The organism is Paracoccus sp. SSK6, from assembly GCF_039770665.1.
In the GTDB taxonomy this organism is placed as follows: domain Bacteria; phylum Pseudomonadota; class Alphaproteobacteria; order Rhodobacterales; family Rhodobacteraceae; genus Paracoccus.
Genome location: NZ_JBDPNJ010000001.1, coordinates 221391 through 277819, shown reverse-complemented (window position 1 = coordinate 277819; position 56429 = coordinate 221391). Strand labels below are relative to the sequence as shown.

Here is a 56429-nt window from a genome sequence, read left to right as displayed (position 1 = left end):
ACCCGCGCGGCAAGGGGCGAGGATGTGGGCGACGTGTCCAACGTCAACCTTGTCCCCGAGGATCTGCGCGGTCTGGACCGCCTTGAGGCGCGCAAGCGGGTGATCGACCAGATCAATGCCGAACGCCTGGCCGTCACCTTCCTGCACAAGGAAATCGACAAGGAAACCGGGGCCGAGCATCTGGAACGCCGCCCCCTGGTGGACGCAAAGCCCATCATGCAGCCTTTCGGCGATCGCTCGGGCGTGGTGATCGAGCCGATGCTGACCGACCAGTGGTTCGTGGACACGAAGCGCATCGTCGGCCCGGCGCTCGATGCCGTGCGCGACGGGCGCACCGAGATCCTGCCCGAGCAGCACAAGAAAGTCTACTTCAACTGGCTGGAAAACATCGAGCCCTGGACGATTTCCCGCCAGCTTTGGTGGGGGCACCAGATCCCGGTATGGTATGGGCTCGACCTGTCGCTGGAAGGCCAGGTCGATGATGACCATGACGGCGCCCTGGATGACGTGGAAATCTTCGCGCTGCTGGAGGAAGGCCTGGTCCATCGCGACGAGATCCACCACGCCGCAGCCAGCTTCACCGAGGTGGCCGGGCAGTTCCGAGACTCCATCGCCGCCCTGCCGCAGCCGCTGGAGATCGCCCGCATTGTCGAATGTGCCGACCGCGAAGCCGCCATCGACGCCTTCGCGCGCGGTCTGGCCGATTACAACCTCAGCCAGGATCCGACCCGGCTGGTCTATCCGGTGTGGCGCGACCCGGACGTGCTGGACACCTGGTTCTCCTCGGGCCTCTGGCCCATCGGCACGCTGGGTTGGCCCGAGCCGACGCCGGAATTGCAGAAATACTTCCCGACCGACGTGCTGGTCACGGGCTTCGACATCATCTTCTTCTGGGTTGCCCGGATGATGATGATGCAGCTCGAGGTCGTGGGCGACGTGCCCTTCCGCACCGTCTATGTCCACGGCCTCGTGCGCGACGAGAAGGGCGCGAAGATGTCGAAGTCGAAAGGCAACGTCATCGACCCCCTGTCGCTGATCGACGAATACGGCGCGGATGCGCTGCGCATGACGCTGACCGGCATGGCCGCCATGGGCCGCGACCCCAAGCTGGGGCCGAAGCATGTCGAGGGCGCACGCAACTTCGTAACGAAGATCTGGAACGCCACCCGCTTTGCCGAGATGAACGGCGTGCGCGGCGGCGGTAACCGTCCTGCCCCGCAGCACACGGTCAACCGCTGGATCATCGGCGAGGTTGCGCGGATCCGGCTGGCGACCGACGAGGCGCTGGCGACATACCGCTTCAACGACGCGGCGAATGGGCTTTACGCCTTCGTCTGGGGCAAGGTCTGCGACTGGTATGTCGAATTCGCCAAGCCGCTGTTCGACGGCGAACACGCAGATGAGACCCGCGCGACAATGGGTTGGGTGCTGGACCAGTGCTATCTGCTGCTGCACCCGATCATGCCCTTCGTGACCGAGGAGTTGTGGTCCCTGACGGGCGAGCGGCCGAAGATGCTGGTCCATGGCGACTGGCCGACCTATGGCGCCGAACTGATCGACGCCGAGGCGGATCGCCAGATGAACTGGGTGATCGCCCTGATCGAGGCGGTCCGGTCCGCCCGCGCCCAGATGGGCGTGCCTGCAGGCGCGAAGCTGGACCTGATCGTGACCGAGGCGGACGATGCTGCGCGTGCGGCGCTGACCGCCAACAGCCCGCTGATCGAGCGGCTGGCGCGGGTCAACGCGCCGGTGGATGGCGCGGCGGGCAAGGGCATGATCGCGGTCGCGGCGCAGGGGGCCAGCTTTGCGCTGCCCATCGGGGACGTGATCGACGTGGCAGCGGAAACGGCGCGGTTGCAGAAATCCGCGGCGAAGTCCGAGAAGGACGCGGATGGCCTGCGCAAGCGGCTTGGCAATCCGAAGTTCGTCGAGAATGCCGAGCCCGAGGTGATCGAGGAAACCCGCGAGAAGCTGGCTGCCCTGGATGACGACATCGCCCGGTTGAAGGCGGCGCTGGCGCAACTGGCGGCGATGTAAGCCTTTGCTGCCGGGGGCGCCTGCGGGGATCGCAGGTGCCTCCGGCGGGGGTATTTGGGCAAAGAAGAAGCGTCAGAGCGTGGAGAGCGCGCGCGGCAGGGTCTCGGCCAGGATGTCCAGTTCGGCGTCGGGGCCGCAGCTGATGCGGATGCAGCGATTGAGCGGCGCCACGCCGGGCATGCGGATGAAGACGCCCTGCTCCGCCAGCGCATCGACCAGTTGCCGCGCGAAGGCTCCGTCGCGGTGCGTGTCGAGCGCGACGAAATTGGTGGCCGATGGCAGGGCGGTCAGTTGGTTTTCCGCGCCGATGGCGGCGATGCGGTCGCGGGCGGCGGACACCTGCGCCACAACATGGGCCAGCCAGTCCTGATCCGCCAAGGCGGCAAGCGCCCCGATCTGGCTGGCGCGGTTCATGCCGAAATGGTTGCGCACCCGGTCGAAGGCCGCGATCAGGTCGGGATGGCCGATGGCATAGCCCACGCGCGCGCCCGCCATGCCGTATGCCTTGGAGAAGGTGCGCATCCGAATGACGCGCGGATCGTCGACGGCGATCTTCGGGATCGCGCTTGCTGGGGCGAATTCGGCATAGGCTTCGTCCAGGACCAGCAGCGTGCCCTCAGGAAGGTGGTCCAGCATCGCCTGAATCACAGCGCCGTCGTGCCAGCTTCCCATCGGGTTGTCGGGATTGGCCAGATAGACCAGCCGGGGGCCGACCTGCCTGGCGCGGTCGGCCAAGGCCTGCGGATCCTCGGCGTCGTTGCGGTAGGGCACCTTGTCCAAGCTGCCGCCGAAGCCCGTGACGTGGAAGTTGAAGGTCGGATAGGCCCCGTCAGAGGTCACGACGACATCGCCCGGCGCGATCGTCAGGCGGACCAGCAGGCCCAGCAGCCCGTCGATCCCTTCGCCCACGATGATGTTCTCGGGGCGGACGCCGTGATGAGTGGCAAGCGCCTGGGTCAGATCAAAGCTGGTCGGATCGCCGTATTTCCAGATCTCGCCTGCTGCCGCCTGCATCGCGGCGACCGCGCGCGGGCTGGGGCCGAAGCCGTTTTCATTCGCGCCAAGCCGGGCGGCGAAGGGGCGGCCGGACTGCCGCTCCAGCGTCTCGGGGCCGACAAAGGGGACGGTCGCGGGCAGGCCCGCCGGGATCGGGGCAAGGCGGATCATCAGAAGGCGCGGAAGGTCATCGTGGTCAGCGTGCGGCTGATATGGGGGATGTCGAACAGGCGTTCCGACAGGAAGCGCCCGACATCCTCGTCCTCGGGGATATAGACCTTGGCGATCAGGTCGTAGTCGCCCGAGGTCGAGTAAAGCTCGGACACGACCTCGCGGTCATAGATGGCCTCGGCAACCTGATAGGTCTTGCCGGGCTCGCAGCGGAACTGGACGAAGACGGGTCGCATCAAAGCCTCCTTTGCAATCGGGGACAGGTTAGACCGCCGGCGCGGCGCGGGTCCAGACCCCCTGCGCATGACCGCGCCAGAAGCGCGCCATCAGCAGCGCGGCGGCCACCGTCAGCCCCACGCAGAGGCCAAGCCACAGCCCGGCGGGGCCAAAGCCCAGCGGGAAGGCCAAGCCGTAAGCGGCGGGCATCCCCACCACCCAATAGCTGAAGCCCGCGATCCACATCGGCACCCGCGTGTCATGGACCCCGCGCAGGAAGCCAAGCGCGATCACCTGGAAGGCGTCGGTCAGCTGGAATAGCGCCGCATAGACCAGCAGCGCCGCGCCAAGTGCCACGATGGCAGGCCCGCGCGCGTCGGTCGGGTCGAGGTAGAGCCGCACAAGCCAGTCGCCCGCCAGCAGGTAGATGCTGATGGCAAGCGCGGCAAAGACCAGCGACATGCCGATCACGGTGACGGCGGCATCGCGCATCCAGGCGGCATCGCCGCGCCCCTTGGCCTGCCCCACGCGGACCGTCGCGGCATTCGACAATCCCAGATGCACCATGAAGGTGATCGAGGTAATCTGCAGCGCGATCCCGTGCGCGGCCAGTTCCTGTGTGCCGATCCAGCCCATCATGATGTTCGATCCGACGAACAGCCCGCCTTCGGCCACCAGCGTCAAACCGATGGGCCAACCCAGGCGGAACACCTGCCGCATCGCCGCGCCGTCCGGTTTCCAGAAGCGCTGGAACAGGTGATACTTGCGCGTGGCGGGCAGCCACCAGGCATAGGCCGCCAGCACCAGAAGCTGCGCGCTTTGCACGATCACGCTGGAGATGGCGGCGCCCCGCACGCCCAGTTCGGGAAAGCCCAGGTTCCCGAAGGTCAGCACCCAGATCAGCGCGATGTTCACGGGCAATCCCGCCAGCGTCACCCACATCACGACCTGCGCCCGCTCAAGCGCCGCCAGATAGGAGTTCAGCGCCAGCGCACACAGCATCGGCAGCAGGCCCCAGCCGCCGATGCGCAGGAAATCCTGCGCCAGCGCGGCCACCGTTTCCGTCTGGCCAAGCGCCAGCAGGATCGGGCCGGAAAACCAGAACAGCGGCTGGCACAGGACCGCGTGGATCGCCGACAGCCACAGCGCCATGCGCGCGCTTCGGCGGACCTCGGTTTCATCGCCGCGCGTCACGGCGGTGGCGATCAGGCCCATGACGCCGGTGCCGTAGCCCATGCCTAGGAAATACAGGATATTGATCATCGAGGTCGCGATGACCAGGGCCGCCAAGGCATCGACCCCGTACCAGCCCAGCATCACCGTGTCGCTGACATGGATGCCCATGCGCGCCAGATGGCTGCCGATCAGCGGCAGGCCCAGCGACAGGGTCGCGGCAATATGGGGAAGATAGCGGGACATGATTGCCCCTTAGCGCAGCGCGCAAGGCTTCACAATCTGCAAGTCAGCCAGACAGTTTTCCGCGCTTGTTGAAAACGCCTCAGGCCTTGCCCACGGTCACGACCCGCAACCGGCGCACCGATTTCTGGATGCGGCCCCGCACCTCGTCGGGTTCGGTGGCGACGGCCTGGATCAGCGCGCGCATGTCGCCGCGCGCGGTGTTCAACTGGTCGATCAGCGACATGACCATGGAGAGCGCATCCGCCGGCAGATCATAGAAATCGGATAGGTCGCACAGCAGTTGCAGCCGCGCCACATCCCCTTCGGTAAAGGCGGGGCCCTGCGGGGTGACGACGGGCGTGACCACATGGGCGGCCACGAAGGATTGCAGGCGTGCGGCGTCCAGATCATCCAGGATCGCCACGACCTCGGCTTCGGAATAATGACGGGCCATCCCCTTACCCTCCCGCTTTCATCCCCGCGCGCGGATCATAGGCGTGATCCTTGCGCCATTCCTCGAAGAACCGGGCCAGGCCGTCGTCCACCTTGGGCGGCATCACGACCTTCAGTTCCACCTGCTGGTCGCCCCCGTTGATGCCGCGCCCGCGCAGGCGCAGCTTTTGCCCCGTGGTGGCGCCCTTGGGGATCGTCAGGTTGACCGGACCGTCAATGGTCGGGGCCGCGACCTTGCCGCCAAGCACCGCTTCGTCGATGCTGATGGGCAGGGTCAGCAGGATGTCGTCGCCCTCGCGCCGGAAATCGGGATGGGGGGCGATGCTGACGGTCAGATAGGCGTCGCCCGCGCCCCCCTGCCCCAAGCCTTGGCCGCCCTTGCCCTTCAGCCGGATGGTCTGGCCGTCGCGCACGCCCTTGGGGATCGTGACCTCCAGGTCGCCGCCTTCCGGCAGGGTGATGCGGGTCTTGCCGCCCCGCGCGGCGGTCAGGAAATCGACCTGCAAGGAAAAGCGGTAATCCTGCCCCCGCACATGGAAGTCGCGCGGATCGTCCTGGCCGCCCCGCCCGAAGCCGCCAAAGCCGCCGCGCCGCCCGAACAGATCCGAGAAGACATCCGACAGGTCGGGATCGCCATCAAAGCCATAGCTGCGCGCGTAGGGATTGCCCGCCGCCTCGGCATGGTCGCGCCAAGCGCGGCGCTGCGGGCGCTCCTGTCCCTGGTTGTCGATTTCCCCGGCATCGAAGCGGCGGCGCTGTTCGGGATCCTTCAGCAGGTCATAGGCGGCGGTTGCCGCCTTGAAGCGCGCCGTCGCCGCCGGATCGGGGTTCAGGTCGGGATGGTCGGCCTTGGCAATCCTGCGATAGGCCTTCTTGATCTCGGCGTCAGAGGCCGATTTCGTCAGTCCCAAGGCTGCATAGGGATCGCCCGCCATCACCTGTTCCTTATTTCATCGTCCACGATCAACAAGATAAGATGCTGCCGGGTTTCATCAATAGGGCAGCGGATACTGCCTGTGCAGCCGGTCGATGGCCTTGCGCAGATCGTCGGGCAGCGGCTTGCCCAGGCCCGCGATCAGATGGTCAAGCTGGTCCATCCGGGTCGCGCCGATGATCGGGACCACCTTGAAGGGCCGCGTCACCTGCCAGGTGATGGCCATGTGGATGGCGTCCCAGCCATGATCGGCGGCCAGCCTGTGATAAGCCTCGGTCGCGGCCACCCCTTGCGGCGTCTTGCGCCCGCCCAGGTTTCCCAGGCCCCCGCTGGCCTTGTCCACCGCCGCCCGGCTGCCTTCGGGCATGGCGCCGCCGGAATACTTGCCCGTCAGCAGACCCGCGGCCAACGGGGAATAGGACAGCAGCGTCACGTCCTCATTGACTGCGGCCTCGGCCAGGTCGGTGTCGAAAAGACGATACAGCAGCGAATATTCGTTCTGGATCGCCGCCATGCGCGGGGCCTGGGTCTGGTCCGCCACATCGCACCAGCGGATCAGGCCCCAGGCGGATTCGTTCGACAGGCCCACGGCGCGGATCTTGCCTGCCTGTCGCGCATCCGACAGCGCACCCAGCACATCGGCCATGTGATCCAGCGTCTGCTGCTTCGACTGTTTCGAGGGGTCATAGGTCCAGTTCTGCCGGAATGCATAGCTACCACGCACCGGCCAGTGCATCTGGTAAAGGTCGATGCGGTCGGTCTGCAGCCGCTTCAGCGAGGCATCGATGGCGGCCATGACGATGGCGCCATCGAAGGGCGCGTTGTCGCGGACCATCTGGCTGGGGCCGGTGATCTTGGTGGCGATCTCCACGCGGTCACGCTTGCCGGTCCGCGCCAGCCAGTTGCCGATGATGGTTTCCGTCAGGCCGATCGTCTCTCGCCGGACGGGGTTTACGGGATACATCTCGGCCGTGTCGAGGAAAGTGATGCCCGCATCCAGCGCGCGGTCGATCTGGGCATGGCCCTCGGCCTCGGGCGTCTGGTTGCCGAAGGTCATGGTGCCGAGGCAGATTTCGCTGACCTCGACAGTGCTGCCGCCCAGGGTTACGCGCTTCATGGTGCATCCTTTCGTCCATCCGCGCGCACCGTAGCGATGGCGCGGCAGGGCGCAAGACTTTGACCGTGTCGGCACCTGTGCCAGACTTGCCTGGCAGGAAAGGAGGAGATGATGGTGGAGACAACTGGACCCGTGCTTCTGTCGGGGGGCAACCCGCAGATCCCGAAAGGTCATGGCGACGCGCCGGTGCGGGCCTATATCGCCGCCATGCCCGGCTGGAAGCAGGACGTCGGGCGGCGGCTGGACGAACTGATCACGGCCGCGCTGCCGGGGGTCTGCAAGGCGGTCAAGTGGAACTCTCCGTTCTACGGGATGCAGCAGGGGCTGTGGTTCCTGTCCTTCCATTGCATGACCCGATACATCAAGGTCGCCTTCTTCCGAGGCGCCGAATTGCAGCCGATGCCGCCAGTCGGATCGAAGCAGCCCCTGGTCCGCTATCTGCATGTCGCCGGGGATGGCGCCTTCGACGAGGCGCAGTTCACCGACTGGGTGGGACAGGCCAGCCGCCTGCCCGGCGAGAAGATGTGATCACGCCCGCGCGTAACCTTCGGACGCCGCGATCAACTGGCGGGTATAGTCCTGCCGCGCGGTGCCCTGGCGCAGGGCCTGCACATCCATCACCTCGACGATGCGGCCCCCCTGCATGACGGCCAGCCGGTCGCACATGTGGCCCACCACGGCCAGATCATGGCTGACCATCACATAGGTCAGCCCATGTTCGGCGCGCAGGTCGGACAGCAGGTTCAGGATTTCCGCCTGCACGCTGACATCCAGCGCGCTTGTCGGTTCGTCCAGCAGCAGCAGGCGCGGCTCAGCCGCAAGCGCGCGGGCAATGGCGACCCGCTGGCGCTGCCCGCCCGACAACTGGTGCGGATAGCGGAAGCGGAAGCCGCGACCCAAGCCCACATCGTCCAGCAGGCGGGCGATGCGGCGGTCGATGTCGTCCATGCCCTGCAGGCGCAGGGTTTCCGACAGGACCGCATCGACCGAATGGCGGGGATGGAGGCTGGCATAGGGATCCTGGAAGACCATCTGCACGGTCTTGTAGAAGGCCCGGTCGCGGCGCCGCGCCGTCAGCGGCTGGCCCGCGACCGCGATGGTGCCCGACCAGGTGTCGATCAGCCCGGCGATGGCGCGCAGGATGGTGGACTTGCCCGACCCGGATTCGCCGACAAGGCCGAAGCTTTCGCCTTGGGCCACGGTGAAGCTGGCATCCTTCACGGCGTCCACGCGGTCGGGATCGAAGCCGAACCAGACGTTTAGATGATCGACCGTCAGCATGGGCGAGACCGTTGCAAATGGGTATTTGGGCAAAGAAGAAGCATCAGAGGCCCCCCGGAAATTCGGTTTCCAGGCTTTGGGTGATCGTGTCGCCATTCCGCCAGCTGTCCTGTCGTTGCAGAACCGGCAGGCGCTCCACCGGCGCATCCAGGCGCGGCAGGCTGTTCAGCAAACCCTGGGTATAGGGATGGCGGGCCTTGTGCAGGTCGCGCGCGGCCAGCGTTTCCACGATCCGGCCCGCATACATGATCAGCACTCGGTCGCAGAACTGCGCGACAAGGTTCAGGTCGTGGCTGATGAAGATCAGGCCCATGCCCCGGTCGCGCACCAGCCGGTCCATGATGTTCAGGACCTCGGTCCTGACCGAGACATCCAGGGCCGATGTGGGCTCGTCCGCGATCAGGATTTCCGGGTCGGGTGCCAGCATCATGGCGATCATGATCCGCTGGCCCATCCCGCCCGACACCTCGTGCGGATAGGCGCCCATCACCCGCTCGGGGTCGCGGATCTGGACGGCGGCCAGCATGTCGAGCGCCTTCTGGCGGGCCGCGGACTTGGCACCGCCGGCGTGCAGGCGATAGGCCTCGACGATCTGGTCGCCGATGGTCATCACCGGGTTCAGGCTGAACTTGGGATCCTGCATGACCATGCTGATCCGGTTGCCGCGTATCTTGCGCATCCGGCGTTCCGGCAGGTTCAGGATCGACTGGCCCTCGAGGTCGAGCCGGTCGGCGGTCACCCGGCCGGGCGGTCGGACAAGCCCCAGGATGGCGCGGCCGGTCATCGACTTGCCGGACCCGGATTCGCCCACCACGCCCAAGCGTTCGCGGCCCAGGTCGAAGCTGATGCCGCGCACGGCATCAAACGTGCCCTGCCGGGTCGGGAAGGTCACGCGCAGGTTCTGGACGGACAGCAGCGTCATTCCTTGGCCCCCTTCGGATCCAGCACGTCGCGAAGCCCGTCGCCCAGCAGGTTGAAGGCCATCGAGACGATGAAGATCGCGATTCCCGGCATGGCGGCGACCCACCAGAAATCCAGGATATAGGTCCGTCCGTCCGAGATCATCGCCCCCCATTCGGGCATCGGCGGCTGCGCGCCAAGGCCCAGGAAGCCCAGGCCCGCCGCCGACAGGATGATCCCCGCCATGTCCAGCGCGACCCGCACGATCAGCGAACTGATGCAGAGCGGCCAGATATGCTTGATGAGCAGCCGCAGCGGCCCCGCCCCCTGCAGCCGGGCTGCGGCGATGAAGTCGGCGTTGCGGATGGTCAGCGTTTCCGCCCGTGCCAGACGCGCATAAGGAGGCCAGGCGGTCAGGGCCAGCGCGAGGACCGCGTTGCCGATGCTGGCGCCAAGGGCCGCGACGAAGGCCAGGGCCAGGATCAGCTTCGGGAAGGCCAGGAAGATGTCGGTGATCCGCATCAGCACCTGATCGACCCAGCCGCCCGCGAAGCCCGCCACCGTGCCGATGAACAGCCCGATGATCGGCGCGATCAGCGCCACGGTGCCGACGATGAACAGGGTGATGCGCGATCCATGGATCAGCCGCGACAGGATGTCCCGGCCAAGCGCGTCGGTGCCCAGCCAGTGTTCCGCCGAGGGCGGTTGCAGCCGGTTCGCAAGGTTCTGCGAGAAGGGGCTTTGCGGCGACAGCCAGGGGGCGAAGATCGCCATGCCGATCAGCAGGACCAGCACGATCAGCCCCAGCATCGCCAGCTTGTTGCCCCGGAAGGTCAGCCAGCCCTGATACAGCGCCCCCATCCGCGCCTGCCGGCGGGTCTGGGGGGCGTCGGACAGAAGCCATTCGCGTCTGGTCTGGTTCATTTCGATCTCGGGTCCAGGACGCGATACAGGATGTCGCTGAACAGGTTCAAAGCCACGAAGCAGGTGCCGACGACGACGGTGCCGCCAAGGACCGCGTTCATGTCGCCCGACAGCAGCGCTTTGGTGATGTATTGGCCAAGGCCGGGCCAGGAAAAGATGATCTCGGTCAGGACCGATCCTTCCAGCAGCGATCCGAAGGACAGCGCGATCACGGTGATCAGCGGGATGCGGATGTTGCGGAAGGCGTGGCGCCAGATCACCGCGCGTTCGGACAGGCCCTTGACGCGGGCGGTGGTGATGTATTCGGCCGAAAGCTGTTCCAGCATGAAGCTGCGGGTCATGCGGCTGATATAAGCAAGGCTGAAATAGCCCAGCAGGCTGGCGGGCAGGATGATGTGGGAAAACGCGTCCTTGAAGGCGCCCCAGTCGCCCGCGATCAGCGAATCGACCAGGATCAGCCCGGTGACGGTCGGGATCATGCCGTCATAGATGATCCCCTGCCGCCCCGGCCCGCCGACCCAGCCGAGGATGCCGTAGAAGACCAGCAGCCCCATCAAACCCAGCCAGAAGATCGGCATGGAATAACCCACAAGCGCCACCACGCGGGCGACCTGATCGACCACTCCGCCCCGCCGCGCGGCGGCGATGACACCCAGCGGCACGCCGATCAGCACGCCGATCAGCGTCCCCAGGGTCGCCAGTTCGAAGGTCGCGGGAAAGACGCGCTTGATGTCGTCCACCACAAGCTGCCCGGTGGAAATGGACCGCCCGAAATCGCCGGTCAGCACATCGCCCAGATAGCGCGCGAACTGCACGTAAAGCGGCCGGTCCAGACCCATGGCCTGATAGGCCGCGTCATATTGCGCCTGGGATGCGCGGTCGCCCACCACCTTCAGCACCGGGTCGATGGGCATGACCCGGCCGATGATGAAGGTGACCAGCAGCAGGCCCAGCATCGTCAGGACCAGCGACAGGATCGTGCCACTGACGCTGCGCGCACGGCGGCGGCGGGCGGCGGCGCGATGGTTCGGCGCCGGGGGGTTCGGCGCGGGGGGCGGAGCCACCCCCCGGCCAGCGGTGTCGGTATCGGATACGGCCAAGCCTTATTCGCCCTTCGTGACCTGCCGATACATGACCGAGGTCACGGATCCGCCGGAATTCCAGTTCTGCACGTTGTCGCGCAGGCCCGTGTTCTCGACCCGCTGGAACAGCGGCACGATCGGAGCCTCGGCCTGATACTGCTTCTGGATGTCGATATACATCTGCGCGCGCTTGTCGCCGTCCTGTTCCAGCGTCGCGGCCAGGGTGGCCTCGTTCATCGCCTCGGGCACGGCATAGGCGTTGCGCCAGGCCAGAAGGCCGGTGGCCTGCGCCTCGTCGCTGTTGTCGGGGTTATAGGCGAAGGTCGCGGCATTGGTGTTCGGGTCGGAATAATCCGGGCCCCATTCGCCCAGGAAGATCGGCACGTCGCGGGCGCGATAGGCGTCCAGAACCTGCGCGCCGGTCATCTGCTGGATTTCCAGGGTCAGCCCGGCCTCGGCCATCGACGCCTGCAGGGCCTGGGCCACGTCCACATATTCGCGCAGGTCGCGGACCTTGGTGGTGATGGTCTTGCCGGACATCCCCGCCTCATCGATCAGCGCCTTGGCCTTGGCCACGTCATGGGTCCAGGGCATGTCCTCCAGCGCGCCAAGATAGCCCTTGGGCAGGAAGGACTGGTGCGGCACGAAGGTGCCCTTCAGGAAGCTGTTGGCGATGCCGTCGTAATCGACAAGGTATTTCATCGCCTCGACGACCTTCGGGTTCGACAGCACGGGATCCTTCTGGTTCAGGCCCATGTAAAGGATGCGGCCGCGCGGTTCGTCCTGGATCTTCACGCCTTCCACCGAGCCGATGGAGTCAACATCCGTGGGCGACAGGTTGCGGGCGGCATCGATGTCGCCCTGTTCCAGCAGCAGCCGCTGCGCGCTGGATTCGGCGACGTTGCGGACCACCACGCGCTTCATCGCGGGGGCGCCCTGGTAATAATCGTCGTAGGCGGTGAACTGCACGGCTTCGTTCGGGCGCCAGGCGGCCAGGACATAGGGGCCGGATCCGGCCTCGTTGGTGTTCAGCCAGGTGTTGCCCAGATCGTCGCCCTGCACATTGGCCATGACCGTTTCCTTGTCCACCACGCTGGCCACGTTGGCGGTCAGGCAGTTCAGCACGAAGGTCGGCGCATAGGGCTTGTCCATGTGCAGGGTCAGGCTGGTGTCGTCGAAGGTGATCTTTTCCTCGACATTGTCGGCCGTGAAGCCGAACTGGGTCAGGATGAAGGCCGGGGTCTTGTCCAGCTTGACCGCGCGCTGCAGCGACCAGGCGGCGTCCTCGGCCCGGACGGGGTTGCCGGAATGGAAGGTCACGCCCTGGCGCATCTTGAAGGTGATGGACAGCCCGTCCTCGCTGACCTCCCAGCTTTCGGCGAGCGACGGCTTGAACCCCGCGCCCATGTCCAGCGGATCGAAATCGACCAGCCGGTCATAGGTGTTCTGGTTCACGTCGTTGCCCGAGAACTCGAAGCTCTGCGCGGGGTCCAGGCTGATGATGTCGTCGATGGCGGCGGCCACGACCAGCGTGTCGGCGGGCGTTTCGGCCCAGGCCGCGGGCGCGATAGCAAGGGCCGATGCCAGCAGGATCGCGCGCGGGGTCAATAGATGTTTCATGATGCTATCCCTGTTTCCGTCATCCCACGTTGAGCGCGGGTTTGCATAACGGGCAGCGTGGCGCAAGGCGGGCCGGGTGGCAAGCCCTTGAAAATCAGCGATGCCGCAACGTCCGGTTGAAGGCCCTCAACCAATGATGCGCATCAAAGCCTGGCGGGGGTGCGGCGGCATAAAGCTGGCGGTCCAGATCGGACAGCAGCGCGGGCGCGGGCTGGCCCCGCCAGCGCAGGTGCCGGTCGGCGGCGGCGCGCAGGGCCGGCAGGTCGCCCGTGGCGGCGGCCCGGCGCATGGCCCGCGCATGGGGGCCGGGCCGCAGGCGGCGCAACCGGCGCCGCAATGCCCCGGCAGGCAGCAGCCCCTGCCCTTGCAGCATCAGGGCCAGGGATGCGGCCATGCCCCCGCCCATGGCCAGGGCGGCAAGGGGCCAGTTGCGCCAGGCCACCTGCCGGGCGCCGAAGTTCGACCCGAAGCCCGCGAAGCCGAAGGGGATCGGCTTCAGCGGCGCCACCTCGACCTGGCGGCTGCCGGTGTCGAACCAGGAAAACGCCTCGGCGTGAAGGATGGCGGGCTCGCCGGTCCTGGGGCGCAGCTGCCATTCCCAGACCACGCGGGCGACCGGCCCCGCCTCGGTCAGCACGGTTTCGCGCTGTTCGGGCTGGGTGAAGCTGATCAGCCAGGGCTCGGACAGGTCGGGACGGGCGGGCAGCTGGTGGGCCAGCGTGCCAAGCGCCTCGATGGTGACGCGGCGGGTCAGGATCTCGTCCTTTTGCAGCGTGCCGGGGTCGGAGGAGAGTTCGTCCGTCAGGGTCAGCTGTCGGGCCGACAGCGGCGGCGCATCGGCGGGGAAAGGCCGCACGGCAAGGGTGAACGGCGCGGCGGTGACGGTGGTTTCCGCCCGCTTTCCGTTTGCGGTGACATAGGTCAGCTTGTGGCTGATGGGGCCGACCGTCAGCGCGCCTTCGCGGCGGGGAAACAGCGCGATCCTGCGTTCGAAGATTTGCAGAAGCCGCCCCTGCACGCGTTCCTTGTGCCAGTCGTCCCGCGCGATCTGGATCCAGTCGTAGTCGGGCGAGTTCGGAAACTCCATCTTCTCAAGCGAGACGGTCAGGTCGTATTCGCCCCGGATGGTCAGTTCGACCATTTCCGACACGACCGGATTGCCGTGGTCGTGCAGGATCATCAGCCGGGTGTCGCCCTGCGCCAGGGCCGCCGCCGCCAGGACCAGCCAGATCAGGACGGCACGGATCACCATGGGTCGCCCTCCTCGGGCCGGATCAGGCCAAGGCGGGCGCGGCGGTCGAATTCGGCGCGGATGCGCAGCTTCAGGAACTCGCCCGGATCGTCGGTGATCGTGTCCAGCCACTGGTCGGTCGCGGCCAGGCCCTTGGCGTCCAGCCGCTTTTCCCATTCCGGCCCCGAGGCATTGGCCAGCAGCGCCGAGATCGGCACATCCCCCGCCTCCATCCCGCCCGCCCCCTTGATCCGGCCCGGCGCGGTGGACTCGCCCTGATGCGGCGGAACCATCGCGGCCACCAGATCGCGGTTCGCCCGCGCCTGTTCGTCGGCGGGATTGGCAAACAGCATCGCGTCGAAATAGGCGACCGACAGCGGGTAATCCCCCACAGCCGCCAGCGACAGCCCACGGTTATAGGTTTGCGACCGCCCCGCCTTGGCAAAGGCCGCATCGGCGGCGGGATAGTCGCCCAGGCGGTACAGCGCCACGCCCTGCGCCGCCGGGTCGTCCAGCAGGGCGGCGGCGGGGCGGTCAAGCCCAGCATGAAGCGCAAGGCGGCCAAGCGCTTCGGGACCTGCGACCGCCAGCGCGGCAAGGGCTGCCAGGGCGATCAGCGCGGGCTTCATTCCTGCCTCCGCAGCATGACCAGCAGGGGTGGCAGGGCCAGCAGCGCCAGCCAAGGACCAAAGTCGCGGTATTGCAGCGCCTGAAGGACCGGATCGCGGGTCGATCCGCCGCTGCGGGCCAGCCGGGCGGCCAGGGTGTCGATATCCTCCCACCCCATCACCGTTCCGCCGCGCACCAGCCGGTCCAGCGCATCCCCCGGCGCGGCAGGGGCTTCGGGCGCGCGCCCGTCAAGCCGCAGCGCGGAAATCCGCACGCCCTGACCCGCCAGCCGGTCGGCCTCGGCCACGGCCTGCCGGTCCACCCCGCCCCCGTCCGAGATCAGCACCAGATCGGCGCGCGGCAGCCCGGCCAACATCTGCGCGGCCATGCCGATGGCGGCGGCGGGGCGCGAGCCCTTGCCCGGCATGGTATCGCCGTCCAGAACGCCGATCTGCGTCTGCAAGGTGGCGATGTCCAGCGTCGGCGCGGATGCGGTGAAGGCCTCGCCGCCGTAAAGGATCAGCCCCACGGGACGCCCCGACAGGCCCTGCGCCAGCCCCGCCGCCGCCAGCTTGGCCTGGTCCAGCCCCGCCCCCTGCGCGACCGAGGGCGACAGATCCACCGCCAGCACCACCGCATCGGCCTGCGCCAGCACCGGGGCATCGGTGCGGGGAAGCGCGGGCCCGGCCATGGCCCCGATCAGCAGCGCCAGCGCGCCGGGCGCCAGCAGCCGTTGCCACAGCGGTTGCCGCCCGCCCAGATGCCCCAGCGCCTGCATCGCGTGCAGCATGTCGCGGGGCATGACCCGTTCCCATCCCCCCGCATCGGGCAGCCGCGTCAGCCGCAGCAGGACCAGTCCCGCCAGCGGTAGCCATGCCAGCAGCCACAGGGGGCGCAGCAGGATCAGCCCGTCCATCCGCGCCGCCCCCCCGCGATCAGGAACAGGCACAGCGCGGCAACGCTGGCGGGCCAGATCCACAACGGCTGCCACAGCCGCATGGGCGGGCGGGCCGAGGGGTTCGGCTCCAGCGCATCGAGGCTGCGGGCCATGGCCTCCAGGTCGGCGGCGTCGCGGACCCGGAAGCTTTCGCCGCCTGATACCTCGGCCACGGCGCGCAGGGTCGCCACATCCACCGCGTCGCGCGATCGGGGCTGGTTTTCCAGATCCTCGGGGCCGAGGGCGATGGAATGGACGCGGATGCCGTGGTCATGGGCCAGCCGCGCGGCCTCGACCGCGGGCACGCTGCCCGAGGTATCGACCCCGTCCGACAACAGCACGATCACGCGGGTCGGCGCGTCGCTGCGCGCCAGCCGCTTGGCGGCAAGGCCGAGCCCGTCCGAGATTGCCGTGCCGCGCCCGGATATGCCGATCTGCGCCTCGTCGATGGCGCGGGCGACGGCCTCCACGTCGAAGGTCAGGGGGGCCGCGAAATAGGCGCGCTCGCCAAAGATCACCAGCCCGATCCGGTCGCCCCGGCGCGCCGCGACAAAGGCCGATGCCGTCCGCTTTACCGCGTCCAGGCGCGTGACCGGCTGGCCGTCCAGGAAGAAATCCTCTTTCAACATGCTGCCCGACAGGTCGATGACCAGCACGATGTCGCGTCCGGATGCCGGGATCACGTCCCCCGCGACCTCGACGCGCGGCCCGGCCAGGGCCAGGACCAGGGCGAGCCAGGCCAGCCCCGCCAGCCAGGGCCCGCTGCGCCGTGCCGCATGGGCCGGTTCGGCCGCGCGCAGCAGATGCGCGGGCAGGCGCAGCGCGGGTCGCGGCACCGCCATCGGCGGCAACAGGCGCCGCAGCAGCAACGGCAGGGGCAAAAGCAGCAGCAGCCAGGGCCAGGCGAGGCTCACCGGCGACCCCGTCGCAGCGCGATCTTCTCGATGGCGTCGTCGTCGGGCGCAGGCACCGCGCCATAGGCGGCGGCCCGCAGCGGCTCCGGCAGGCGGCCCAGGATGCGGGCGATGGCGAGGATGCGCGCTTCGGGCGCCATCCCGCGCGTGGCCCGGATCAGCGCACGGCGCGAGGGCTTGCGCCCCATCAGCGGGCGCAGCGCCAGCGCGATGAGCCACCCCGCCAGCAGGCCGAGCGCGGCAAGCGCCAGCATTTCGCGCCAGCCCAGGGCCGCCATGTCCAGCGGCAGGCGTGGCGGGGACAGTTGCGCCAGCAGTTCGTCGCGCCTCACGGCATGACCTCGATCACCGTCGCGCCAAGCGCGCGCAGCCGGGAAAGGTCGGCGGCAAGGTCGGGGGCCGACAGGCGGGCGATGCGGCTGTGGCTTCCATCGCTGACGGCCAGCGGGCCGCGCGGGGGCTGCAATTCGGCCTCGTCCATTATCAGCGCCAGCGTCAGGGCGCGGCGGCGGGCCAGGGCCACCAGGGCATCCTGGGATCCCTGCCAGCCGTCCGGGCCAGTAGCGATCAGTACCCGCCCACCCGATGGCGACAGGCGCATGGCGCGGGCCAGCCCTTCGGCCAGGGGGGCGTCGGCGGGGGCGGACAGGGCCTCGTCATGCTGGCGGGCCATGGCGCGGCAGATCGCGGCCATGTGGCCTTCGCCGCCGCCTCCGGCCAGATCGGTTGGCCGGTTGCCCGCCATCATCAGCAGCGCGACCGACCCGCCGCGCCCGGCCACGCGCCAGCCTGCCTGCGCCAGGTGCCGCGCCGCACGGACCGAGCGCAGCGCCGCGCCCGTGCCCCACAGCATCGGCGTGCGGAAGTCGGCGACCAGCAGGATCGTGTCGTCGCGATCCTCGTGCAGGCTGCGGATATGGGGATGGCCGGTGCGCGCGGTCGCCGCCGGATCCAGGCGGCGCGGATCGTCGCCCGCGACATAGGCGCGGATTTCGCGCAGATCCATGCCCCCGCCCGCCGTCCGGGCAGGAACGGCCCCCGCGCGCCGGGTCAGGGGCCGGTGCCTGCCCCGGCTGGGGGCCTGATCGCGCAGCCCCATCAGGTCGGCGGCGGTCAGGCGGATGCCCGGCGCATCCGGCAGGCCGGCGGGCAAGGCTACCACGGGCGCACCTGGGCCAGGATCTCGGCCACAAGGCTGCGGCCCGTACGGCCTTCGCCGCTGGCCGACCAGGCGGGGATCAGGCGGTGGGACAGGGCATCGGCAGCCAAGGCCTCGGCATCCTCGGGCAGGCCGTGCTCGCGGCCGTGCAGCCAGGCGCGCGCCCGCACGCCCGCCGCCAGGGCCAGCGTACCGCGCGGGGACACGGGATGTTCCACCCATTCCGCCACCGCGCCGCCGGGGCGGGTCGCCATGACCAGCCGGACGATGAAGTCCTTGAGCGCGGGGGCCAGATGGATCCGCGCCACCTCGGCTCGCGCGCGGGACAGGTCGGCAGCCGTGACCGCCGTGCCGCGCAGGGGCGGGGGCGCGACCGCCTCGGCCTCGACCAGGTCCAGGATCGCGCGCTCGGCCTCGGCCCCCGGCAGATCGAGCCGCAGGTGCAGAAGGAAGCGGTCGAGCTGCGCCTCGGGCAGCGGGAAGGTGCCTTCGTGTTCGATGGGGTTCTGGGTCGCCACGACCATGAAGGGATCGGGCAATGGCCGGGTGGTGCCGCCGGTCGTGACCTGCCCTTCGGCCATCGCCTCCAGCAGCGCGGATTGCACCTTGGGCGGCGCGCGGTTGATCTCATCCACCAGCACAAGGCTGTGGAAGATCGGGCCGGGGATGAAGTCGAAACCGCCGGTCTCGGGCCGGAAAACCTGCGTGCCGGTCAGGTCCGATGGCAAGAGGTCCGGCGTGCACTGGATGCGCGCATGGCTGCCCGGCAGATGCGCCGCCAGGGCCTTGACGGCGCGGGTCTTGGCGATGCCGGGCGGGCCTTCGATCAGGACGTGGCCGCCCGCCAGCAGGGCGATCAGCAGGCGTTCCACCAGAACGTCATGGCCGATCAGCGTGGCGCCGATCTCGGATCCCAGGCGGCGGACGGCATGGGCCTGTTCCGTGGCCTGTTCGCTGTGATCGTCCATCGCTTCCTCCCCTCGCGCTGAACATGCTCAGTGTGCAACTGCGTGGGGCGGTGATCCAGCGCTAAAGAGGGGATTTTCCTGCCACTTTGGTCTGAAAATGTCCCAGGGAGATCGGGCGGAATCAGAAATGCACCGCGTTTTCCCGCCCGCGTGACTGGGTGCCGCCAAAGACGCCTCCCCCCGACCCGCCGGCGGCATGGGCGGCTATGGAGGCACGGGACGAAGGCGATGGCCTCCGCCAGGTCGGGGTTCAGCGGCGCAGCGCATAGATCGTCAGCGCCACCAGCCCGCCTGCCATGGCGAACCAGGTCAGCGCATAGGACAGGTGGTGGTTGCGGAAGGCGATCACGGTCAGGCCGCCGATGGGCTGGCCCTCGCCCGCGCGCTCGGCGTCGATGAAATAGGGCGCGGCATCGGGCAGGCTCAGGGTGGCGGCAATGGCCTGCGTGTCGCGGGAATACCAGCGTCCAGCGGCGGGGTCGTTGGCGCGCAGAAAGGCCCCGGCGGGCTGCGACAGGCGCAGAAGGCCGGTGACGGACTGCGGCCCGGCAGGCAAGGGCCGGTCGTCGCGGAGGTCTGCGGCGACGAAGCCCCGGTTGACCAGCAGTGTCCAGCCTTGGTCCGTGGCAAAGGGGGTCATCACCCAGAAGCCCGGCCCGCGCTCCGTCACCGCCTGCACCAGAACGTCGCTGTCGGGCGCATATTCCCCCGTCACCGTGACGCGGCGGTATTCGGCATTCTCCGCAGTCAGCGCCGCCCATTCGTCAGGCCCCGGCGCGGGCACCGCCTCTGTCGCCACGCGCGCCTCGACGCGGGCGATCAGGTCGGTCTTCCAGGCCAGCCGCTGGATCTGCCAGACGCCAAGCGCCATCAGGACCGCGAAGGCGATCCCGGCCGCGACCAGCAACCCGACAGGGCGGCGGGCGGTCACGAGCCCAGGCCCAGGGCCTCGTGGTTCATCTGCGGCATCATGTTGGTGTTCATGTGATACATGACCCACAGCGATCCGGCCAGGACGATGACCAGGATGACGACCGTGAAGATCAGGGCCATCATGGTCCAGCCCTCGTCGCTGCGGGTGTTCATGTGCAGGAAAAAGACCATGTGAACCAGGATCTGCACCACCGCCATTCCGACCACCACAGCGGCGGTCAGCAGGCGGCTTTCGAAGCCGCCGCCCATCACCACCGCAAAGGGGATCGCCGTCAGGATCACCGACAGCACAAAGCCCGTCAGGTAGGACCGGACGCTGCCATGGTCCTGGCCATCGTCGTGATGGTCGCCATGCGATTCAGCGCGGCGTTGCGCGTGGTGCTTGTTGCCTTCGGCCTGGATAGAGGGCATCAGATCATCCCCAGCAGATAGACAAAGGTGAAGACGCCGATCCAGATCACGTCCAGGAAGTGCCAGAACATCGACAGGCAAGCCAGGCGGCGGCGGTTCGCGGGGATCAGCCCCCGCTGGCCGACCTGGATCATCAGCGTGACCAGCCACAGGCAGCCAAAGGCCACATGCAGCCCGTGGGTGCCCACAAGCGCGAAGAAGGACGACAGGAAGGCCGACCGCTGCGGCCCCGCGCCCAGGTGGATCAGGTGGCTAAATTCGTAAAGCTCGACCCCCAGGAACAGCAGGCCGAAGACCAGCGTGATCCCCAGCCAGACCAGCGTGCCGCGCACGTTCTCCTTGACCATCGCCAGCATGGCAAAGCCATAGGTGATGGACGACAGCAGCAGGAAGGCCGTGTTCAGCGCGACCAGTTCAAGGTCGAACAGCGCCTTCGGCCCCGGCCCGGCGGCATAGCTGCCCCCCAGCACCCCGAATGTCGCGAAAAGGATCGCGAACATCAGGCAGTCGCTCATCAGGTAGACCCAGAAGCCGATGCTGGTGGACGCGCCTTCGTGATGGTGGTGCGGCTCGACCTCCCAGAAACTGCCGGGGGCCTGTTGGTTGACGGTGCTCATGGATCAGGCTCCCATGCTTGCAAGCTGGCGGTCGCGCGCGTCCTCGGTCGCACGAACCTCGGCGGCCGGGATGTGGTAGTCGCGCCCGTAGTTGAAGGTATGGACGATCGAGGCGATCACCACGCCCGCGAAGGACAGGGCGGCCAGCCACCAGATGTACCAGACCAGCGCAAAGCCGCAGACCGTCGCGAAACCGGCGATGATCACCCCTGCCCCGGTGTTCTTCGGCATGTGGATCGGCAGGTATTCCGCGCGCGGCCGGGTCTGGCCGAAGCGCTTCATGTCCCACCAGGTGTCCAGCCCGTGGCTGACCGGCGTGAAGGCGAAGTTGTAGGCGGGCGGCGGCGAGGATGTCGCCCATTCCAGCGTGCGCCCGTCCCAGGGGTCGCCGGTTTCATCCCGCAACTGGTCGCGGCGCGCAATTGACACGCCGAACTGGATGAACATCGCGGCGATGCCGATGGCGATCAGGACAGCGCCCAGGGCCGCGATGATGAACCAGATCTGCAGGCTGGGATCGTCGAAGACCCGCACCCGCCGCGTCACGCCCATCAGACCCAGGATGTAGAGCGGCGCGAAGGCGACCCAGAAGCCTACGACCCAGAACCAGAAGCTGACTTTGCCCCAGAAGGGATCCAGCCGGAAGCCGAAGGCCTTGGGCCACCAGTAATAGACCGCAGCGAACAGGCCGAACAGCACGCCGCCGATGATGACATTGTGGAAATGCGCCACCAGGAACAGCGAGTTGTGCAGCACGAAGTCGGCGGGCGGCACGGCCAGCAGCACGCCCGTCATGCCGCCGATCACGAAGGTCAGCATGAAGGCGATGGTCCACATCATCGGCAGCTCGAACCGGATGCGGCTGCGATACATGGTGAACAGCCAGTTGAAGATCTTGGCCCCCGTGGGAACCGAGATGATCATCGTGGTGATCCCGAAGAACGAGTTGACCGAGGCCCCCGACCCCATCGTAAAGAAATGGTGCAGCCAGACCAGATAGGATAGGATGGTGATGCAGACCGTCGCATAGACCATCGAGGTATATCCGAACAGCCGCTTGCCGGTGAAGGTCGCCACGACCTCGGAATAGACGCCGAACAGCGGCAGGATCAGGATATAGACCTCGGGGTGGCCCCAGATCCAGATCAGGTTCACATACATCATGGCGTTGCCGCCAAGATCGTTGGTGAAGAAGTTGGTGCCGACATAGCGGTCCAGCGTCAGCAGGACCAAGGTCGCGGTCAGCACCGGGAAGGAAGCCACGATCAGGATGTTCGTGCAGAGCGAGGTCCAGGTGAAGATCGGCATCCGCATCATGGTCATGCCGGGCGCGCGCATCTTGATGATCGTCACCAGCAGGTTGATGCCCGATAGCGTCGTCCCCACCCCCGCGACCTGAAGGCCCCAGATGTAATAGTCCACGCCGACATAAGGGCTGGCGCCCAGGCCCGACAGCGGCGGGAAGGCCAGCCAGCCGGTCTGCGCAAACTCGCCCACGAAGAGCGACATCATGGTCAGCACCGCGCCGCCGACCGTCATCCAGAACGAGAAGTTGTTCAGGAAGGGGAAGGACACGTCCCGCGCGCCGATCTGCAAGGGCACGACGAAGTTCATCAGCCCCGTGACGAAGGGCATCGCCACGAAGAAGATCATGATGACGCCATGGGCCGAGAAGATCTGGTCGTAGTGATGGGCGTTCAGATAGCCCTCGGACCCGCCAAAGGCGATGGCCTGCTGAAGCCGCATCATGATCGCATCGGCAAAGCCGCGCACGAACATGACCAGGGCCAGCACGATATACATGATGCCGATCTTCTTGTGATCGACCGAGGTGAACCATTCGGTCCACAGCCAAGACCACAAGCGATATTTGTGCAGCATCCATAGCAGGCCCAGGCCACCGATGGCCACGAAGACGCCCGTCACCCAGACGATCGGATCGGCGGGAACGGCGTGCCAGTCCAGGCGGCCCAGCAGGAAGGTGGTCGGAATTTCGGAAGGAATGGCCATCGTCGGATCCGCTTACAGGTTCTGGTCCGCGCCGTCCTGCGGCACGGATTGGGTCAGGCGGCTGGGGTCGGGGCGCGGGCCCAGGATGCCCTGGGGCTGGGCAAGCCCCCGGCCGCGCATGGGCGACAGGTCGCGCGGCGCGGCGCCCGAAGGCGCGGCGCCCGCCAGCATTTCGGCCTGTTCCTCAACGCTGCAGATGCCGGTCACCTGGAAGGGCGGCAGGCCGAGGACGGGGCGCACCGCGCCGGGGGCGTCGGGATCGGCCAAGACCGCCACATTGGCAATGCCCGGCAGGCCAAGCCCGCCCTGCGCGTCCAGGGCCATCATCTCGGCCATGCACATGCGGCCTTCCTCGACGCACATGTTCACGACCCGGCTGAACAGTTGCGGATCGACGGATGCGAAGGTCATGGGCGCGACATTCTCGCTGGGCTTTTCCAGGTCCAGATAGCGGGCGCGGTCCAGGGTCTGGCCGCTGGCCGTAGCCTGCGCGACCCACGCGTCGAAGCCCGCATCGTCCATCGCAACCGCCTTGAAGCGCATCCCCGAGAAGCCGTGGCCCGAATAATGCGAGGCAAGCCCCTGGTATTCGCCGGACCGGTTGAAGACGCCGTGCAGCGTGGTCTGCATCCCCGGCATGGCATAGATCATCCCCGCCATCGCCGGGATGTAGAAGGCGTTCATCACCGAGGTCGCCGTCAGCGTGAATTCCACCGGCCGGTCCACCGGCACGGCCAGCTGGTTCACCGCAGCCACCCCCTGTTCGGGATAGATGAACAGCCATTTCCAGTCCATCGCAACGACCTGCACCTGCAACGGCTGCTGGCCGGTGGCGGGCACCTCGGCGCTGATCCGGTCCAGCGGGCGGTAGGGGTCCAGCAGATGCGTGCCGACCCAGGTCAGCGCACCAAGGCAGACGATGATCAGCAGCGGAATGGCCCAGATCACCAGTTCCAGCTTGGTCGAATGGTCCCAGTCGGGGCGGTATGTGGCGTCACGGTTCCCGGCGCGATAGCGCCAGGCAAACCACACGGTCAGCGCCATCACGGGCAGGATGATGATCAGCATCAAGGCCGTCGATTGCACCAGCAGATGCGCCTGCCGCGCCGCGATGTCGCCTGACGGGGACAGCACCACCGGCTTGCAGCCCGCAAGCAGCAGAAGGGGCGCAAGCCCGGAAAGACGTTTGAAAGGATGTGTCATGCAGCAATGACCCCGTTGACCACGCGAATCGCGCGGCTGTTCAGACGACGACGCCCTGAGAGTGCGGTTCAGATAGCCGCCTTGACCAAAGTCAAACATCAGACAATTTGTCGCGTATTCCTCTGCCCGGTTCTGTAGCATGTCTTGCGGAATGGCGCGAATCCCCAAGGATGTCGCGTGTCCTGCCCTTCACGGCCTTGCCCTCAAACCGGAGCGGTTCACGCAATGGCGACATCCGCAGAAACCTCCCGCCACCAGACCCCCGGCAAGGATGCCGACGAAAACCGCGTCTCGCCATCCGACATCGCGGTCGGCGTGGTGATCGGGCGCACGTCCGAGTTCTTCGACTTCTTCGTCTTCGCCATCGCCTCGGTCATCGTGTTCCCGGCGCGGCTGTTTCCCTTCGCGGACCCGCTGACGGGCACGCTTCTGTCCTTCCTGCTGGTCCTGCTGGCCTTCGTCGCCCGGCCCATCGGCACGGCGATCTTCATGGTCATCGACCGGCTTTATGGCCGGGTCGCCAAGCTGACGCTGGCCCTGTTCCTGCTGGGCACCTCGACCGTGGCGATGGGGCTGGTGCCGTCTTACACGGTGCTTGGCGAATGGGCGATCGTGGTCATGGCGGTTCTGCGCATCGGCCAAGGCCTTGCCCTGGGCGGAAGCTGGGACGGGCTTCCATCGCTGCTGGCGCTCAGCGCCCCTCGCCGGAAGCAGGGCTTTTACGCGATGGTGCCGCAGCTTGGCGCGCCCATCGGGCTGATCGTCGCGGCCATGCTGTTTTCCTATCTGGTGTCGAACCTGTCCGAACAGGACTTCCTGGACTGGGGCTGGCGCTATCCGTTCTTTGTCGCCTTCTCGGTCAACGTGGTGGCGCTGTTCGCGCGGTTGCGCATCGTCGCCTCGGCCGAGTTCCAGGAGGCTTTCGAGACGCGCGAATTGCAGCCCAGCCGGATCCGCCAGGCGTTCCGGTCCGACTGGCGCGTCATCTGGCTGTCCTCCTTCGTGCCGCTGGCCAGCTTTGCGATGTTCCACATGGTCACGGTCTTCCCGCTGTCCTGGGTGTATCTTTATACCGACGAGACGCTGACCTTCTTCCTGAACCTGACGGCGCTTGCCGCGGCTTTCGGCCTGGTGTCGGTGCTGCTGTCGGGCTGGCTGTCGGACCGGTTCGGGCGACGGCGCGTGCTGCTGTGGGGCGCGCTTGGCATCGGCGCCTTCAGCCTGCTGGCGCCCCTGCTGCTGCAGGGCGGCAAGACGGGCGAGGCCACCTACATGATCGCGGGCTTCCTGGTCCTGGGGATCGGCTTCGGCCAGTCGTCGGGCGCGGTGGCCTCGATGTTCGAAAGCCGCAACCGCTACACCGATTCCGCCTTCGCCTCGGCCCTGGCCTGGCTGTTCGGCGCGGGGCTGGCGCCGCTGACGGCGCTGTTCCTGTCCACCACGCTGGGGCTGTTCGCGGCGGGGCTGTACCTGCTGTCTGGGGCGGTCGCCACGGCGGTTGCGCTGTGGATCGCAAGGCAACTGGAATTCCAGAAACAGGGTTGAGCGCCGTCACGCACGGCTGAAGGTGAAGCAGCCCGCAGGCACCCCCGAGCCGCTGACCATCATGACGCCCTTGCGGTAAAAGCTCCACCGCCGGTCGGGCGCGACATCGACCAGGACCACGCCCATCTGCGGATCCGACCAGACCAGCCGCGCCCCGGCCGCGTCCAGGATCGCGGCGACCTGTTCCGCACTGATCGAGGGACGAAAGACGATGGCCGTCAGCGGCATGTCGGCAGGCGTTCTTTGCGCCCATGCGCCCGCGCCGACCGTGACCAGCGCCAGGATCGCGACAACCGCGCGGGACGGCGCGCCACCCCCGCCGCCACCGCGCCGCAGCCACAGGCCCAGCACCAGCGGCAGGATCCCGAAGACGGCCAGCCAGGCCAGATCCCAGGCCAGCGGGCTGGGGCTGTCGATCCTGATCCGGTGGATCCCGAGGATCCAGTGCGACAGCAGCGCGTCCAGGATGTGCCAGGATCCGAAGCCCATCAGCAGCGCGCCCGTGACGATGCCGCGCGGCACCGTCGGGCCCTGCCTTTGCGCGCGCCACAACGCGACCAGTCCCCAGGCCGCGACCGCATACATCGCCGCGTGGAACACGCCGTCCCAGACCACCTGCGCGCGCAGGTCGCCGATGCCCGGAACAAGGCTCAGCAGGTGGTGCCATTGCAGGATCTGGTGGAGCAGGATGCCGTCGAAAAACCCACCCAGCGCAAAGCCCAGGATGGCCCCTGCCCGTGTCCAGCGCTGCCCGCTCATCTGCTCCTCCGGTCGATCCGTCAGGCAGGAACAGCGAAACGCGCGAACTGTTCCCGCCCCGCGGCTCCGGCCGCTCAGGATGAACCCGACTTGCGGCAATGGGCGCGTGAGGCCGCGCCCTGCCAAGGCAAGCGTCAGGCTCCGCAGGCCGTCGCAGCCGACAGCCTGCCGGGCCTTCCGCCGGCGTCCCTTTCGGAAAGCGCCGTGCCTATGCCCGGCGCAGCGCCTTGGCCTCGCGCCGCCGGGCGTGCAGCGCCGGTTCCGTATAGCCCGAAGGCTGGGTGGTCCCCGTCAGCACCAGATCGCGCGCCGCCTCGAAGGCCGGGCCGTCGAAGCCGGGGGCCATCGGGTGATAGTTCGGATCGCCCGCGTTCTGCTGGTCCACCTTCGCAGCCATGCGGCGCAGGGCGTCCTCGACCTGCTCGCGGGTGATCAGCCGCTGTTCCAGCCAGTTCGCCAGCAGTTGCGCGCTGATGCGGCAGGTGGCGCGGTCCTCCATCATCGGCACGTCGTCGATGTCGGGCACCTTGGAACAGCCGACCCCCTGGTCCACCCAGCGGACCACATAGCCCAGGATGCCCTGCGCGCTGTTGTCCAGTTCGCGCAGGATCTGATCCTGCGACAGGGGCGCGTCGCCCATCAGGGCCGGTGTCAGCAGCGCGTCCAGTCCGGGGACCGGCTGGCCCTGCAATTCGTCCTGGCGCGCCGCGACATCGACCATGTGGTAATGCAGCGCGTGCAGCGTCGCGGCCGTGGGGCTGGGCACCCACGCGGTGTTCGCGCCCGATTTCGGATGGGCGATTTTGGTTTCCAGCATCTCGGCCAGGGCATCGGGCTTGGCCCACATGCCCTTGCCGATCTGGGCCTTGCCGCGCAGCCCGGCAGCCAGGCCGATCAGCACGTTGCGATCCTCATAGGCCTTGAGCCAGCCCGACCGGCGCGTGGCATCGCGGCCCGCGAAGGCGCCCGCCTGCATCGAGGTGTGGATCTCGTCCCCCGTGCGGTCCAGGAAGCCCGTATTGATGAAGAAGACCCGGTTGCGCAGCGCATGGATGCTGGCGGCAAGGTTGGCGCTCGTGCGCCGTTCCTCGTCCATCAGGCCCAGCTTGACGGTGTTGGCGGGCAGGCCCAGGATTTCCTCGACCTTGGTGAAGCTGCGGTCGGCGAAGGCAGCCTCGTCGGGGCCGTGCATCTTGGGCTTGACGACATAGATCGCGCCCACGCGGCTGTTGCGCGGACCGTCGGACTTCTTCAGGTCGTGGATGGCACAGGCCACCGTGACCATCGCGTCCATCAGCCCCTCGGGCGTGTCCTGCCCGTTCAGGCGGACGGCATCGGTGGTCATCAGCAGGCCCACGTTGCGCACCAGCAGCAGGGCGCGGCCCGGCAGGGTCAGGGTGCTGCCGTCGGGGCGCGTGATGTCGCGGTCGGCGGCCAGGCGGCGGGTCATGGGCTTGCCGTTCTTCTCGAAGGTGTCGGTCAGATCGCCCTTCATCAGACCCAACCAGTTGGCGTAAACGCCGACCTTGTCCTCGGCATCGACCGCCGCCACGCTGTCCTCGGCATCCTGGATCGCGCTCAGGGCGGCTTCCAGGATCACGTCGCGCAGGCCCGAAGCGGAAGCCGCGCCGATCGGGTGATCGGGGTTGACGACCAGTTCGACATGCAGCCCGTTATGGCGCAGGACATAGCCGGTATCCTTGCCCGAGACATGCGTGCCCACGAAGGCCGAGGGATCGCGCAGGGCCACCTCGGCCCCGTCCACGGTCGCCATCAGCCCATCCGCATCGGCGCGATAGGCCGACACGGCGGCATGGCTGCCGCTGGCCAGCGGGAAGGCCTCGTCCAGGAACTGCGCGGCGCGGGCCACCACCGCATCGCGGCGCGCGGGGTCGATGCCGCCGCCCGCAGGGGGCGGGCCCATCACGTCCGATCCGTAAAGCGCGTCGTAAAGCGACCCCCAGCGGGCATTCGCGGCGTTCAGCGCGAAACGGGCATTGCTGACGGGGACCACAAGCTGCGGCCCGGCGACCTGCGCGATCTCGGGGTCGATCCGGCCGTTGTCGATGGTGAAGGGCGCGGGTTCGGGAACCAGATAGCCGATCTCGGTCAGGAAGGCGCGATAGGCGGCGATGTCCCAAGGCTGGTTGCCGCGCGCCTTGTGCCAGGCGTCGATCTGGCCCTGCAATTCGGCGCGGCGGTCCAGCAGCACGCGGTTTTCACCCGCGAACTCGCCCAGCAATTCGGCATAGCCCGACCAGAAGCGGTCCGCATCGACGCCGGTGCCGGGCAGAACGCTGCCTTCCACGAAAGCCGCCAGTTCCTCGGCCACATCAAGGCCATGCCTCTGGGTGTAACGGGTCTGGGTCATCCTGCTGCTCCTTTCCGACTCGGGCGACGGTATACCGTTGCGCACTTTCGTATCCCCATACGCCAGGGCCCATCCACTTCCAAGCCGCCATGAAAAGTTTTTCTGCCGACCGGAAAAGATGCACGGAAAGGATGCCTAGCCCTGGGCCCTGTCCTCCTCCACCACGCTGGCTGTGGCCTGGCGGGCGGCGCCTTCATCCTCGGCCTCGGCCCCGGCCTCGACGATGTCGCGGGCTTCCTCCTCGTCCTCGTCCTCGATGGCCGGGGGCTCCTCGCCCGCCAGGAAGTTGCCGAACTTTTCCCAGCCCGGCACATAATCGGCCAGGACACGCAGCACGACCAGGACGGGAACGGCGATGATCATGCCGATGACGGACCACAGCCAGGCCCACAGGGCGACAGCCAGGAACACCACGACCGTGTTCATCTGCAGCCGCCGCGACACGAAATAGGGCGTGATCACCTGCCCCTCGATCGCGGTCAGAAGCATGTAGCTGGCCGCCACCATCATCGGCCAGAAGATGCCGGGCATGATGACAAGGGCCACGACCCCCGACAGCGTGATCCCGGTGATCGCACCCAGATAGGGGATATAGTTCAGCACGAAGGCCCCCAGGCCGAACAGCACCGCACCCGGCATTCCCCAGGCAAACATCGCAAGCCCGATGGCAAGGCCAAGGCCCGCGTTGATGATGGTGATGGCGCCCAGATAGTTGCCCAGCGAATCCTCGATCTGGCGCAGGGCCAGATAGGCGCTGCGCTTTTCGGCCATGGAATCGAAGCTTTGCACGATCTTGAGATAGAGAAGATCGCCCGATGCCAGCATGAAGAACAGCAGGAACAGCGTGAAGATCACCTGCCCGGCGATGGCGGGGGTGAACTTGACCAGCGATTCAAGGGTGCTGTCGCCCTCCTGCTCGACCTTGATGGTTGGGGCGGCTTCGTCTGACGCGCCGTTCTGAACCTCGTCTATCTTTTCGGCGGCCTTCTGAAGTTCCTCGATCGACGCGCGCAACTCGCGGAACTTCTGCTCCAGCTTCACGCTGATCGTGGGCAGGTTATGGGCGGCCTGGTTGATGGGGCCGCTGGCGCCGAGGGCGATCAGGGCGACGGCGACGACCAGTCCCAGGCTCACCACGGTGGCGGTCAGCCAGTCGGGCACCCCGCGCCGCCGGGCAAGCCGCCGCAAGGGCGTGAAGACGAAGAACAACAGGCCCGCCAGGGTCACGGGCATCAGGAAGTCGCGCCCGGCGGCGATGGCCGCAAAGGCCAGGATCAGGAAGATGCCGATGACGGCCCAGTTGGCGGCGCGCCCGCTGGCGCCGCTGCCGTCCGACCGGAAACGTGGAAAGCTGAACTTGTCGGCCACGGCCCTTGCATCCCCACTTGCGTCAACGCCATGGCCCCGAACGCAAAGGGCGACCCGGCTGTTCCGGGCCGCCGCCAGATGCTAGCCGGCCGGGCCGGATCAGATCGGGTGATCGCCGGTGGCGTCGATCACGCGGGTGGGCAGGCCCATGTCCCCCAGCAGCTCCAGGAAGGGTCGGGCGGGCAGATCCTCGACATTGGCCATCTTGCGGACATCCCAGATGCCGCGCGCGACCAGGATGGCGGCGGCGACCGGGGGCACGCCCGCCGTGTAGCTGATGCCCTGGCTGCCGACCTCGTTGAAGGCGTCCTTGTGGTCGGCCACGTTGTAGATGAAGACCTCGCCCGGCTTGCCGTCGCGGCTTCCCTTGACCAGATCGCCGATGCAGGTCTTGCCCGTGTAATCGGGCGCAAGGCTGGCCGGGTCGGGCAGCACGGCCTTGACGACCTTCAGCGGCACGACCTCCTGCCCCTCGGCGGTTTTCACGGGCTGTTCGGACAGCAGGCCCAGGTTTTTCAGCACCGTGAAGACGTTGATGTAGTGGTCCCCGAAGCCCATCCAGAAGCGCACATCGGCGTCCTTGTAGCGGGCGGACAGGCTGTGGACCTCGTCATGGCCGGACAGATAGGCCTTGCGCTTGCCGACGACGGGCAGGTCCCATTCGCGGCCGACCTCGAACATCCTGTTCTCGCGCCACTCGCCGCCCTGCCAGGAATAGACCACCCCGGTGAATTCGCGGAAATTGATCTCGGGGTCGAAGTTCGTGGCGAACCAGCGGCCGTGGGAACCGGCGTTGATGTCCACGATGTCGATCGAGTCGATCTTGTCGAAATACTCATCCTCGGCCAGGCGGGCATAGGCGTTGACCACCCCCGGATCGAAGCCCGCGCCCAAGATCGCGGTGATCCCAGCTTTCGCCACATCCTCGCGCCGCTTCCATTCGTAGTTGCCGTACCAGGGCGGCGTTTCGCAGATCTTAGACGGATCCTCGTGGATGGCCGTGTCGATATAGGCGGCGCCCGCGCGGATGCAGCCCTCCAGAACGGTCATGTTGATGAAGGCCGTCCCCACATTGATGACGATCCCCGCATCCACCTTGCGGATCAGGGCCTCGACCGCGTCCGGGTTCATCGCGTCAAGCGCATGGCTGGCAAAGGGCATCTGGTGCCCCTTGTCGCGCAGGCTGGCGATGATCGCGTCCGCCTTGGTCTGCGTGCGGTTGGCGATGTGCAACTCGCCGAATTCCGCAGCCCATTGCGCCACCTTGTGCGCCACGACTTGCGCGACGCCACCCGCGCCGATGATGAGGACGTTCTTCTTGGCCAATTCTGGATCCTTTCCGGGGTTGCAGAGAGGGCGCCTCAGGAGAGGCTGGACTTGTAGTCTTCATAAGGGAAGCTGCGGACGGTGCGAATGGACCCGTCGTCTTCCCTGATGGCGATGGCGGGCATGGCGACGCCGTTGAACCAGTTCTTCTTGACCATGGTATAGCCCGCCGCATCCGCGATGCTGATCCGGTCGCCGATGTTCAGCGGCTGCGGGAAGCGCGCGTCGCCGAAGATGTCGCCCGCAAGGCAGGTCTTGCCCGCGACCTGGTATTCGTGAGGGCCGTCCTGCGGCAGCTTGGCCGTTTCGCGATAGATCAGCAGATCCAGCATATGCGCCTCGATGCTGCTGTCCACGATGGCGACCTTTTTGCCGTTGTCGATGATGTCCAGCACGCTGACCTCAAGCGTCGCCGTGCGCGTGATGCTGGCTTCGCCCGGTTCCAGATAGGCCTGGACGCCCCAGCGGTCCTGGAAGGCCTTGAGCCGGTCGGCCAGCCGGTCCAGCGGATAGCCCTCGCCCGTGAAATGGATGCCGCCGCCAAGGCTGACCCAGTCCAGGCGCTTCAGGATCTCGCCGAACTCGGTCTCGATCCGGGTCAGTTGCTGGTCGAACAGGTCGAAGTCGCGATTTTCGCAGTTGTAATGGATCATCACGCCGCTGATGCGGTCCATCGCCTGTTCCAGACGCGACAGATCCCATTCGCCCAGGCGGCTGAAGGGCCGCGCCGGGTCCGCCAGATCGAAGCCGCTGGTGGAAAAGCGCGGGTTCAGGCGCAGGCCGGCGGTCACGCCCTTCGTACGGTCAGCATATCGGTCAAGCTGCGACAGGCTGTTGAAGATGATCTTGTCGGCGTAACTGACCGCCTCGTCGATCTCGTGATCGGCCCAGGCGACGGAATAGGCGTGGGTTTCCTTGCCGAACTCCTCATGCCCCAGGCGCAGCTCGAACAGCGACGACGAGGTCGTCCCGTCCATGTAGTCGCGCATGAAGTCGAAGACCGACCAGGTGGCAAAGCATTTCAGCGCCAGCAGCGCCTTGGCGCCCGACGCCTCGCGCAGGCGCGCCACCTGTTCCATGTTGCGGCGCAACGCGGATTTGTCGATCAGGTAGAAGGGTGTCTGCATCCCGGCCATGCGAAACCTTTGAGGGCAAAAGCGAAAGGGCCGATATAGACACGGCCCGGTCTTTTCGCAAGAAAGCGTGACGGACAGATGACGGCGCGTCAGCCGCCCGCGGCAAAGCGGCGGAATTCGCGCTTGAGCAGATCCAGTTCCGCGCGAAGCTGCGCGACCTCGGCCAGCAGGTCGCCGCCAGCGGCCGTTCCCGCCACCAGCGTCAGGCTGCCCAGAGCCTGCGATGCCGGGCTGCCCGGATCGCCCCCCACCAGCAGCAGGCTGTGCACCCCGTTGTCGATCACCGATGCGGGAAGCGCCGCTGTCACCGACCAGATGCCGGACCCTGCGTCGAGCAGGGCGGCCTCGGCCACGACCTGTCCGCGATGGACCACGGACAGCCGGGGCGGCTGGCCTGACGCCTGCAGCGTACCGTTCCAGCAACCGGCCAGGACGCCATGGCTTTCGAACCTCATCGCCATCTCCTCAGGTCTGGGCGCGCGGATGGTGCGACAGCACCGCGTCATTGACGCTGACCGCGTTCATGCGGGGCTGCTCGAAGATCAGATCCAGCCAGGCCTTCTCGATGGGCCGGTTCGCCAGACCGGCATAGGCCAGGTCGAATTCCGCCCGCCGCCGCGCGCCATGCCCCGCGACCGGATCGCCAAGCTGGCGCAGCATCGTCTCGGTGTTCGGCCCCTGCACCAGGTTGATGCGGGCATAGATGGTCAGGGGACGTTCCGCATCCATCACCACGTCAAGCTGCAGGATCCGGTCGGGGCCCAGGCCGTCCAGGGCATCATTTGGCAGATCCAGCGCAAGCGACAGGAAGCTGCCGGAAAATCCCAGCATTTCGATCCCCAGGCGATAGCTTGCGCCCTGTCCCGTCTGCGGGCCGACCGACTGGCGCAGGATCAGCGCGCGGTGCCGGCAGTCGTGCCACAAGGCCGCGTCATCGCCCAGGCGTTGGCCGCTGTCGGGGGCGGCGATGGCCTGCGGGGCGATCTGCCCCCGCAGCAGGCGCGGGCGCCAATGCCAGTCGGTGCCGGGCGGCAGGTCGTCATCCGCCACCCCGGCCGGGCGCAGCATCCAGGGATCCGAGGCCTGCAGGAACCGCTCCAACTGCCGGTGCAGGTTCTGCGCCCGGTCCCGCAGTTCGGGATCCACCGGGCGCGGCCTGCGGTCCTGCCTGTCAGCCAGGCGCGCCCAATCGACACGGTCCCGGTCAAACCCCAAGCTGTCCAGCAGACGCTTCATCCAAGCCCTTTCATGCCTTGCCCCCGCGTGGATAGCTTGCAACCCCTGCGCGAACAAGCGTCACCCCACCAGTTCGTTCAGCCGCGCGGCGGCGGCGAAATCCGCGTCCGTCAGGCCGCCCGCGTCATGGGTGGTGAAGCTCACCTGGCAATAGCCCCAGCCGAAGCACACGTCGGGATGGTGGTTCCGCCGGTTGCCCAGCCAGGCCGCCAGGTTCGCCATCTCGACCGCCTTGGCGAAACCCTTGAAGTCGAAGCGCCGGGCGATGGCCCTTCCGTCCGGCGACAGGGACCAGCCGTCCAGCGTTTCCAGCCGCATCGCGATCTCATCGGCGTCCATCGCAAACCCTCACAACAGCGGCGAGGCCAGCGCCAGCAGGTTGTTGCGCAAGCGGCGCAGGACGCCCCAGCCGCGCACCTCCTCCAGCGTGATCTCGCGCGAGCGTTCGATGTAACTCTCTTGCCGGGCGTCCAGTTCGGACACGAATTCGCGGTCGAAGACGGCCATGTTGACCTCGTAGTTCAGCTCGAAGCTGCGGCGGTCCAGGTTGGCGCTGCCGACCATGCCCATGCGGCCATCGACCGTCATGATCTTGGAATGCAGCAATCCGTCCTGGAACAGCAGGATCCGCGCCCCCGCCGACAGCAGCCCGTAATAGAACCCCTCGCTGGTCGCGCCCACCACAAGGGAATCGTTGCGGGCGGGCAGGATCATCGTCACCTCGACCCCCCGGCGGGCAGCGGCGCGGACGGCGGCATCCACCGCCATGTCGGGCACGTAATAGGGCGTGGTGATGACCACCCGGTCGCGCGCCGTGTGCAGCATCCCCGCCAGGCAGTCGGAAATCGAACCCTGCCGCCGGTCCGGCCCGGTGGGGATCACCTGCGCGATCTCTCCGGGATCGGCGACGGGGCCAACGGGCTGCAGCATGTCGCCCAGATCCTTGCCGGTATAGCTCATCCAGTCGCCCAGGAAGACCGACTGGTATTGCCGCACCACCGGGCCTTCGACCGACATCAGGATATCGACCCAGGGGGCGAAGCGCGGCTTGATGGCGAAGGCCATGTCGGCGCAGTTGCGGCTGCCGGAAAAGGCCACGCGGTTGTCCACGACCAGGATCTTGCGGTGGTTGCGCAGATCCAGCCGCCGGAACAGCACGCTGATGAAGGGCAGGCCCCAGGGAAAGGCCGTGACGCATTCGGCCCCCGCTTCCTGCATCTGCGTCCACAAGGCCGACCGCACCAGCCCGCGCGAGCCCAGGGCATCGACGATCACCCGGCATTCCACGCCCCGGCTGGCCGCGCGGGCCACTGCCTCGGCCACCTTCTGCCCGGAATGGTCGGGCAGCCAGATGTAGAACAGGATATGGACGTGATCCACGGCCCGGTCGATGGCGTCGATCAGGCGGTCGATGGCCTCATCGCTTTCCTCCAGCAGGCGGATGCGGTTGCCGGACACCGCCGACATGCCGCCCACGGCCGCATTGGCCGCGACCACGGGCAGCGCGTAATGCGGCGGTTCCGCGATCACGGCGGGGTTCGGGACGCGCAGGTTGGTCAGCCGGTCGCGCACATCGGCCATGCGCTGCACCTCGGCCTGGTTCAGCCGCACCTCTCCGAACAGCACATAGGCCAGGATGCCGATCAGCGGCAGCGCCTCGATCACCATGATCCAGGCCAGGCGCACGGACGGATCCAGCCGCGGGCGGATCAGCACCCGCGCGATCAGGGCCAGCGTAACCCCCGTATGCAGCATGACAAGGAACGAGGCCCACATGCCGCGCATCATTCCCGCCCGCTGCGGCAATTGCAATTCCCCCCGTCGCGGCCTATCTCGGTGGCTTGCAACAGCAGGAAACCGCCGCGCATGAACTGGATCACCAACTATGTCCGCCCGCGCATCAATTCGCTGTTCTCGCGCCGCGAGGTGCCCGAGAACCTGTGGACCAAATGCCCCGAATGCGGAACGATGCTGTTCCACCGCGAACTGTCGGACAACCTGAACGTCTGCACGAATTGCGATCACCACCTGGCGATCAGCCCGCGCGACCGCTTCAACGCGCTGTTTGACGGCGGCGCCTTTGTCGAGGTGAAGGTGCCTGAGCCCGTCGCCGATCCGCTGCAGTTCCGCGACCAGAAGAAATATCCCGACCGGATGAAGGCCGCACAGAAGGCCACGGGCGAAAAGGAAGCGATGCTGGTGGCCGAGGGAGAGATCGGCCGCACCCCGATCATCGCCGCCGCCCAGGATTTCAGCTTCATGGGCGGGTCCATGGGCATGTATGTGGGCAACGCCATCATCGCCGCCGCCGAACGCGCGGTGAAGACGAAACGCCCGCTGGTGCTGTTCTCGGCCGCGGGCGGGGCGCGGATGCAGGAAGGCATCCTGTCCCTGATGCAGATGCCCCGCACCACCGTCGCGGTGGAAATGCTGAAGGAAGCGGGCCTGCCCTATATCGTCGTGCTGACCCACCCGACCACGGGCGGCGTCACCGCCAGCTATGCGATGCTGGGCGACATCCAGATCGCCGAGCCCAATGCCCTGATCTGCTTTGCCGGTCCCCGCGTGATCGAGCAGACCATCCGCGAGAAACTGCCCGAGGGCTTCCAGCGCGCCGAATACCTGCTGGAACACGGGATGCTGGACCGGGTGACGCATCGCAAGCAGTTGCGCGACGAGCTGGTCTCGATCCTGCGCATGGCGGGCGGGCTCTCCGCGCCCATCCATGCCGACCTGCCCGCTCCCGCGCCCCAGCCTGCCCCGCCCGAACCCGCGCAGGCCGACTGACAATCTTCTGTGTCCAAATATCCCGGGGGTCCGGGGGCTGGCCCCCGGCTTGATCCGCCATGAGCCATTCCGACGCCATCCTCGACCGCCTGATGGCGCTGCATCCCAAGGTTATCGACCTGTCGCTGGACCGGATGCACCGCCTTCTGGCAGCCCTGGGCAACCCCGAACGCCGCATCCCGCCGGTGATCCACATCGCGGGCACCAACGGCAAGGGCAGCACCCAGGCGATGATCCGCGCGGGGCTCCAGACGGGCGGCGCACGCGTCCATGCCTATACCTCGCCCCATCTGGCGCGGTTTTACGAACGCATTCGGCTGGCAGGTGACCTGATCGCGGAAGCCGATCTCGCCGCCGCGCTGGAGGAATGCGAGGCCGCCAATGCCGGCCAGCCCATCACCTTCTTCGAGATCACCACGGCGGCGGCCTTCCTGGCCTTTTCCCGCACGCCCGCGGATTACACCCTGCTGGAGGTCGGCCTCGGCGGCAGGCTGGACGCGACCAACGTGATCGACACCCCCCGCCTGACGGTCATTACGCCGGTCAGCATCGACCATACGCAATATCTGGGCGACACGCTGCCGCTGATCGCGGGGGAAAAGGCCGGGATCATCAAGCGCGGCGTGCCGGTGATCGTCGGCCCGCAGGACGATGAGGCCCTGCGCGTGATCGAGGCGAAGGCCTCGGGCCTGACCGCGCCGGTCTTTGCCCATGGCCAGCACTGGATGATCGCGCGCGACCGCGACGGCATGGTCTATCAGGACGACCATGGCTTGTGGGATCTGCCGCTGCCGAACCTGATCGGCCCGCATCAGGTCCAGAACGCCGGAACCGCGCTTGCCGCGCTGCGCCAGTTGGGCGCGACGGATGCCCAAGCCCGCGCAGCGGTGACCCAGGCCGAATGGCCCGCGCGGATGCAGCGGCTGAAGCGTGGCCCCCTGGCCGATCTGGCAGGCCCGCAGGCCGAACTGTGGCTGGACGGCGGCCACAATCCGGCGGGGGGCGAGGCCCTGGCCGCGACGCTTGCCGCCATGCCGCCGCGCCCGACACATCTGGTCTGCGGGATGCTGAACACCAAGGACATCGCAGGTTATCTGCGTCCTTTGGCGGCGCAGGCCAGCAGCCTGACCGCCATCGACATTCCCGGAGAGCCGAACACCTTGGCGGCCGAGGTCACAGCAGAGGCGGCAGGCAGCGTGGGCATGATCGCGACCACCGCAACGGATGCAGCATCGGCCATCGAGGCGATCGTCAGCCGCGACCCCAAGGCGCGGATCCTCATCTGCGGGTCGCTGTATCTGGCCGGGCGGGTGCTGCGGGAAAACGGCTGAGCGGTCAGAGGTCCGACAGATGAATGTCCGTGGACCTTCGCCCGGACCGATTGCCCGGAGCCGCAAGGCGCAGGGCAAAGGGCGCCACCCGGTCGAACATCCGCAATCCGGCCGCGTTTGCCTGGGCTGGCGCGAGAATCGCGCCTGCCAAGGGGCAGGCAGGCGCGGCCGGATTTGCCTGACGTCAAATTCGGCAGGTCACTCCGCCCTCCCCCAGCCTGCGTCCTGCATCTCGCGCAACCGGCTGGCGGTGCGCTCGAATTCGAAGCTGCCCTCGCCCTCATTGTAAAGCTGTTCCGGCTGGTCCGCGCCGCTGGCGATCAGGCGCACCTTCGCCTCATAGAGCGCGTCGATCAGGGTCACGAAGCGCTTGGCCTCGTTGTAGTTCGACGCCGACAGCCGGGGTATGCCGTCGATCATCAGCACCTCGACCTCGCGCGACAGCGCCAGGTAATCCGCCGGCCCCAGCGGCTTGCCGCAGAGATCCCAGAAGCCGGACCGGCCTACTCCTTCGGCAAAAAAGGGCAGCTCGAAGCTGCGCGCCCCGACCTCGATCCGCTTCGAGGCGCCCGATGCGCGACCCGTCAGGTCATCCCAGATCGCATCCATCGCGGCCTTCGCGCTCGCATCCGCAGGACAGAACCAGACCTGCCCGCCGGTCGCCCGCCCCTGCCGGTGATCCACGGCGCTGTCCAGGCACACGACCTCCAGCCGCTGGCGGATCAGGTCGATGAAGGGCAAAAACAACTGCCGGTTCAGCCCGTGCTTGTAGAGATCCTCGGGCACCCGGTTCGAGGTGGTGACGATCACCACCCCCTGCTCCAGCAGCACCTGGAACAGCCGCCCCACGATCATCGCATCCGCGATGTCGGTGATCTGCATCTCGTCAAAGCAAAGCAGGCGGACCCTGGCCGCGACTTCCAGCGCGACCGGGCGCACGGTATCCTGGTCGCCCCGCTGGCGGGCGCGGTTCAGCCCGGCCTGGATTTCCTGCATGAATTCGTGGAAATGGACGCGCCGTACGGGCACCGTCGCGGCCTCGGCCAGCAGGTCCATCAGCATCGACTTGCCGCGCCCGACCCCGCCCCACAGGTAAAGCCCCCTGGCTGCGGGTGCTGCGGGCGGCGGGCTGCCGACGCCCAGGAAGGCGCGCCAGGCCGACCGCTTTTCAGGCACCGGGGCTGCGGCGATGTCATCCAGAACACGGTCCAGATGCGGCAGGACGGATTGCTGCGCAGGATCGGGCTGGATCCGCCCTTCCGTCACGCGCTGCCGATAAAGATCGCTGACCTTGCCCATGAGGCGCCCTTGCCATGGATGCGGCCCAGCCTGCAAGGGGCCAGTGCTTGACCGCGCGCAGCCCTCCGTGCCACGCCTGCCGGGACAAACGAAAGCGGATCCGATGCCCCCCAAGATGCCCGACCTGATCGCCGACTTTCCCGTCCTGTTCGTCATGGCGGCCCTGCCCGAATACGGTCCCGCCCTGCGCGCCCGGATCGATCCGCTCATCACCGGCATCGGCCCGGTCGAGGGCGCGGTGCAACTGACCGCCGCCCTGGCGGGGATGCGGGAACTGCCGCGCCTGATCGTCTCGCTGGGCTCTGCCGGGTCCGCGCGGCTGACCCAGGCCGAGGTCTATCAGGTCGCGGCGGTCGCCTATCGCGACATGGACGCATCGCCCCTGGGGTTCGAAAAGGGGCGCACGCCGCTGCTGGACCTGCCCGCCCGCGTCGATTTGCCGCTGCGGGTCGAGGGGATCCCCACGGCCACCCTGTCCACCGGCGCCAACATCGTCAGCGGTCCCGCCTATGACGCCGTGCCCGAGGACATGGTGGACATGGAAACCTTCGCCCATCTGCGCGCGGCCCAGCATTTCGGCGTCCCGCTGATCGGTTTGCGCGGCATATCGGACGGGGCGGCGGAACTGCAGCACCTGTCGGACTGGACGCAATACCTGCACATCATCGACGAAAAGCTGGCGGGGGCGGTGGACCGGATCGCGGACCAGCTTGCGGACGGAAGCCTGCTCCCGGCCGCACCGCGCTTGTCCTGAGGGCCGCCAGCCCCTAAACCCCTGGGGGCACATCCACCGGACAGGCAGACATGGCACGCGGCACGACGATCACCTCAGACCGGCCCACCAGCAAGCGCGTGGGCGCCTTGCGGGCGCTGTGGCCCTTTGTCCGGCCCTATCGCGTGCAGGTGGTGCTGGCGCTGCTGGCCTTGGCCGCGACCTCGGCCATCAGCCTGATCCTGCCGCTCGCCGCGCGCCGGGTCGTGGACAATTTCGACGACGGCGCGGGGCTGCTGGACGAATATTTCGGCGCGGCGCTGATCATCGTGGCGCTGCTGGCCCTGGGCACGGCAGCGCGGTATTTCTTCGTCACCCGCCTGGGCGAGCGCGTGGTGGCAGATATCCGCAAGGCCGTCTTCGCCCGCGTCATCACCCTGTCCCCCGCCTTTTTCGAGCGCGTGATGACCGGGGAAATCCTGTCGCGCATCACCACCGACACGACGCTGATCCAGTCGGTGATCGGGTCTTCCCTGTCCATCGCGCTGCGCAACATGCTGATCCTGGCGGGCGGCATGGCGATGCTGGCCTTCACCTCGCTGAAGCTGATGGGGCTGGTGCTGCTGATCGTGCCCGCGATCCTGGTGCCGATCATCGTGCTGGGACGCAAGCTGCGGGGGCTGTCGCGCGCCAACCAGGACTGGATCGCGGCGTCCTCCGGCGCGGCGTCGGAAACGCTGCTGGCCGCGCAGACGGTGCAGGCCTATACGCACGAGGCTCGCAGCATCGCCCGCTTCGACGAGGTGACGGAGCGGTCCTTCGACGTGGCGCTGACGCGGATCCGCACGCGGGCGCTGATGACCGCCATCGTGATCTTCCTGATCTTCGCGGGCGTGATCGGCGTCTTGTGGATCGGCGCGCGCGACGTGCGCATGGGCGCCATGACGGCGGGACAGCTGGTGCAGTTCGTGATCTATGCGATCCTTGTCGCGGGCTCGACCGGCGCGCTGTCGGAAATCTGGGGCGAGTTGCAGCGCGCGGCGGGCGCCACCGAACGCCTGGGCGAGTTGCTGGCGGCCGAGGATGTGCTGACCGATCCCGCCCGTCCCGTCGCCCTGCCCCGTCCGGTGCGCGGCCATATCGCGCTGCAGGACGTAACCTTCCATTATCCGACCCGCCCCGATGTCTCGGCCCTGGAGGGCGTCAGCCTGACCATCCAGCCGGGCGAGACGGTGGCCTTGGTCGGCCCGTCCGGCGCGGGCAAGACCACGGTGATCCAGCTGATCCAGCGCTTCTGGGATCCGGCGACGGGCCGGGTGACGCTGGACGGCATCGACCTGCGCGACATGGCGCGGGCCGATTTCCGGCAGGCCATCGCCCTGGTGCCGCAGGATCCGGTGATCTTTGCCGCGACCGCCCTGGACAACATCCGCCTGGGGCGCCCCGAGGCATCCGACGACGAAGTTCAGGCCGCCGCCCGCGCCGCCCATGCCCATGATTTCATCACGGGGCTGCCGCAGGGCTATGACACGCCGCTGGGCGAACGCGGCGTCATGCTGTCGGGCGGTCAGCGCCAGCGCATCGCCATCGCCCGCGCCATCCTGCGCGACGCCCCCGTCCTGCTGCTGGACGAGGCGACAAGCGCGCTGGATGCCGAATCCGAATCGCTGGTGCAGGCCGCGGTCCAACGCCTGTCCGAAGACCGCACCACGGTTGTCGTGGCCCATCGGCTGGCCACGGTGAAGAAGGCCGACCGGATCGTCGTCTTCGACGGGGGCCGGATCGTCGCCACCGGCACGCATGACGCCCTGGTGGCCGAAGGCGGGCTTTACGCCCGCCTGGCGCGGATGCAGTTCACCGACATGCCCGTCCTGCCGGAACCTGCCTGACCGCGAACAGCCTTATCGCCGGGGTGCCGCGTAAACCGCCGCCCAGAACCGCGTCTTGCCATCGGGCCCGATGGCCTGGCCGATGCCATAGTCGCGCACCTGCGGGATCAGCATGTTCGCCAGGTGCCCGCTGGAGGCGTTCCATTCCGCCAGCACCCGTTCCTGCGAGAACGGCCCGGCGGCGATATTTTCGGCGGTGACGGCCGGCGCATAGCCTGCCGCCTTGACACGCGGGCCGGGACCGCTGGTCCTGCTGCCCTGGTGCGTCATGCGCCCGCGCGTGGCCATGTCGCAGGCGTGCCTGGCCGCGACCTGCGCCAGCACCGGATCGGGCTGCACGGGCGGCAGGCCGGCGCTGCGGCGCACGGCGTTCGTGGCCGCCGCGCCGTGGCTGTTCTGGCCGGAACTGGTGGCAAGGCAGGTGGCCTTGCCCGCCGGCATCAGCTGCATGTCATGGGGATCGTTGCCGCCGACCCGGATGTCGGGCGTGGTCTGGGCGCAGCCCGCCAGAAGGGCGCACAGCGCGGCGGCGGCTGAAAACTGGATTGACCGGCTCATAGGGTTCTCACCTTTCAAACAGGTGCATCCTACGGGTGAAAGTCTTAATGATTTAACAATGCACGGTTGTAATATAGTCGGGGGGTCTTGCCATAACCAGATGGAACGCTTGCTTCAAGCCCGCGTTTTTCATCGGATCATCCAGAAACACAGCCGAAAGGACGCATGCATGGCCATCTGGGATTTCGTGAAGGACGCTGGCAAATCGATCTTCGGCAAGGCCGAGGCCGCCGAACCTGCCAAGCCGCAAGCCCCCGCATCAGCCGCCGCCCCCGCTGCGGCAAAGCCCGCGCAGGATCCCGACACCACCCGCAAGGTCGCGGCCCTGAAGGCCGAACTGCGGGCCCTGAACCTGGACAAGGACGATGTCCACCTGACGCTGCGCGGCGACACGGTCAAGGTCGAAAGCAAGGGCGCCGACCGCGAGACGCTGGAAAAGCTGATCCTGGCCATCGGCAATATCGAAGGCGTGGCCAAGGTCGAGGCCGACCTGCCCCAGGCCGGGCCCCAGGCGGGCAAGGCCCCGGTCTTCCATACGGTCAAGAAGGGCGAGACGCTGTCGGCCATTGCCAAGGCCTATCTGGGGAACGCCAACAAATACAACGCCATCTTCGAGGCGAACCGCCCCATGCTGTCCGATCCCGACAAGATCTATCCCGGCCAGACCCTGCGCATCCCCCAGGACTGAACGGCCTGACGCGGCGTCGGGTCCGCCCTGACGCCGCGTCCCGTCCCGCTGTCCCACCAAGGCTCTTGCCCCCCTTCCCGCCAATGGCCCATTGTTCCTGAAACGGGATCGGGAGGGTGGTCCCTGAGGGAGGATGGATGACTCGCTTCATCAGCTATGATGATCGCAACGCCCTGGAAGCCGAGATGCCCTATGAGGCGCGCGATCTTCCGGTGACGCTTTACGGCTTTCTGGCCCGCACCGCCGCGAAATATCCCGACCGGCCCGCGATCAGCTTCCAGCTGCTGTCGGGGCCCCAGACCCATGCGACGACCCTGACCTGGCAGGATCTGCTGGAACGGGTGACGGAAACCGCCAACCTGCTGCGCAAGCTGGGCGTCGGGCCGACGGATACCGTGGCCTATCTGCTGCCCAACAGCATCGAGACGCCGGTCGTGCTGCTGGCGGGCGCCACGGCGGGCATCGTCAACCCGATCAACCCGCTGCTGGACGCCCAGCAGATCGCGGGCATCCTGCGCGAAACCCGCGCCAAGGTGCTGGTCACGCTGCGCGCCTTCCCGAAAACCGACGTGGCCCAGAAGGCGGCCGAGGCCGTGGCCAATGCCCCCGGCGTCACCCATGTGATCGAGGTCGATCTGAACCGCCACCTGCGCGGCCTCAAGCGTTTCATCGTGCCGCTGATCCGGCCGCGCGTGAAGGTGCGCCACAAGGCCAAAGTGCTGAACTTCGAGGCCGCGACCAGCGGCGAAAAGCACACCCGGCTTGATTTCGAGGACGTGCAGCAGGACCGGGTCGCCGCCTTCTTCCACACCGGCGGCACCACCGGCACGCCCAAGGTCGCGCAGCACAAGTATTCCGGCATGATCTACAACGGCTGGCTTGGCGGCACGCTGCTGTTCGACGAAACCGACGTGCTGATGTGCCCGCTGCCCATGTTCCACGTCTTTGCCGCCTATCCGGTGCTGATGTCCTGCATCGCATCGGGCGCCCATGTCGTCATGCCCACCCCCGCCGGATACCGGGGCGAAGGCGTCTTCGACAACTTCTGGAAGCTGATCGAACGCTGGCAATGCAGCTTCCTGATCACCGTGCCGACCGCGATCTCCGCCCTGATGCAGCGGCCGGTCAATGCCGATGTCTCGTCCCTGCGCACCGCCATCTCCGGCTCGGCCCCCCTGCCGATCGAGCTTTACAACCGATTCAAGGCCGCCACCGGGGTGGAGATCGCCGAGGGCTACGGATTGACCGAGGCCACCTGCCTGGTCAGCTGCAACCCCATCGACGGCATCAAGAAGGTGGGCTCCGTCGGCATCCCCCTGCCCTATACGCATGTCCGCATCCTGAACCACGACGATTCGGGCCGCGTCCACGAATGCGCCACCGACGAGGTGGGCGAGATCTGCGTGGCCAATCCCGGCGTCTTTCCCGGATCCACCTATACCGAGGCCGACAAGAACCACCGGCTGTTCGCCGAGGACATCTATCTGCGCACGGGCGACCTGGGACGGCTGGACCCGGACGGCTACCTGTGGATCACGGGCCGCGCCAAGGATCTGATCATCCGCGGCGGCCACAACATCGACCCCGCCGAAATCGAGGAGGCGATGCTGTCCCATCCCGCCGTGGCCTTTGCCGGCGCCATCGGGCAGCCCGACAGCTTCGCGGGCGAACTGCCCTGCGTCTATGTCGAACTGGTCGCGGGCGCCCAGGCGACCGAGGCCGAGTTGCTGGCCCATGCCAAGGCCCATATCCACGAACGCGCCGCGATCCCCAAGCATGTGGAAATCCTGCCCGAACTGCCGAAAACCGCCGTGGGCAAGATCTTCAAGCCCGACCTGCGCCGCCTGGCCATCAAGCGCGTCTATGACGCGGCCCTGGCTGGCACCGGCGCCCATGTGGCCGAGGTGGTCGAGGACAAGAAGCGCGGGTTGGTGGCCCGCCTTGCACGGGGCGCCGACACGGACGAGGCAACGGTGAGGGCGAAGCTGGGTGAGTTCACCCGCCCCTGGGAATGGGAATAGAACCGCCTGGGGATCGCCTGTTCGCGCTTTAAGTGTAACCCGTCTTTGGTTAATACCGCCGGAGGCGAAGGCGGCATTTGGCTTCAGGACAAGGAAGAACGATGGGCGAACCACTCCCCGAGGCAGGCTGGTCACGAGAGATCAAAACCGTCCGCAATGCTTGGCTGTTCCCGCCCAGTGCCATGACGGGCCGCCCGGCCTGCGGGGTCGTGACCGCCGATGGGGAAGACTGCCTGCACGCCTCCACCTGGCGGGGCGGCATCCGAATGACCCGCAAGGTCGATGGCGCCGAGAAGCCCGCCAGGTTCCTGGAGGGCCGCCATATGTGGGGCGGCCTTTACTATGGGCATTTCGGGCATTTCATGACCGAGACGATGGCCCGCTGCTGGGCCTTCGACCGCGACGACATCGAAAGCGTCCTTTTCATCCCCAAGCACGAGAAGCTTTCCGAGTTCCAGAAATACCAGTCCCATTTCTGGAACCTGCTGGGCCTTAGGGCGCAGGAGCGGATCCTTCGCGAACCGCTGATCGTCGAGGAACTGCTGGTGCCGGGCCAAGGCTTCGGCTTGGGAACGATCGCGCGCGGCACCCCTGAATTCCGCCAGACGATGCGGCGCATGGCCGAAAGGATCCCCCAGGATCCGCCCTGCAAACTCTATATTTCGCGCACGAAATTCAACGGCCGCGGCGGGCTGATGGGCGAACGGGTCATCGAACGGAACATGGCCGCCAACGGCTACACGATCCTGCATCCCGAAAAGATGGAACTGCCGGATCAGTTGCGCGCCTACAAGTCGGCGACCCATATCCTGGGGGCGGACAGTTCCGCCTTTCACATCGCGGGCATGGTGGCCGACCCGGCGAAGAAGATCGGCTTCATCCTGCGCCGCGACAACAACGCCTATGAATCCATCGCCGCCCAGATCAGCGGCATGATCGGGCGGGAGCCGGTCATCATCGACGCCCTGGCCGCGAACTGGATGGACAAGGGGGCGACCTTTTCCAACCATCTCAGCTGGGGCGAGGTCGATCACGAGGTTCTTGCCGGCATCCTTGAACACCATGGCTTTATCGACGACAGGTCGAACTGGCAGGGGCCGGGCGAGGATGAAATGGCCGACTGCATTGCATGGGTCCAGGCGAAGCACGCGGAAGAACTGGTCCGCGTGCCCCTGGCCCGCTGACGGACGGAACAAGGGAGACGGCCGATGAACGACCGTGATGTCAAGATCCTGGGCGTGTGCCGCTTCTCGATGCTGGGACGAGGCGACTGGAAGGCCTATCGCAACCAGCCGGACGAGGCGCTGGAGGCGATCTATCTGAACCAGGCGCAGGCCCTGTTCGCGCCCGAGCGGCTGCAGGCACGGCTGGATACCTTCGAACACCTGACGCTGCGCTCGCTTGCCAACCAGAGCGATGCCGATTTCCGCCTGCTGGTCGTGTCCTCGGACCGGATGCCGGCGGAATACCGCGCGCGGCTGGAGGCGATCTGCCACGGCGTGGAGCAGGTGGTGCTGCGGTTCCTGCCGCCCGTCCACATCTCGGACGCCATCCACCAGGTTGCGGCCGAGATCGACCTGCCCCTGCCCGGCACGGTGCAGTTCCGGCTGGACGACGACGACTGCGTGTCCAGGGACTATATCCGCCGCTTGCGCCGCCACGCCGCCAGCATGTGGCGCAATGCCCATTTCGCGGTCAGCTTTCCGTCGATCTTCTATTGCATCACCGACGGCCCGACCGAGGGGATCTACAACTGGTACAGCCCCTTCTTCAGTGCGGGCGCGGCGATCCGCCATTCGTCGCGCACGATCTTCGACTATGGCCATTACGCGATCCCGACCCGTCTGGTCGCCGTCACCGATCCGCATTTCCCCAACATCGTGACGCACCGGGGCGACAACGACACGCCCCGCCACGCCCCCGAGATCCTGCGCAAGCGCGGCATGTCCAAGGCCAGCCGGTCCGACGTGGAGCGCGCGATCGAGCGGCATTTCGATTACCTGACGCCCGAGGGGATGGCCTTGTGCAGCTTTGACCGGATGCTGGCAGCGGCGTGATCCGGCTTGGCGCAGAGGGAAGGTGCGGTGACGCGGGAGGACGCGCAACGGGGCGCACGGCGGCCGCGCAACGGGGCGGTGCCTGGATCGCCGCGGGCCAGCATTTGCTGGGAAATCGGGGCCACGGGGCAGGCACCGCAGAAGCACGGGCCGTACACAGCGCGTACACAAGGTGAAGCCGTAGGGTGGGTTTTCAACCCACCACGCGCAGCGGGTTCATGCAGCGGTGGGTGAAACCCCACCCTACGGTTTGCTCACCGGCAGGATGCGAAAACGGCGCATGAAATCACGCACCCTACAAAGGCCGGTAACGCGGCTGTGTCTTTGGGGATCGGGTGATTCGGGCGACGCTGGATCATCGCAACAGGAGACAGGAGCGCCATGACCCGACTTTCCCTTGCCACCCTCACCGCCTGCCTGCTGGCCCTTCCGGCCTTGGCTTCTCAGGGCCCGGCCACGACCGAGCCTGCGGCAGGCACCTCACCCACGCCGATCGTGGCGAACTGCCCCGGCAAGCCGCCGGTAAATGCTTGAAGGATACGCAACGCCGGAAGGCGATGCGTGTTTGGCAGGGTGGGATTTATCCCGCCAATCTACGACGGTTGATGGTGGGGTAAAACCCACCCTCCGGTTTGGCCGCGTGATTTCACGCACCACTTTCGCGCCGTGATGGTGCGTGCGGAACACGCACCCTGCGCTTGCGCTTGCTGCGGAGCCATAGCGTTAACGCGGCTTTAAGGCTCGGCGGGATAGGCAGGCAGCCATGTCCCGTTATCTTCGTCCGCGCATTCCCGGTGCCAGCATCTTCTTCACCGTCGTTCTGGCTGATCGCGAAAGTGATTTGCTGCTGCGTGAGATCGTGCGGCTGCGCGAGGCGGCAGGCCGGATTCTGGCGAAGCGGCCGGTTGACATCGGCGCTTGGGTCGTTCTGCCGGATCACCTGCACGCAGTCTGGACGCTGCCCCTTGGCGATTGCGACTATTCGGGCCGCTGGGCGGCGATAAAGGCCGGATTCTCGCATGGCCTGCCATCCGCCCCCCTGCGCCGCAGCCAGGTGAACCGCCGGGAAAAGGGAATCTGGCAGCGGAGATTCTGGAAACACCATCTGCGAGGGGAGAGCGAGTATGCGGCAGCAATACGCTATTGCTGGACAAATCCGGTCAGGCACGGTCTGGCGGGTGATCCGGCGGACTGGCCGGATTCATCCTGGCACCGGGACGCCGCAAGGGGTTTGACGAGCGGCTTCGACCACCGGCGCGGGCTGCCGTAGGGTGCGCTTCAGCGCACCCTGGGGGGTTTGTGTCGGTTTTGGTGCGCTGAAGCTACGGCTCTGGGCTTGGTGCGCTGAAGCGCACCCTACGGCTTTAACGCGTAAACTTCTTGTACTTCACCCGCTTTGGCTCAATCGAGTCTGGTCCCAGCCTACGCACCTTGTCCTGCTCGTAGGCCTCGAAGTTGCCCTCGAACCACTCCACATGCGCGTCGCCTTCAAACGCCAGGATATGCGTGCACAGGCGGTCAAGGAAGAAGCGGTCGTGAGAGATGATCACCGCACAGCCCGCGAAGTCCTCCAGCGCGGCTTCGAGCGCCTGCAGGGTTTCCACGTCCAGGTCGTTGGTCGGTTCGTCCAGCAGCAGCACGTTGCCGCCGGATTTCAGCAGTTTCGCCATGTGGACGCGGTTGCGTTCGCCGCCTGACAGTTGGCCCACCTTCTTCTGCTGGTCCCCGCCCTTGAAGTTGAAGGCGGAGCAATAGGCGCGGCTGTTCATGGTCGCGTCGCCCAGGACGATCTGCTCGGCCCCGCCCGAAATCTCCTCCCACACGGTTTTCTGGGCATCCAAGGCGTCGCGGGACTGGTCCACATAGGACAGTTGCACCGTGTCGCCATAGGCGATCTCGCCCGCGTCGGGCTTTTCCTGGCCGGTCAGCATGCGGAACAGGGTGGACTTGCCCGCGCCGTTCGGGCCGATCACGCCGACGATGCCGCCGGGCGGCAGCGCAAAATCCAGATCCTCGATCAGGAGCTTGTCGCCCATGGCCTTTTTCAGGCCCTGGACCTCGATCACGCGGTTGCCCAGGCGTTCGCCGTTCGGGATGATGATCTGGGCGCGCGACAGCTTTTCGCGCTCGGACTGGCTCGCCAGTTCGTTATAGGCGTTGATCCGGGCCTTCTGCTTGGCCTGCCGGGCCTTGGCGCCGGCGCGGATCCATTCCAGTTCGCGTTCCAGCGTCTTCTGCTTGGCCTTGTCCTCGCGCGCTTCCTGTTCCAGGCGCTTGGCCTTCTGTTCCAGCCAGGCGGAATAGTTGCCCTCGTAGGGGATGCCCCGACCGCGGTCGAGTTCCAGGATCCAGCCGGTGATGTCGTCCAGGAAATAGCGGTCATGGGTCACGATCAGGATCGTGCCCTTGTATTCGATCAGGTGCTTTTGCAGCCAGGCGATGGTTTCCGCGTCCAGGTGGTTGGTCGGTTCGTCCAGCAGCAGCATGTCCGGCGCCTCGAGCAGCAGCTTGCAGAGCGCCACGCGGCGGCGTTCCCCGCCCGACAGGCTGGTCACGTCGGCGTCGTCGGGCGGGCAGCGCAGCGCCTCCATGGCGACATCCACCTGGCTGTCCAGATCCCACAGGTTCTCGGCGTCGATCTCGTCCTGGAGCTTGGCCATCTCCTCGGCGGTCTCGTCCGAGTAGTTCATCGCCAGTTCGTTGTAGCGGTCGAGCTTGGCCTGCTTGGCCTTCACGCCCTCCATCACGTTGCCGCGCACGTTCAGCGCGGGGTCCAGTTCCGGTTCCTGCGGCAGATAGCCCACGGTCGCGCCCTTGGCGGCCCAGGCCTCGCCGGAAAAATCCTTGTCCCAGCCGGCCATGACGCGCAGCAGGGTGGACTTACCGGCGCCGTTGACGCCGACCACGCCGATCTTGACGCCCGGCAGGAAGTTCAGGCGGATGTTTTCAAAGACCTTCTTGCCGCCGGGATAGGTCTTGGACACGCCGTCCATGTGGTAGACGAACTGATAGGACGCCATCGGAAATCTCCTGCAAACTTTGGGTGCTATGTAGGCGAAAGCGCGCCTGTGTGAAAGGTCAGCGCGTCTCGGCCAGGAAATCGGCGCCGAAGCGGTCGGCCAGGAAGGCCAGTTGCGGCGCCATGTGGGTCTCCAGGGCGGCGATGGCCTGGGGCGGCACAGTCAGCGGGTCGCGGTTGGCAAAGACCTTGTCGCGCATGTTGGCATAGGGATGGGGGCCGATGCCCAGATGGGCTTCGACCGCGTCCATCACCGCCTGCGGGTCGCGGGCAATGCGGCCGAAGGGCAGGACCAGCATGTCGGGGAAACGGGCCTGCCAGCGCGGCAGGTAGCTGGCGTAATCGCCCCGGTCATGCAGGACGGGATTGCCGATTTCCGCCATCCAGTCGGCCAGCGTCCGGGGGCGGCGCTTTTCGCGTTGCAGGTTCATGCGAAGCTGCGAGATCGCGCGGTCCACGGGATGGCGGATCAGATAGATCACCCGCGCCTTGGGCAGGAATTCGGCCACGAAATCGACGCCTTCGTCGGGAAGGGCCGAGTATTCGGGCGTGAAGTCCATCGGCATGGCATGGGCGGGCGCGGGGGCGAAGACGCGCTTGTACCAATGGTTGTGAAACATCTGGCCCCTGGTCAGCCCGTCCAGATAGGCGTCCAGTTCCGGCGGCATCGGCAGGTTGCGGGTCCGGTGCCGGGTGCGGATTTCGTCGGGCTTGTTGCGGTAATGCCAGCCGATCCATTTGCGGTGTCCGGGAATGAAGCGGTGGTTGAAGAACTGGACCTCCTTGAAGGGGGGGATCCAGACCTGCGGATGCTGGCCCAGCATCTGCGCCAGCCAGCTTGTGCCCGCCTTCTGCGCGCCGATGCAGAGCGCGCCGGGCTTGCGCGGCTGTCCCTGGGGATCGAAGGCCGGGCTGATGGTGATGAAGGACAGGGTGCGCCCTGTCGGCGGTTCAGTCCTGGCGGAGGATGACGGCATGGCTTTGCGAATGGTTGGCATAGGTCGGCCAGTCGGGTTCATAGGCGTCGGCCTGGTTGCCCCAGACGGTCCAGCCGGGGCGCGGGCCGCGGGCGAACATCTCAAGGCGCGGACCCCAGGAGCAGGCCTCGATCAGGGGATATTGCTCGTCGGGCTTGCGGGAATGTTCGCGCTTGGGGGTGGCGATGATGTTTTCCTGGCTGCGGCCGGGATCCAGGGTGCGCACGTCCTTGCCGCGCGTGCCGAACAGCAGGATCTCGGTCACGTTGCGGAAATAGAAGCCCACGCCGCGCCGGTCGGGGCCGCCGTCCTTGCGGGTCTTGTACCAGATCAGGTTCGACTTGTAGGTGAAGCCCCAGCACTCCATGACCTTCAGCCCTTCAGGCAGGAGGGCGTTCGGCACCCAGAGGTAGAGATGCGCGCGGGCGTCGGCCACGGAGGCCACCGGCAGGGCGCAGATCTCCTCCAGCGTCATGGTGGGATAGCGGGTCAGGCGTTTGTGTTCGGGCGCCATCTTGCCGGTGCGGTTCTGGAACTGCCAGGGCGGGTCGGCCAGGACGGTGCCGAAGCGGACCGCGCCTGCGGTGGCCAGAAGATCGTCGGACGCGCTTGTCAAACCGGCCTCCGGTCAAGGGTTTCGCGATTCCGAACAGCCTTAGCGGACAGGCGGGCGGGCCGCCACCGCCAAGCTGGCCGCAGGGGCGTTACAGGCGGCCCCAAAGGTCGTATTCGCCTGCCTCGTCTACGGTGACGGTCACGATGTCGCCGGGCTTCAACGCCTCGAAGCCCTCGTCGATGAACAGGTTGCCGTCGATTTCCGGCGCGTCGGCCTTGGTGCGGCAGGTCGCGCCTTCATCGTCCACGCTGTCCACGATCACCTCGATCCGTTGGCCGACCTTGGCGGCAAGCTTCGCCTCGGAAATGGCTTGGGCCTTTTCCATGAAGCGCTCGAAACGCTCCTGCTTCACCTCGGCCGGGACATGGTCGGGCAGGTCGTTGGCCCGCGCGCCCTTGACGTTTTCGTACTGGAAGGCGCCGACGCGGTCCAGTTGCGCCTCGTCCAGCCAGTCCAGCAGGGTCTGGAACTCGGCCTCGGTCTCGCCAGGGTAACCCACGATGAAGGTGGAGCGCAGCGTGATCTCGGGGCAGATCGCGCGCCATGCGGCGATTTCGTCCAGCGTCTTCGCAGCCGCCGCCGGGCGGGCCATGCGGCGCAGCACATCGGGATGGGCGTGCTGGAAGGGGATGTCCAGATAGGGCAGCACCAGGCCCCCCGATTCAGAATGGGCCGCCATCAGCGGGATCAGGTCGCGCACATGCGGATAGGGATAGACGTAATGCAGCCGCACCCATGCCCCAAGAGAGCCCAAATCGCGGGCCAGGTCGGTGATATGGGCGCGGTGGCCGCGCTCGGTTTCAAACTTGCGGTCGAGGCCATAGGCGCTGGTGTCCTGGCTGATGACCAGCAGTTCCTTGACGCCTGCCGCGACCAGCTTCTCGGCCTCTCGCACCACGGCATGGGCGGGGCGGCTGACCAGTTTCCCGCGCATGTCGGGGATGATGCAGAACTTGCACCTGTGGTTGCAGCCTTCCGAGATCTTCAGATAGCTGTAATGGCGCGGCGTCAGGCTGACGCCGGATGCGGGCAGCAGGTCGATGAAGGGATCGGGCTGCGGCGGCACGGCGGCGTGGACGGCATCCAGAACCGCCTCGTATTGGTGGGGGCCGGTGACGGCCAGAACCTTCGGGTGCGCGCCGGTGATGTATTCGGGCTCGGCCCCCAGGCAGCCGGTGACCAGCACCTTGCCGTTCTCGCGCAGCGCCTCTCCGATGGCGTCCAGCGATTCCGCCTTGGCGCTGTCCAGGAAGCCGCAGGTGTTCACGATCACCGCGTCCGCGCCCTTGTAGTCGGGGCTGATCGCATAGCCTTCGGCCCGCAACCGGGTCAGGATGCGTTCGCTGTCCACAAGCGCCTTGGGGCAGCCAAGGCTGACCATGCCGATGGTCGGCTGGCCTTCGCGGCGTGCGCCAAGGCTGTCGTCGGGAATGCGGGCGCGCGCCAGGTCGGGGCGCAGGTCGGGCGGGTTTGTGTGCATCCGCCGCAAATAGGTGATTCGGTGGCGCCGGAAAAGAGGGATCCCGCCGCCCGCCTTCGCCGGAACGTGATTTCCCCTGGGTCGCCCGATCGGCAAGATGGCGGGATGAGCAAAATCCGCCTGATCCTGACCCTTGTCCTGTCGCTGGCCGTCCTGCCGCTTGCCAGCCATGCCGGCATCGTCGAACGCGGCCGCTTCATCGACGTGGAAAACCACCGGGGCGGCAATGTGCTGCAGATGGTGCAGTTGCGTGAAAGGCTAGGCCGGTCGGGCAAGACGGTGCGGATCCAGGGCTATTGCCGGTCGGCCTGCACGATCCTGACGACGCTGCCGAATGCCTGCCTGGCGCCGAAATCCCGCATCGGCTTTCACGCGCCCCGTATCCCGAACACCCAGATCATCCCGCCCCTGGTGGACGAGATCATGGGCAACTTCTATCGCGGCGGCATCCGCGACCGCTGGTTCGGCGGCTGGAACCGCTCGATGAAGATGACGGTCCTGACCGCCCGCGAATACGTCCGGCTGGACCCGCAGACCAGGATCTGCGGCTAGGGCCTGCCGCTGGCGGCGGCGTCCAGAAGCTCGGAATGGACGCGGTCGGCAAAGCGGCCCAAGTCGCCCTTGGCCTGCCGATAGTCCATGCCCTGGACGACGGTGACGGTCCTGTCATCCACCGCGATGCATTGCACCACAAAGGCGCCCACGCCCTTTGTTCCCCCGGTGACGACGGCAAGCTGTCCGGGATAATCGTCGATGCGGGATGTCAGATCCGCCTGTCCGGCGGCCCGCTCGACCGCGCTGCTGCACTCCTCCAGGCTCAGGTCGTCCGAGAGCATCCGTTCGACATGATAGGTCAGGAAGAAGTCGTCCTCGGCCAGAACCGGGAAGGCCGGGGCCAGCATCAGGGGGGGCGGCAAGAAGGCGGATGATCGTCATGGCAGCCTTGTCCGATCGAAGGGGAGGCAAATCCGGCGATGCGTCATTCGCGCAGCCGCCAGCCCGTCGCGAAGATCCAGCGGATCGCCAGGCAACAGACCGCGATCATCAGCCCAACCGCGACCAGCGACACGCCGACCGGCACATCGGCCAGGCCGAAGAACGACCAGCGGAAGCCCGAGACCAGATACAGGACCGGGTTCAGCTTGGCGACGCCTTCCCAGAAGGGCGGCAGCATGTCGGCCGAATAGAACGCGCCGCCCAGAAACACCAAGGGCGTGATGACCATCATCGGCACGATCTGCAACTGTTCGAAGGACTTCGCCCACAGCCCGATGATGAAGCCCAGCAGGCTGAAGCCCAGGGCCGTCAGGATCAGGAAGGCCAGCATCCAGAACGGGTGCAGGATATGGACGCCCACGAAGAAGAAGGAGGTCAGCAGGATCACCAGCGCGATCAGCACGGCCTTGGTCGCGGCGGCGCCCACGAAACCCAGCGTCACCTCGATCCAGCCCACGGGCGAGACCAGGTATTCATAGATCGTGCCGCTGAACTTGGGGAAATAGATGCCGAAGCTGGCGTTGCTGACCGATTGCTGCAGGATCGTCAGCATCATCAGGCCGGGCACGATGAAGGCGCCGTATGCCACGCCCTCGACCGACTGGATACGCCCGCCGATGGCCGCGCCGAAGACCACGAAATAGAGAACCGTGGACAGGACCGGCGACAGCAGGGACTGCATGACCGTGCGGAAGAAGCGCGTCATCTCGTGGTGAAAGATCGCCCAGACGCCGGGCCAGTTCACGCCGCTCATGCCGTCACCTCCTGACGCGGTTCGGCGACCAGCGTCATGAACACTTCCTCAAGGCTGGATTGCCGGGTGGACACGTCGCGCACGGTGATCCCCTGCCCCGCCAGATCGCCCAGAAGATGGGCGATGCCGGTGCGTTCGGCGCGGGTGTCGTATTCATAGGTCAGCGACCGGCCGTCGGGCGACAGGCGCAGGCCCCGGCCAAGCAATTCGTCGGGGATCATGGTCAGGGGCGCGGTCAGTTCGATGGTCAGGGTCTTCTTGCCGAACTCGCCCATCAGATCGGCCGTGGGCTTGACCAGCAGCAGGCGGCCCTTGTTGATGACGCCGATGCGGTCGGCCATCTCCTCGGCTTCCTCAAGGTAATGGGTGGTCAGGATGATGGTGACGCCGTCGCGGCGAAGCTGGTCCACGACCTCCCACATCTCGCGGCGCAGGGCCACGTCCACGCCCGCCGTGGGTTCATCGAGGAACAGCACCTTGGGCCGGTGCGACAGGGCCTTGGCGATCAGCACGCGCCGCTTCATCCCGCCCGAAAGCTCGCGTGTCATGGCGTCGCGCTTGTCCCACAGCGCCAGGCTGCGCAGAACCTTCTCGATATAGGCGTCGTCCGGTGACTCGCCGTAAAGGCCGCGCGTGAAGCGGACGCAATTGATGACCTTCTCGAACGGCTCCAGCGCGATTTCCTGCGGCACAAGGCCGATCAGCTTGCGCGCCGCGCGCCATTGGGTAGCGATGTCGTGGCCGCCCACCAGCACCCTGCCCCCGGTCGGCACCACCAGCCCGCAGATGATCGAGATCAGCGTGGTCTTGCCCGCCCCGTTGGGGCCCAGCAGGGCGATGATCTCTCCCTCCTGGATCGCCAGGGTGACATCGGACAGCGCGCGGGTGCCGCTGTCATATTGCTTGGACAGGTTCTCGATCTGGATGATCCCGGTCATCGGGTGTCCTTTCACTCGTCCTCGGGGTGATAGGGGCGGGCGTGGCGCGCATCGGCCAGGGCATCGACCCACCATTCCAGCCGATGCGCAAAGACTGCCATCGCCGCCTCGGCCGCCGCGGCGTCGTTCGGGTCGATGATATGGCCCAATTCGTCGAACTTCCGCCAGGGAGAGGCAAAGCTGACCGTATCGCGCAGCGTGACCGTGTGCAGTTCCGCCAGGATGATCCGCAGGGCCTCGACCGCCCGCAACCCGCCCGAGATGCCGCCATAGCCGATCAGCCCCACGGGCCGCGCCCACCATTCGGCGGTGACATAGTCGATCAGCGTCTTCAGGTGGCCCGGTTCGGCGTGGTTGTATTCGGGCGTCACGATGACGAAGCCGTCGAGATCCGCCATCCGGTCCCGCAGCCGCGCGATGGCAGCCGCGTCGCCCATCTGCACGG

General features: G+C 67.0%; 56 protein-coding genes (2 of these 56 cut by a window edge). 14 read left to right on the top strand and 42 right to left on the bottom strand.

The features are described from left to right. Positions 1-2037, top strand: the 3' portion of a protein-coding gene (locus AAIL68_RS01405; protein ID WP_347137699.1) for a valine--tRNA ligase. The gene continues 1053 nt to the left of window position 1, outside the view; only the last 2037 of its 3090 coding nucleotides appear in the window; its start codon lies beyond the left edge, outside the window; its stop codon occupies positions 2035-2037. 72 nt (positions 2038-2109) lie between these two features. Here the strand turns inward: AAIL68_RS01405 and AAIL68_RS01400 are convergent, their stop codons facing one another. The 6 genes from AAIL68_RS01400 to AAIL68_RS01375 all read right to left on the bottom strand — a co-directional run bounded on the left by AAIL68_RS01400 (position 2110) and on the right by AAIL68_RS01375 (position 7322). Next, positions 2110-3204, bottom strand: a complete 1095-nt coding sequence (locus AAIL68_RS01400; RefSeq protein WP_347137698.1) for a pyridoxal phosphate-dependent aminotransferase — start codon at positions 3202-3204, stop codon at positions 2110-2112. Beyond that, positions 3204-3440: an Lrp/AsnC ligand binding domain-containing protein gene (locus AAIL68_RS01395; RefSeq protein ID WP_347137697.1), complete on the bottom strand. Its 237-nt coding sequence runs from the start codon at positions 3438-3440 to the stop codon at positions 3204-3206. Before AAIL68_RS01395 ends, AAIL68_RS01400 begins: the two co-directional genes overlap by 1 nt. Before the next feature lie 28 nt (positions 3441-3468). After that, on the bottom strand, positions 3469-4839 hold the full coding sequence (locus AAIL68_RS01390) for an MATE family efflux transporter (RefSeq protein ID WP_347137696.1): 1371 nt from the start codon (positions 4837-4839) through the stop codon (positions 3469-3471). Between the two features lie 79 nt (positions 4840-4918). Further along, a complete protein-coding gene (locus AAIL68_RS01385) occupies positions 4919-5272 on the bottom strand; it encodes a hypothetical protein (protein ID WP_347137695.1) in 354 nt (117 codons plus the stop codon). Between the two features lie 4 nt (positions 5273-5276). Further along, the gene (locus AAIL68_RS01380; protein ID WP_347137694.1) at positions 5277-6206 is read right to left on the bottom strand and encodes a DnaJ C-terminal domain-containing protein; all 930 of its coding nucleotides are present in this window, start codon (positions 6204-6206) and stop codon (positions 5277-5279) included. Between the two features lie 57 nt (positions 6207-6263). After that, a complete protein-coding gene (locus tag AAIL68_RS01375) occupies positions 6264-7322 on the bottom strand; it encodes an aldo/keto reductase (protein ID WP_347137693.1) in 1059 nt (352 codons plus the stop codon). Positions 7323-7430: 108 nt separating this feature from the next. On the opposite strand from AAIL68_RS01375, the gene AAIL68_RS01370 reads away from it, so the two are divergent. Then, positions 7431-7850, top strand: coding sequence for a DUF1801 domain-containing protein (locus tag AAIL68_RS01370; RefSeq protein ID WP_347137692.1), 420 nt, complete (start codon positions 7431-7433; stop codon positions 7848-7850). On the opposite strand, the gene AAIL68_RS01365 is transcribed toward AAIL68_RS01370, so the two are convergent. From AAIL68_RS01365 to cyoA, 17 genes are all read right to left on the bottom strand, one after another. Beyond that, positions 7851-8603: an ABC transporter ATP-binding protein gene (locus AAIL68_RS01365; protein WP_347137691.1), complete on the bottom strand. Its 753-nt coding sequence runs from the start codon at positions 8601-8603 to the stop codon at positions 7851-7853. Between the two features lie 43 nt (positions 8604-8646). Further along, positions 8647-9525 (bottom strand): ABC transporter ATP-binding protein, encoded by an 879-nt coding sequence (locus AAIL68_RS01360; RefSeq protein ID WP_347137690.1) that lies wholly within the window; start codon positions 9523-9525, stop codon positions 8647-8649. Beyond that, on the bottom strand, positions 9522-10427 hold the full coding sequence (nikC, locus tag AAIL68_RS01355; protein ID WP_347137689.1) for a nickel transporter permease: 906 nt from the start codon (positions 10425-10427) through the stop codon (positions 9522-9524). Before nikC ends, AAIL68_RS01360 begins: the two co-directional genes overlap by 4 nt. After that, complete coding sequence (locus AAIL68_RS01350; RefSeq protein ID WP_347137775.1) at positions 10424-11404, bottom strand: ABC transporter permease; 981 nt, start codon at positions 11402-11404, stop codon at positions 10424-10426. The genes nikC and AAIL68_RS01350 overlap by 4 nt, the downstream gene beginning before the upstream one ends. A gap of 126 nt (positions 11405-11530) precedes the next feature. Next, positions 11531-13129: an ABC transporter substrate-binding protein gene (locus AAIL68_RS01345; protein ID WP_347137688.1), complete on the bottom strand. Its 1599-nt coding sequence runs from the start codon at positions 13127-13129 to the stop codon at positions 11531-11533. A gap of 94 nt (positions 13130-13223) precedes the next feature. Continuing rightward, entirely contained in the window at positions 13224-14381 is a 1158-nt protein-coding gene (locus AAIL68_RS01340) for a hypothetical protein (RefSeq protein WP_347137687.1), read from the bottom strand. Next, a complete protein-coding gene (locus AAIL68_RS01335; RefSeq protein ID WP_347137686.1) occupies positions 14375-14989 on the bottom strand; it encodes a hypothetical protein in 615 nt (204 codons plus the stop codon). Before AAIL68_RS01335 ends, AAIL68_RS01340 begins: the two co-directional genes overlap by 7 nt. Further along, positions 14986-15885 carry a VWA domain-containing protein gene (locus tag AAIL68_RS01330; protein ID WP_347137685.1) on the bottom strand — a complete coding sequence of 300 codons (900 nt, stop codon included), beginning with the start codon at positions 15883-15885 and terminating at the stop codon, positions 14986-14988. The genes AAIL68_RS01335 and AAIL68_RS01330 overlap by 4 nt, the downstream gene beginning before the upstream one ends. Further along, positions 15873-16820, bottom strand: coding sequence for a VWA domain-containing protein (locus AAIL68_RS01325; RefSeq protein WP_347137684.1), 948 nt, complete (start codon positions 16818-16820; stop codon positions 15873-15875). Before AAIL68_RS01325 ends, AAIL68_RS01330 begins: the two co-directional genes overlap by 13 nt. Further along, positions 16817-17152 (bottom strand): hypothetical protein, encoded by a 336-nt coding sequence (locus tag AAIL68_RS01320; RefSeq protein ID WP_347137683.1) that lies wholly within the window; start codon positions 17150-17152, stop codon positions 16817-16819. Before AAIL68_RS01320 ends, AAIL68_RS01325 begins: the two co-directional genes overlap by 4 nt. Then, on the bottom strand, positions 17149-17973 hold the full coding sequence (locus AAIL68_RS01315) for a DUF58 domain-containing protein (RefSeq protein ID WP_347137682.1): 825 nt from the start codon (positions 17971-17973) through the stop codon (positions 17149-17151). The genes AAIL68_RS01320 and AAIL68_RS01315 overlap by 4 nt, the downstream gene beginning before the upstream one ends. 2 nt (positions 17974-17975) lie before the next feature. Continuing rightward, on the bottom strand, positions 17976-18947 hold the full coding sequence (locus AAIL68_RS01310; protein ID WP_347137681.1) for an AAA family ATPase: 972 nt from the start codon (positions 18945-18947) through the stop codon (positions 17976-17978). A 250-nt stretch (positions 18948-19197) separates the two neighbouring features. Next, complete coding sequence (locus tag AAIL68_RS01305) at positions 19198-19878, bottom strand: SURF1 family protein (protein WP_347137680.1); 681 nt, start codon at positions 19876-19878, stop codon at positions 19198-19200. Further along, on the bottom strand, positions 19875-20291 hold the full coding sequence (locus tag AAIL68_RS01300) for a cytochrome o ubiquinol oxidase subunit IV (protein ID WP_347137679.1): 417 nt from the start codon (positions 20289-20291) through the stop codon (positions 19875-19877). Before AAIL68_RS01300 ends, AAIL68_RS01305 begins: the two co-directional genes overlap by 4 nt. Beyond that, positions 20291-20908 carry a cytochrome o ubiquinol oxidase subunit III gene (gene cyoC, locus AAIL68_RS01295; RefSeq protein WP_347137678.1) on the bottom strand — a complete coding sequence of 206 codons (618 nt, stop codon included), beginning with the start codon at positions 20906-20908 and terminating at the stop codon, positions 20291-20293. The genes AAIL68_RS01300 and cyoC overlap by 1 nt, the downstream gene beginning before the upstream one ends. A gap of 3 nt (positions 20909-20911) precedes the next feature. Next, a complete protein-coding gene (gene cyoB, locus AAIL68_RS01290) occupies positions 20912-22918 on the bottom strand; it encodes a cytochrome o ubiquinol oxidase subunit I (protein WP_347137677.1) in 2007 nt (668 codons plus the stop codon). A 12-nt stretch (positions 22919-22930) separates the two neighbouring features. Next, on the bottom strand, positions 22931-24121 hold the full coding sequence (cyoA, locus tag AAIL68_RS01285) for a ubiquinol oxidase subunit II (protein ID WP_347137676.1): 1191 nt from the start codon (positions 24119-24121) through the stop codon (positions 22931-22933). A gap of 225 nt (positions 24122-24346) precedes the next feature. On the opposite strand from cyoA, the gene AAIL68_RS01280 reads away from it, so the two are divergent. Beyond that, entirely contained in the window at positions 24347-25666 is a 1320-nt protein-coding gene (locus AAIL68_RS01280; RefSeq protein WP_347137675.1) for an MFS transporter, read from the top strand. Positions 25667-25672: 6 nt separating this feature from the next. Here the strand turns inward: AAIL68_RS01280 and AAIL68_RS01275 are convergent, their stop codons facing one another. From AAIL68_RS01275 to cls, 9 genes are all read right to left on the bottom strand, one after another. After that, positions 25673-26425, bottom strand: coding sequence for a DUF2243 domain-containing protein (locus tag AAIL68_RS01275; RefSeq protein ID WP_347137674.1), 753 nt, complete (start codon positions 26423-26425; stop codon positions 25673-25675). Between the two features lie 208 nt (positions 26426-26633). Beyond that, positions 26634-28796 (bottom strand): malate synthase G, encoded by a 2163-nt coding sequence (locus AAIL68_RS01270; protein WP_347137673.1) that lies wholly within the window; start codon positions 28794-28796, stop codon positions 26634-26636. Positions 28797-28931: 135 nt separating this feature from the next. Next, positions 28932-30164, bottom strand: a complete 1233-nt coding sequence (locus AAIL68_RS01265) for an AI-2E family transporter (protein ID WP_347137672.1) — start codon at positions 30162-30164, stop codon at positions 28932-28934. Positions 30165-30263: 99 nt separating this feature from the next. Continuing rightward, a complete protein-coding gene (locus AAIL68_RS01260) occupies positions 30264-31490 on the bottom strand; it encodes a saccharopine dehydrogenase family protein (RefSeq protein ID WP_347137671.1) in 1227 nt (408 codons plus the stop codon). Positions 31491-31525: 35 nt separating this feature from the next. Then, entirely contained in the window at positions 31526-32626 is a 1101-nt protein-coding gene (nspC, locus tag AAIL68_RS01255) for a carboxynorspermidine decarboxylase (protein WP_347137670.1), read from the bottom strand. An 89-nt stretch (positions 32627-32715) separates the two neighbouring features. Then, positions 32716-33081, bottom strand: coding sequence for a hypothetical protein (locus AAIL68_RS01250; RefSeq protein WP_347137669.1), 366 nt, complete (start codon positions 33079-33081; stop codon positions 32716-32718). Between the two features lie 10 nt (positions 33082-33091). Beyond that, positions 33092-33862, bottom strand: a complete 771-nt coding sequence (locus tag AAIL68_RS01245; protein ID WP_347137668.1) for a DUF6478 family protein — start codon at positions 33860-33862, stop codon at positions 33092-33094. Between the two features lie 60 nt (positions 33863-33922). Further along, positions 33923-34201: a 4a-hydroxytetrahydrobiopterin dehydratase gene (locus tag AAIL68_RS01240; protein ID WP_347137667.1), complete on the bottom strand. Its 279-nt coding sequence runs from the start codon at positions 34199-34201 to the stop codon at positions 33923-33925. A 9-nt stretch (positions 34202-34210) separates the two neighbouring features. Further along, complete coding sequence (cls, locus tag AAIL68_RS01235) at positions 34211-35650, bottom strand: cardiolipin synthase (RefSeq protein ID WP_347137666.1); 1440 nt, start codon at positions 35648-35650, stop codon at positions 34211-34213. 78 nt (positions 35651-35728) lie between these two features. Here cls and accD point away from each other — a divergent pair, with 78 nt between their 5' ends. Both accD and AAIL68_RS01225 read left to right on the top strand, forming a co-directional pair. Continuing rightward, complete coding sequence (gene accD / locus AAIL68_RS01230; RefSeq protein WP_347137665.1) at positions 35729-36649, top strand: acetyl-CoA carboxylase, carboxyltransferase subunit beta; 921 nt, start codon at positions 35729-35731, stop codon at positions 36647-36649. A 59-nt stretch (positions 36650-36708) separates the two neighbouring features. Then, a complete protein-coding gene (locus tag AAIL68_RS01225) occupies positions 36709-37980 on the top strand; it encodes a folylpolyglutamate synthase/dihydrofolate synthase family protein (RefSeq protein ID WP_347137664.1) in 1272 nt (423 codons plus the stop codon). Between the two features lie 198 nt (positions 37981-38178). Here AAIL68_RS01225 and zapE read toward each other — a convergent pair whose 3' ends face one another. Then, a complete protein-coding gene (gene zapE / locus AAIL68_RS01220) occupies positions 38179-39279 on the bottom strand; it encodes a cell division protein ZapE (protein WP_347137663.1) in 1101 nt (366 codons plus the stop codon). A 103-nt stretch (positions 39280-39382) separates the two neighbouring features. Here zapE and AAIL68_RS01215 point away from each other — a divergent pair, with 103 nt between their 5' ends. Both AAIL68_RS01215 and AAIL68_RS01210 read left to right on the top strand, forming a co-directional pair. Beyond that, positions 39383-40033, top strand: coding sequence for a 5'-methylthioadenosine/S-adenosylhomocysteine nucleosidase (locus tag AAIL68_RS01215; protein ID WP_347137662.1), 651 nt, complete (start codon positions 39383-39385; stop codon positions 40031-40033). A gap of 50 nt (positions 40034-40083) precedes the next feature. Beyond that, a complete protein-coding gene (locus tag AAIL68_RS01210; RefSeq protein ID WP_347137661.1) occupies positions 40084-41880 on the top strand; it encodes an ABC transporter transmembrane domain-containing protein in 1797 nt (598 codons plus the stop codon). A 12-nt stretch (positions 41881-41892) separates the two neighbouring features. Here AAIL68_RS01210 and AAIL68_RS01205 read toward each other — a convergent pair whose 3' ends face one another. Further along, the gene (locus AAIL68_RS01205) at positions 41893-42438 is read right to left on the bottom strand and encodes a CAP domain-containing protein (protein WP_347137660.1); all 546 of its coding nucleotides are present in this window, start codon (positions 42436-42438) and stop codon (positions 41893-41895) included. A gap of 169 nt (positions 42439-42607) precedes the next feature. Between AAIL68_RS01205 and lysM the strand changes: the two genes are divergently transcribed. From lysM to AAIL68_RS01175, 6 genes are all read left to right on the top strand, one after another. Next, entirely contained in the window at positions 42608-43126 is a 519-nt protein-coding gene (gene lysM, locus AAIL68_RS01200) for a peptidoglycan-binding protein LysM (protein WP_347137659.1), read from the top strand. Positions 43127-43263: 137 nt separating this feature from the next. Next, the gene (locus tag AAIL68_RS01195; RefSeq protein ID WP_347137658.1) at positions 43264-45147 is read left to right on the top strand and encodes an acyl-CoA synthetase; all 1884 of its coding nucleotides are present in this window, start codon (positions 43264-43266) and stop codon (positions 45145-45147) included. 101 nt (positions 45148-45248) lie between these two features. Beyond that, complete coding sequence (locus tag AAIL68_RS01190; protein ID WP_347137657.1) at positions 45249-46331, top strand: glycosyltransferase 61 family protein; 1083 nt, start codon at positions 45249-45251, stop codon at positions 46329-46331. Positions 46332-46355: 24 nt separating this feature from the next. Further along, positions 46356-47204, top strand: a complete 849-nt coding sequence (locus AAIL68_RS01185; protein ID WP_347137656.1) for a glycosyltransferase — start codon at positions 46356-46358, stop codon at positions 47202-47204. A 381-nt stretch (positions 47205-47585) separates the two neighbouring features. Beyond that, positions 47586-47738, top strand: a complete 153-nt coding sequence (locus AAIL68_RS01180; protein ID WP_347137655.1) for a hypothetical protein — start codon at positions 47586-47588, stop codon at positions 47736-47738. A 229-nt stretch (positions 47739-47967) separates the two neighbouring features. After that, positions 47968-48474 carry a transposase gene (locus tag AAIL68_RS01175; RefSeq protein WP_347137654.1) on the top strand — a complete coding sequence of 169 codons (507 nt, stop codon included), beginning with the start codon at positions 47968-47970 and terminating at the stop codon, positions 48472-48474. A gap of 94 nt (positions 48475-48568) precedes the next feature. Here AAIL68_RS01175 and ettA read toward each other — a convergent pair whose 3' ends face one another. From ettA to rimO, 4 genes are all read right to left on the bottom strand, one after another. Beyond that, complete coding sequence (gene ettA / locus AAIL68_RS01170) at positions 48569-50224, bottom strand: energy-dependent translational throttle protein EttA (protein ID WP_347137653.1); 1656 nt, start codon at positions 50222-50224, stop codon at positions 48569-48571. Positions 50225-50282: 58 nt separating this feature from the next. Then, positions 50283-51200 (bottom strand): sulfotransferase, encoded by a 918-nt coding sequence (locus AAIL68_RS01165; RefSeq protein WP_347137652.1) that lies wholly within the window; start codon positions 51198-51200, stop codon positions 50283-50285. Then, a complete protein-coding gene (locus tag AAIL68_RS01160) occupies positions 51175-51816 on the bottom strand; it encodes an MT-A70 family methyltransferase (protein ID WP_347137651.1) in 642 nt (213 codons plus the stop codon). Before AAIL68_RS01160 ends, AAIL68_RS01165 begins: the two co-directional genes overlap by 26 nt. 88 nt (positions 51817-51904) lie before the next feature. Continuing rightward, the gene (rimO, locus tag AAIL68_RS01155; RefSeq protein ID WP_347137650.1) at positions 51905-53296 is read right to left on the bottom strand and encodes a 30S ribosomal protein S12 methylthiotransferase RimO; all 1392 of its coding nucleotides are present in this window, start codon (positions 53294-53296) and stop codon (positions 51905-51907) included. 105 nt (positions 53297-53401) lie between these two features. Here rimO and AAIL68_RS01150 point away from each other — a divergent pair, with 105 nt between their 5' ends. Further along, entirely contained in the window at positions 53402-53848 is a 447-nt protein-coding gene (locus tag AAIL68_RS01150) for a hypothetical protein (protein ID WP_347137649.1), read from the top strand. On the opposite strand, the gene AAIL68_RS01145 is transcribed toward AAIL68_RS01150, so the two are convergent. The 4 genes from AAIL68_RS01145 to AAIL68_RS01130 all read right to left on the bottom strand — a co-directional run. Further along, positions 53845-54198: a DUF6180 family protein gene (locus AAIL68_RS01145; RefSeq protein WP_347137648.1), complete on the bottom strand. Its 354-nt coding sequence runs from the start codon at positions 54196-54198 to the stop codon at positions 53845-53847. The two genes, AAIL68_RS01150 and AAIL68_RS01145, sit on opposite strands and share 4 nt — an antisense overlap. A 77-nt stretch (positions 54199-54275) precedes the next feature. Next, positions 54276-55046, bottom strand: a complete 771-nt coding sequence (locus AAIL68_RS01140) for an ABC transporter permease (protein WP_347137647.1) — start codon at positions 55044-55046, stop codon at positions 54276-54278. Then, positions 55043-55984 carry an ABC transporter ATP-binding protein gene (locus tag AAIL68_RS01135; protein ID WP_347137646.1) on the bottom strand — a complete coding sequence of 314 codons (942 nt, stop codon included), beginning with the start codon at positions 55982-55984 and terminating at the stop codon, positions 55043-55045. Before AAIL68_RS01135 ends, AAIL68_RS01140 begins: the two co-directional genes overlap by 4 nt. A gap of 11 nt (positions 55985-55995) precedes the next feature. After that, positions 55996-56429 carry the 3' portion of an NAD(P)H-dependent oxidoreductase gene (locus AAIL68_RS01130; RefSeq protein WP_347137645.1) on the bottom strand. 148 nt of this gene lie beyond the right edge of the window, so the window shows 434 of its 582 coding nt (coding positions 149-582); the start codon falls outside the window, past its right edge; it ends in the stop codon at positions 55996-55998.

Coding starts and splice junctions, on each gene's coding strand:
- AAIL68_RS01365 (WP_347137691.1), bottom strand. CDS start 8,603: ATGCTGACGGTCGATCATCTAAACGTCTGGTTCGGCTTCGATCCCGAC.
- AAIL68_RS01380 (WP_347137694.1), bottom strand. CDS start 6,206: ATGGCGGGCGATCCCTATGCAGCCTTGGGACTGACGAAATCGGCCTCT.
- cyoC (WP_347137678.1), bottom strand. CDS start 20,908: ATGAGCACCGTCAACCAACAGGCCCCCGGCAGTTTCTGGGAGGTCGAG.
- AAIL68_RS01390 (WP_347137696.1), bottom strand. CDS start 4,839: ATGTCCCGCTATCTTCCCCATATTGCCGCGACCCTGTCGCTGGGCCTG.
- AAIL68_RS01215 (WP_347137662.1), top strand. CDS start 39,383: ATGCCCCCCAAGATGCCCGACCTGATCGCCGACTTTCCCGTCCTGTTC.
- AAIL68_RS01210 (WP_347137661.1), top strand. CDS start 40,084: ATGGCACGCGGCACGACGATCACCTCAGACCGGCCCACCAGCAAGCGC.
- AAIL68_RS01270 (WP_347137673.1), bottom strand. CDS start 28,796: ATGACCCAGACCCGTTACACCCAGAGGCATGGCCTTGATGTGGCCGAG.
- AAIL68_RS01400 (WP_347137698.1), bottom strand. CDS start 3,204: ATGATCCGCCTTGCCCCGATCCCGGCGGGCCTGCCCGCGACCGTCCCC.
- ettA (WP_347137653.1), bottom strand. CDS start 50,224: ATGGCGTCCTATCAGTTCGTCTACCACATGGACGGCGTGTCCAAGACC.
- AAIL68_RS01240 (WP_347137667.1), bottom strand. CDS start 34,201: ATGGACGCCGATGAGATCGCGATGCGGCTGGAAACGCTGGACGGCTGG.
- cyoB (WP_347137677.1), bottom strand. CDS start 22,918: ATGGCCATTCCTTCCGAAATTCCGACCACCTTCCTGCTGGGCCGCCTG.
- AAIL68_RS01395 (WP_347137697.1), bottom strand. CDS start 3,440: ATGCGACCCGTCTTCGTCCAGTTCCGCTGCGAGCCCGGCAAGACCTAT.
- accD (WP_347137665.1), top strand. CDS start 35,729: ATGAACTGGATCACCAACTATGTCCGCCCGCGCATCAATTCGCTGTTC.
- zapE (WP_347137663.1), bottom strand. CDS start 39,279: ATGGGCAAGGTCAGCGATCTTTATCGGCAGCGCGTGACGGAAGGGCGG.
- rimO (WP_347137650.1), bottom strand. CDS start 53,296: ATGCACACAAACCCGCCCGACCTGCGCCCCGACCTGGCGCGCGCCCGC.
- AAIL68_RS01140 (WP_347137647.1), bottom strand. CDS start 55,046: ATGAGCGGCGTGAACTGGCCCGGCGTCTGGGCGATCTTTCACCACGAG.
- AAIL68_RS01135 (WP_347137646.1), bottom strand. CDS start 55,984: ATGACCGGGATCATCCAGATCGAGAACCTGTCCAAGCAATATGACAGC.
- cyoA (WP_347137676.1), bottom strand. CDS start 24,121: ATGACACATCCTTTCAAACGTCTTTCCGGGCTTGCGCCCCTTCTGCTG.
- AAIL68_RS01225 (WP_347137664.1), top strand. CDS start 36,709: ATGAGCCATTCCGACGCCATCCTCGACCGCCTGATGGCGCTGCATCCC.
- cls (WP_347137666.1), bottom strand. CDS start 35,650: ATGATGCGCGGCATGTGGGCCTCGTTCCTTGTCATGCTGCATACGGGG.
- AAIL68_RS01185 (WP_347137656.1), top strand. CDS start 46,356: ATGAACGACCGTGATGTCAAGATCCTGGGCGTGTGCCGCTTCTCGATG.
- AAIL68_RS01345 (WP_347137688.1), bottom strand. CDS start 13,129: ATGAAACATCTATTGACCCCGCGCGCGATCCTGCTGGCATCGGCCCTT.
- AAIL68_RS01205 (WP_347137660.1), bottom strand. CDS start 42,438: ATGAGCCGGTCAATCCAGTTTTCAGCCGCCGCCGCGCTGTGCGCCCTT.
- AAIL68_RS01275 (WP_347137674.1), bottom strand. CDS start 26,425: ATGAGCGGGCAGCGCTGGACACGGGCAGGGGCCATCCTGGGCTTTGCG.
- AAIL68_RS01180 (WP_347137655.1), top strand. CDS start 47,586: ATGACCCGACTTTCCCTTGCCACCCTCACCGCCTGCCTGCTGGCCCTT.
- lysM (WP_347137659.1), top strand. CDS start 42,608: ATGGCCATCTGGGATTTCGTGAAGGACGCTGGCAAATCGATCTTCGGC.
- AAIL68_RS01330 (WP_347137685.1), bottom strand. CDS start 15,885: ATGGACGGGCTGATCCTGCTGCGCCCCCTGTGGCTGCTGGCATGGCTA.
- AAIL68_RS01300 (WP_347137679.1), bottom strand. CDS start 20,291: ATGCCCTCTATCCAGGCCGAAGGCAACAAGCACCACGCGCAACGCCGC.
- nikC (WP_347137689.1), bottom strand. CDS start 10,427: ATGAACCAGACCAGACGCGAATGGCTTCTGTCCGACGCCCCCCAGACC.
- AAIL68_RS01195 (WP_347137658.1), top strand. CDS start 43,264: ATGACTCGCTTCATCAGCTATGATGATCGCAACGCCCTGGAAGCCGAG.
- AAIL68_RS01335 (WP_347137686.1), bottom strand. CDS start 14,989: ATGAAGCCCGCGCTGATCGCCCTGGCAGCCCTTGCCGCGCTGGCGGTC.
- AAIL68_RS01245 (WP_347137668.1), bottom strand. CDS start 33,862: ATGAAGCGTCTGCTGGACAGCTTGGGGTTTGACCGGGACCGTGTCGAT.
- AAIL68_RS01385 (WP_347137695.1), bottom strand. CDS start 5,272: ATGGCCCGTCATTATTCCGAAGCCGAGGTCGTGGCGATCCTGGATGAT.
- AAIL68_RS01250 (WP_347137669.1), bottom strand. CDS start 33,081: ATGAGGTTCGAAAGCCATGGCGTCCTGGCCGGTTGCTGGAACGGTACG.
- AAIL68_RS01340 (WP_347137687.1), bottom strand. CDS start 14,381: ATGGTGATCCGTGCCGTCCTGATCTGGCTGGTCCTGGCGGCGGCGGCC.
- AAIL68_RS01150 (WP_347137649.1), top strand. CDS start 53,402: ATGAGCAAAATCCGCCTGATCCTGACCCTTGTCCTGTCGCTGGCCGTC.
- nspC (WP_347137670.1), bottom strand. CDS start 32,626: ATGGCCGGGATGCAGACACCCTTCTACCTGATCGACAAATCCGCGTTG.
- AAIL68_RS01370 (WP_347137692.1), top strand. CDS start 7,431: ATGATGGTGGAGACAACTGGACCCGTGCTTCTGTCGGGGGGCAACCCG.
- AAIL68_RS01175 (WP_347137654.1), top strand. CDS start 47,968: ATGTCCCGTTATCTTCGTCCGCGCATTCCCGGTGCCAGCATCTTCTTC.
- AAIL68_RS01165 (WP_347137652.1), bottom strand. CDS start 51,200: ATGCCGTCATCCTCCGCCAGGACTGAACCGCCGACAGGGCGCACCCTG.
- AAIL68_RS01310 (WP_347137681.1), bottom strand. CDS start 18,947: ATGGACGATCACAGCGAACAGGCCACGGAACAGGCCCATGCCGTCCGC.
- AAIL68_RS01280 (WP_347137675.1), top strand. CDS start 24,347: ATGGCGACATCCGCAGAAACCTCCCGCCACCAGACCCCCGGCAAGGAT.
- AAIL68_RS01360 (WP_347137690.1), bottom strand. CDS start 9,525: ATGACGCTGCTGTCCGTCCAGAACCTGCGCGTGACCTTCCCGACCCGG.
- AAIL68_RS01145 (WP_347137648.1), bottom strand. CDS start 54,198: ATGCTGGCCCCGGCCTTCCCGGTTCTGGCCGAGGACGACTTCTTCCTG.
- AAIL68_RS01190 (WP_347137657.1), top strand. CDS start 45,249: ATGGGCGAACCACTCCCCGAGGCAGGCTGGTCACGAGAGATCAAAACC.
- AAIL68_RS01375 (WP_347137693.1), bottom strand. CDS start 7,322: ATGAAGCGCGTAACCCTGGGCGGCAGCACTGTCGAGGTCAGCGAAATC.